This window comes from Massilia sp. CMS3.1 (assembly GCF_051262535.1).
Taxonomy (GTDB): domain Bacteria; phylum Pseudomonadota; class Gammaproteobacteria; order Burkholderiales; family Burkholderiaceae_D; genus Telluria.
Genome location: NZ_JBIMES010000013.1, coordinates 57,672 through 112,696, shown reverse-complemented (window position 1 = coordinate 112,696; position 55,025 = coordinate 57,672). Strand labels below are relative to the sequence as shown.

General features: G+C 64.7%; 53 protein-coding genes and 1 pseudogene (2 of these 54 cut by a window edge). 28 read left to right on the top strand and 26 right to left on the bottom strand.

All coding sequences use genetic code 11. The features are described from left to right. Positions 1 to 661: the 5' portion of a phosphate ABC transporter substrate-binding protein PstS gene (gene pstS / locus ACHAC9_RS19510; protein WP_435762432.1), read on the bottom strand. The gene continues 380 nt to the left of window position 1, outside the view; only the first 661 of its 1,041 coding nucleotides appear in the window; it begins with the start codon at positions 659 to 661; its stop codon lies off the left edge, out of view. 289 nt (positions 662 to 950) lie between these two features. Here pstS and ACHAC9_RS19505 point away from each other — a divergent pair, with 289 nt between their 5' ends. Continuing rightward, positions 951 to 1,184, top strand: a complete 234-nt coding sequence (locus ACHAC9_RS19505) for a hypothetical protein (RefSeq protein ID WP_435762430.1) — start codon at positions 951 to 953, stop codon at positions 1,182 to 1,184. An 88-nt stretch (positions 1,185 to 1,272) separates the two neighbouring features. Here the strand turns inward: ACHAC9_RS19505 and radA are convergent, their stop codons facing one another. Then, positions 1,273 to 2,652 (bottom strand): DNA repair protein RadA, encoded by a 1,380-nt coding sequence (gene radA, locus ACHAC9_RS19500; protein WP_435762428.1) that lies wholly within the window; start codon positions 2,650 to 2,652, stop codon positions 1,273 to 1,275. Then, positions 2,645 to 3,754, bottom strand: a complete 1,110-nt coding sequence (gene alr / locus ACHAC9_RS19495; RefSeq protein WP_435762426.1) for an alanine racemase — start codon at positions 3,752 to 3,754, stop codon at positions 2,645 to 2,647. The genes radA and alr overlap by 8 nt, the downstream gene beginning before the upstream one ends. A 134-nt stretch (positions 3,755 to 3,888) precedes the next feature. Here alr and lplT point away from each other — a divergent pair, with 134 nt between their 5' ends. The 4 genes and pseudogenes from lplT (at position 3,889) to ACHAC9_RS19475 (ending at position 7,991) form a co-directional block, all read left to right on the top strand. Further along, the gene (gene lplT, locus ACHAC9_RS19490; protein ID WP_435762424.1) at positions 3,889 to 5,151 is read left to right on the top strand and encodes a lysophospholipid transporter LplT; all 1,263 of its coding nucleotides are present in this window, start codon (positions 3,889 to 3,891) and stop codon (positions 5,149 to 5,151) included. A 382-nt stretch (positions 5,152 to 5,533) separates the two neighbouring features. Continuing rightward, complete coding sequence (locus tag ACHAC9_RS19485; protein WP_435762422.1) at positions 5,534 to 5,704, top strand: hypothetical protein; 171 nt, start codon at positions 5,534 to 5,536, stop codon at positions 5,702 to 5,704. A gap of 479 nt (positions 5,705 to 6,183) precedes the next feature. Next, positions 6,184 to 6,483: pseudogene (locus ACHAC9_RS19480) on the top strand (transposase); the annotation flags it as partial. A gap of 344 nt (positions 6,484 to 6,827) precedes the next feature. After that, complete coding sequence (locus ACHAC9_RS19475; RefSeq protein ID WP_435762420.1) at positions 6,828 to 7,991, top strand: diguanylate cyclase; 1,164 nt, start codon at positions 6,828 to 6,830, stop codon at positions 7,989 to 7,991. A gap of 379 nt (positions 7,992 to 8,370) precedes the next feature. On the opposite strand, the gene ACHAC9_RS19470 is transcribed toward ACHAC9_RS19475, so the two are convergent. The 4 genes from ACHAC9_RS19470 to tsaB are packed head-to-tail and all read right to left on the bottom strand — an operon-like array spanning position 8,371 to position 11,372. Next, positions 8,371 to 9,339 carry a DUF1853 family protein gene (locus ACHAC9_RS19470; protein ID WP_435762418.1) on the bottom strand — a complete coding sequence of 323 codons (969 nt, stop codon included), beginning with the start codon at positions 9,337 to 9,339 and terminating at the stop codon, positions 8,371 to 8,373. Continuing rightward, positions 9,323 to 10,192 carry a uracil-DNA glycosylase gene (locus ACHAC9_RS19465; protein ID WP_435762416.1) on the bottom strand — a complete coding sequence of 290 codons (870 nt, stop codon included), beginning with the start codon at positions 10,190 to 10,192 and terminating at the stop codon, positions 9,323 to 9,325. The genes ACHAC9_RS19470 and ACHAC9_RS19465 overlap by 17 nt, the downstream gene beginning before the upstream one ends. After that, complete coding sequence (gene rimI, locus ACHAC9_RS19460) at positions 10,189 to 10,659, bottom strand: ribosomal protein S18-alanine N-acetyltransferase (protein ID WP_435762414.1); 471 nt, start codon at positions 10,657 to 10,659, stop codon at positions 10,189 to 10,191. Before rimI ends, ACHAC9_RS19465 begins: the two co-directional genes overlap by 4 nt. Beyond that, positions 10,656 to 11,372 (bottom strand): tRNA (adenosine(37)-N6)-threonylcarbamoyltransferase complex dimerization subunit type 1 TsaB, encoded by a 717-nt coding sequence (tsaB, locus tag ACHAC9_RS19455; protein ID WP_435762412.1) that lies wholly within the window; start codon positions 11,370 to 11,372, stop codon positions 10,656 to 10,658. The genes rimI and tsaB overlap by 4 nt, the downstream gene beginning before the upstream one ends. 70 nt (positions 11,373 to 11,442) lie before the next feature. Here tsaB and ACHAC9_RS19450 point away from each other — a divergent pair, with 70 nt between their 5' ends. Continuing rightward, positions 11,443 to 11,868 carry a thioredoxin family protein gene (locus tag ACHAC9_RS19450; RefSeq protein WP_435762410.1) on the top strand — a complete coding sequence of 142 codons (426 nt, stop codon included), beginning with the start codon at positions 11,443 to 11,445 and terminating at the stop codon, positions 11,866 to 11,868. A 107-nt stretch (positions 11,869 to 11,975) separates the two neighbouring features. Here ACHAC9_RS19450 and ACHAC9_RS19445 read toward each other — a convergent pair whose 3' ends face one another. The 3 genes from ACHAC9_RS19445 to modA are packed head-to-tail and all read right to left on the bottom strand — an operon-like array spanning position 11,976 to position 14,142. Next, complete coding sequence (locus tag ACHAC9_RS19445; RefSeq protein ID WP_435762408.1) at positions 11,976 to 12,524, bottom strand: molybdopterin-dependent oxidoreductase; 549 nt, start codon at positions 12,522 to 12,524, stop codon at positions 11,976 to 11,978. Next, a complete protein-coding gene (locus tag ACHAC9_RS19440) occupies positions 12,521 to 13,333 on the bottom strand; it encodes a substrate-binding domain-containing protein (RefSeq protein WP_435762406.1) in 813 nt (270 codons plus the stop codon). Before ACHAC9_RS19440 ends, ACHAC9_RS19445 begins: the two co-directional genes overlap by 4 nt. Positions 13,334 to 13,344: 11 nt before the next feature. Next, on the bottom strand, positions 13,345 to 14,142 hold the full coding sequence (gene modA / locus ACHAC9_RS19435) for a molybdate ABC transporter substrate-binding protein (RefSeq protein WP_435762404.1): 798 nt from the start codon (positions 14,140 to 14,142) through the stop codon (positions 13,345 to 13,347). Between the two features lie 74 nt (positions 14,143 to 14,216). Here modA and ACHAC9_RS19430 point away from each other — a divergent pair, with 74 nt between their 5' ends. Together ACHAC9_RS19430 and ACHAC9_RS19425 are read left to right on the top strand one after the other, a co-directional pair. Then, positions 14,217 to 15,311, top strand: a complete 1,095-nt coding sequence (locus ACHAC9_RS19430) for a substrate-binding domain-containing protein (protein ID WP_435762402.1) — start codon at positions 14,217 to 14,219, stop codon at positions 15,309 to 15,311. Then, positions 15,308 to 16,426: a putative sulfate/molybdate transporter gene (locus ACHAC9_RS19425; RefSeq protein ID WP_435762400.1), complete on the top strand. Its 1,119-nt coding sequence runs from the start codon at positions 15,308 to 15,310 to the stop codon at positions 16,424 to 16,426. The genes ACHAC9_RS19430 and ACHAC9_RS19425 overlap by 4 nt, the downstream gene beginning before the upstream one ends. Positions 16,427 to 16,438: 12 nt before the next feature. Here ACHAC9_RS19425 and ACHAC9_RS19420 read toward each other — a convergent pair whose 3' ends face one another. The 4 genes from ACHAC9_RS19420 to ACHAC9_RS19405 form a co-directional block, all read right to left on the bottom strand. Beyond that, a complete protein-coding gene (locus tag ACHAC9_RS19420; RefSeq protein WP_435762398.1) occupies positions 16,439 to 18,751 on the bottom strand; it encodes a molybdopterin cofactor-binding domain-containing protein in 2,313 nt (770 codons plus the stop codon). Beyond that, positions 18,711 to 21,845, bottom strand: coding sequence for an EAL domain-containing protein (locus ACHAC9_RS19415; protein ID WP_435762396.1), 3,135 nt, complete (start codon positions 21,843 to 21,845; stop codon positions 18,711 to 18,713). Before ACHAC9_RS19415 ends, ACHAC9_RS19420 begins: the two co-directional genes overlap by 41 nt. Before the next feature lie 137 nt (positions 21,846 to 21,982). Next, positions 21,983 to 22,216, bottom strand: a complete 234-nt coding sequence (locus ACHAC9_RS19410; RefSeq protein ID WP_435762394.1) for a DUF1289 domain-containing protein — start codon at positions 22,214 to 22,216, stop codon at positions 21,983 to 21,985. Continuing rightward, on the bottom strand, positions 22,176 to 22,745 hold the full coding sequence (locus ACHAC9_RS19405; RefSeq protein WP_435762392.1) for a DUF1415 domain-containing protein: 570 nt from the start codon (positions 22,743 to 22,745) through the stop codon (positions 22,176 to 22,178). Before ACHAC9_RS19405 ends, ACHAC9_RS19410 begins: the two co-directional genes overlap by 41 nt. A gap of 446 nt (positions 22,746 to 23,191) precedes the next feature. Between ACHAC9_RS19405 and ACHAC9_RS19400 the strand changes: the two genes are divergently transcribed. The 5 genes from ACHAC9_RS19400 (at position 23,192) to ACHAC9_RS19380 (ending at position 30,032) form a co-directional block, all read left to right on the top strand. Continuing rightward, on the top strand, positions 23,192 to 24,514 hold the full coding sequence (locus ACHAC9_RS19400; protein ID WP_435762390.1) for a transglycosylase SLT domain-containing protein: 1,323 nt from the start codon (positions 23,192 to 23,194) through the stop codon (positions 24,512 to 24,514). Positions 24,515 to 25,041: 527 nt separating this feature from the next. Then, positions 25,042 to 26,487, top strand: a complete 1,446-nt coding sequence (locus tag ACHAC9_RS19395) for a DEAD/DEAH box helicase (protein WP_435762389.1) — start codon at positions 25,042 to 25,044, stop codon at positions 26,485 to 26,487. Between the two features lie 155 nt (positions 26,488 to 26,642). Further along, a complete protein-coding gene (gene senB, locus ACHAC9_RS19390) occupies positions 26,643 to 27,626 on the top strand; it encodes a selenoneine biosynthesis selenosugar synthase SenB (protein WP_435762388.1) in 984 nt (327 codons plus the stop codon). A 26-nt stretch (positions 27,627 to 27,652) separates the two neighbouring features. Then, positions 27,653 to 28,708: a selenide, water dikinase SelD gene (gene selD / locus ACHAC9_RS19385; RefSeq protein ID WP_435762387.1), complete on the top strand. Its 1,056-nt coding sequence runs from the start codon at positions 27,653 to 27,655 to the stop codon at positions 28,706 to 28,708. Positions 28,709 to 28,880: 172 nt separating this feature from the next. Further along, a complete protein-coding gene (locus tag ACHAC9_RS19380) occupies positions 28,881 to 30,032 on the top strand; it encodes a GGDEF domain-containing protein (protein WP_435762385.1) in 1,152 nt (383 codons plus the stop codon). Between the two features lie 6 nt (positions 30,033 to 30,038). Here ACHAC9_RS19380 and ACHAC9_RS19375 read toward each other — a convergent pair whose 3' ends face one another. From ACHAC9_RS19375 to egtD, 4 genes are all read right to left on the bottom strand, one after another. Further along, positions 30,039 to 30,215, bottom strand: a complete 177-nt coding sequence (locus tag ACHAC9_RS19375; protein ID WP_435762383.1) for a hypothetical protein — start codon at positions 30,213 to 30,215, stop codon at positions 30,039 to 30,041. 111 nt (positions 30,216 to 30,326) lie between these two features. Continuing rightward, on the bottom strand, positions 30,327 to 31,172 hold the full coding sequence (locus ACHAC9_RS19370) for a YihY/virulence factor BrkB family protein (RefSeq protein WP_435762475.1): 846 nt from the start codon (positions 31,170 to 31,172) through the stop codon (positions 30,327 to 30,329). 107 nt (positions 31,173 to 31,279) lie between these two features. Beyond that, entirely contained in the window at positions 31,280 to 32,488 is a 1,209-nt protein-coding gene (gene egtB, locus ACHAC9_RS19365; RefSeq protein ID WP_435762381.1) for an ergothioneine biosynthesis protein EgtB, read from the bottom strand. Positions 32,489 to 32,496: 8 nt separating this feature from the next. Beyond that, positions 32,497 to 33,456 carry an L-histidine N(alpha)-methyltransferase gene (gene egtD, locus ACHAC9_RS19360; RefSeq protein ID WP_435762379.1) on the bottom strand — a complete coding sequence of 320 codons (960 nt, stop codon included), beginning with the start codon at positions 33,454 to 33,456 and terminating at the stop codon, positions 32,497 to 32,499. 154 nt (positions 33,457 to 33,610) lie between these two features. Here egtD and ACHAC9_RS19355 point away from each other — a divergent pair, with 154 nt between their 5' ends. The 6 genes from ACHAC9_RS19355 to ACHAC9_RS19330 all read left to right on the top strand — a co-directional run bounded on the left by ACHAC9_RS19355 (position 33,611) and on the right by ACHAC9_RS19330 (position 38,235). After that, the gene (locus ACHAC9_RS19355) at positions 33,611 to 34,489 is read left to right on the top strand and encodes a putative selenate ABC transporter substrate-binding protein (protein WP_435762377.1); all 879 of its coding nucleotides are present in this window, start codon (positions 33,611 to 33,613) and stop codon (positions 34,487 to 34,489) included. Between the two features lie 16 nt (positions 34,490 to 34,505). Then, on the top strand, positions 34,506 to 35,318 hold the full coding sequence (locus ACHAC9_RS19350) for a phosphonate ABC transporter ATP-binding protein (RefSeq protein ID WP_435762375.1): 813 nt from the start codon (positions 34,506 to 34,508) through the stop codon (positions 35,316 to 35,318). Between the two features lie 161 nt (positions 35,319 to 35,479). Continuing rightward, positions 35,480 to 36,307, top strand: a complete 828-nt coding sequence (locus ACHAC9_RS19345) for a PhnE/PtxC family ABC transporter permease (protein WP_435762473.1) — start codon at positions 35,480 to 35,482, stop codon at positions 36,305 to 36,307. Next, positions 36,304 to 37,098, top strand: a complete 795-nt coding sequence (phnE, locus tag ACHAC9_RS19340) for a phosphonate ABC transporter, permease protein PhnE (RefSeq protein ID WP_435762373.1) — start codon at positions 36,304 to 36,306, stop codon at positions 37,096 to 37,098. The genes ACHAC9_RS19345 and phnE overlap by 4 nt, the downstream gene beginning before the upstream one ends. 13 nt (positions 37,099 to 37,111) lie before the next feature. Beyond that, positions 37,112 to 37,768 carry an ABC transporter ATP-binding protein gene (locus ACHAC9_RS19335; RefSeq protein ID WP_435762371.1) on the top strand — a complete coding sequence of 219 codons (657 nt, stop codon included), beginning with the start codon at positions 37,112 to 37,114 and terminating at the stop codon, positions 37,766 to 37,768. Between the two features lie 179 nt (positions 37,769 to 37,947). Further along, positions 37,948 to 38,235 (top strand): hypothetical protein, encoded by a 288-nt coding sequence (locus tag ACHAC9_RS19330; protein ID WP_435762369.1) that lies wholly within the window; start codon positions 37,948 to 37,950, stop codon positions 38,233 to 38,235. A 15-nt stretch (positions 38,236 to 38,250) separates the two neighbouring features. Here the strand turns inward: ACHAC9_RS19330 and ACHAC9_RS19325 are convergent, their stop codons facing one another. The 3 genes from ACHAC9_RS19325 to ACHAC9_RS19315 all read right to left on the bottom strand — a co-directional run bounded on the left by ACHAC9_RS19325 (position 38,251) and on the right by ACHAC9_RS19315 (position 41,219). After that, positions 38,251 to 38,940: a hypothetical protein gene (locus tag ACHAC9_RS19325; protein ID WP_435762367.1), complete on the bottom strand. Its 690-nt coding sequence runs from the start codon at positions 38,938 to 38,940 to the stop codon at positions 38,251 to 38,253. Between the two features lie 40 nt (positions 38,941 to 38,980). Next, positions 38,981 to 39,934 (bottom strand): Ppx/GppA phosphatase family protein, encoded by a 954-nt coding sequence (locus ACHAC9_RS19320; protein ID WP_435762365.1) that lies wholly within the window; start codon positions 39,932 to 39,934, stop codon positions 38,981 to 38,983. Between the two features lie 94 nt (positions 39,935 to 40,028). Further along, positions 40,029 to 41,219 carry a GGDEF domain-containing protein gene (locus tag ACHAC9_RS19315; protein WP_435762364.1) on the bottom strand — a complete coding sequence of 397 codons (1,191 nt, stop codon included), beginning with the start codon at positions 41,217 to 41,219 and terminating at the stop codon, positions 40,029 to 40,031. Between the two features lie 121 nt (positions 41,220 to 41,340). On the opposite strand from ACHAC9_RS19315, the gene ACHAC9_RS19310 reads away from it, so the two are divergent. The 3 genes from ACHAC9_RS19310 to ACHAC9_RS19300 all read left to right on the top strand — a co-directional run bounded on the left by ACHAC9_RS19310 (position 41,341) and on the right by ACHAC9_RS19300 (position 45,400). Beyond that, positions 41,341 to 42,141, top strand: a complete 801-nt coding sequence (locus tag ACHAC9_RS19310; RefSeq protein WP_435762363.1) for a fused MFS/spermidine synthase — start codon at positions 41,341 to 41,343, stop codon at positions 42,139 to 42,141. A gap of 120 nt (positions 42,142 to 42,261) precedes the next feature. Next, positions 42,262 to 45,111 carry a bifunctional diguanylate cyclase/phosphodiesterase gene (locus tag ACHAC9_RS19305; protein ID WP_435762361.1) on the top strand — a complete coding sequence of 950 codons (2,850 nt, stop codon included), beginning with the start codon at positions 42,262 to 42,264 and terminating at the stop codon, positions 45,109 to 45,111. Positions 45,112 to 45,196: 85 nt separating this feature from the next. Further along, positions 45,197 to 45,400 (top strand): hypothetical protein, encoded by a 204-nt coding sequence (locus ACHAC9_RS19300; RefSeq protein ID WP_435762359.1) that lies wholly within the window; start codon positions 45,197 to 45,199, stop codon positions 45,398 to 45,400. 21 nt (positions 45,401 to 45,421) lie between these two features. Here ACHAC9_RS19300 and ACHAC9_RS19295 read toward each other — a convergent pair whose 3' ends face one another. Both ACHAC9_RS19295 and ACHAC9_RS19290 read right to left on the bottom strand, forming a co-directional pair. Beyond that, positions 45,422 to 45,796 (bottom strand): hypothetical protein, encoded by a 375-nt coding sequence (locus ACHAC9_RS19295; protein WP_435762357.1) that lies wholly within the window; start codon positions 45,794 to 45,796, stop codon positions 45,422 to 45,424. 88 nt (positions 45,797 to 45,884) lie between these two features. Next, positions 45,885 to 46,022 carry a hypothetical protein gene (locus ACHAC9_RS19290; RefSeq protein ID WP_435762355.1) on the bottom strand — a complete coding sequence of 46 codons (138 nt, stop codon included), beginning with the start codon at positions 46,020 to 46,022 and terminating at the stop codon, positions 45,885 to 45,887. Between the two features lie 193 nt (positions 46,023 to 46,215). Between ACHAC9_RS19290 and ACHAC9_RS19285 the strand changes: the two genes are divergently transcribed. The 4 genes from ACHAC9_RS19285 to ACHAC9_RS19270 all read left to right on the top strand — a co-directional run bounded on the left by ACHAC9_RS19285 (position 46,216) and on the right by ACHAC9_RS19270 (position 52,255). Next, complete coding sequence (locus tag ACHAC9_RS19285) at positions 46,216 to 46,392, top strand: hypothetical protein (protein WP_435762353.1); 177 nt, start codon at positions 46,216 to 46,218, stop codon at positions 46,390 to 46,392. Positions 46,393 to 46,779: 387 nt separating this feature from the next. Beyond that, complete coding sequence (locus ACHAC9_RS19280) at positions 46,780 to 47,634, top strand: phosphate/phosphite/phosphonate ABC transporter substrate-binding protein (protein ID WP_435762351.1); 855 nt, start codon at positions 46,780 to 46,782, stop codon at positions 47,632 to 47,634. After that, entirely contained in the window at positions 47,631 to 49,277 is a 1,647-nt protein-coding gene (locus ACHAC9_RS19275) for a diguanylate cyclase domain-containing protein (RefSeq protein WP_435762349.1), read from the top strand. Before ACHAC9_RS19280 ends, ACHAC9_RS19275 begins: the two co-directional genes overlap by 4 nt. 95 nt (positions 49,278 to 49,372) lie before the next feature. Beyond that, positions 49,373 to 52,255: a bifunctional diguanylate cyclase/phosphodiesterase gene (locus tag ACHAC9_RS19270; protein WP_435762347.1), complete on the top strand. Its 2,883-nt coding sequence runs from the start codon at positions 49,373 to 49,375 to the stop codon at positions 52,253 to 52,255. Between the two features lie 40 nt (positions 52,256 to 52,295). On the opposite strand, the gene ACHAC9_RS19265 is transcribed toward ACHAC9_RS19270, so the two are convergent. Beyond that, positions 52,296 to 52,463, bottom strand: coding sequence for a hypothetical protein (locus tag ACHAC9_RS19265; protein WP_435762345.1), 168 nt, complete (start codon positions 52,461 to 52,463; stop codon positions 52,296 to 52,298). 77 nt (positions 52,464 to 52,540) lie between these two features. Next, positions 52,541 to 52,720 (bottom strand): hypothetical protein, encoded by a 180-nt coding sequence (locus tag ACHAC9_RS19260; RefSeq protein WP_435762343.1) that lies wholly within the window; start codon positions 52,718 to 52,720, stop codon positions 52,541 to 52,543. A gap of 131 nt (positions 52,721 to 52,851) precedes the next feature. On the opposite strand from ACHAC9_RS19260, the gene ACHAC9_RS19255 reads away from it, so the two are divergent. After that, entirely contained in the window at positions 52,852 to 53,781 is a 930-nt protein-coding gene (locus tag ACHAC9_RS19255; protein ID WP_435762341.1) for an alpha/beta hydrolase, read from the top strand. On the opposite strand, the gene ACHAC9_RS19250 is transcribed toward ACHAC9_RS19255, so the two are convergent. Next, positions 53,750 to 54,040, bottom strand: coding sequence for a 2Fe-2S iron-sulfur cluster-binding protein (locus ACHAC9_RS19250; protein WP_435762339.1), 291 nt, complete (start codon positions 54,038 to 54,040; stop codon positions 53,750 to 53,752). The genes ACHAC9_RS19255 and ACHAC9_RS19250 overlap by 32 nt on opposite strands. Before the next feature lie 114 nt (positions 54,041 to 54,154). On the opposite strand from ACHAC9_RS19250, the gene ACHAC9_RS19245 reads away from it, so the two are divergent. Beyond that, positions 54,155 to 55,025 carry the 5' portion of a L,D-transpeptidase family protein gene (locus tag ACHAC9_RS19245; RefSeq protein ID WP_435762337.1) on the top strand. The gene runs 152 nt beyond the window's last position, so 871 of the gene's 1,023 nt are visible here — the first part of the coding sequence; the start codon lies at positions 54,155 to 54,157; its stop codon lies beyond the right edge, outside the window.

The window sequence follows — 55,025 nt, the reverse complement described above, 5'->3', positions numbered from 1 at the left end:
AGGCCCACTCGACGTAGCCGATGCCGCCCTTGATGCGCTGCACGTTGGCGGCCACGCCTTCGTTGCCCTTGCCGCCAACGCCGGTCGCCCATTTCACGGCGGTACCGGCGCCGACCTTCAGCTTCCAGTCCGGATTGGTCTTCGAGAGGTAGTCGGTGAACAGGAAAGTAGTACCCGAGCTGTCGGCGCGGTGCACGACGGTGATGTCGTCGGCCGGCAGTTTCACGCCCGGGTTCAGCGCGGCGATCGGCTGCGCATTCCACTTGGTGATCTTGCCCATGAAAATATCGGCCAGCACGGCGCCGGTCAGCTTGACCTGGCCCGGGGTCACGCCCGGCAGGTTAATGACCGGCACCACGCCGCCCATCACGGCCGGGAACTGGAACAGGCCGGCTTCAGTTAATTCTGTCGCGGACAGTGGCATGTCCGAGGCGCCAAAATCGACCGTCTTCGCCTTGATCTGCTTGATGCCGGCGCCGGAACCGACCGACTGGTAGTTCAGGCCGTTGCCGCTTGCCGCCTTGTACATCTCGGCCCACTTGGCGTAGATCGGGTAGGGAAAGGTGGCGCCGGCGCCGGTCAGGTTCACGGCCTGGGCAGCGGTGGCTGCGAAGGTGCTGGCAGCGATCGCGATCGAGAGGAGCAAGGGCTTCATGCGCATATCAGTTTCCTTTGGGTAAAGACGCTCAAGGCGCCTTGGTAATTTGTGCGGAGTCTAGCGGCCGAATATGACAAGTTGATGACATTACAAAAAAGCCATGTCATCGATTCGATGACATGCCGTTTTTCTTGTCATCGAATTGATGACCTACCGGGCGCAGGGCTGTAAAAGATTGTGACATCGTGCTGCCGCAGCCGTGAACCGCTGCGATCTCGCAGCAATAGTGCCGCGTTCACAATATCACCGTCACACAATTGATGCATATCAAAGAAATGATTGAGCCAGGCGTATGAAGCAGGTAGTGAAGCAAATTTTGGTCGTTGCCGCACTTGTAAATACACAGGCGGCTGCTATGCTCAAAGCGTCACCACTGCATGGAGGGGATGCTGAAGAGCGTTTGTTAGCTATGTGGAATATGTTTGTGTTTGCAGTTTTATCGGGCATGGTTGGCCTGATCGCCTACGAAATTTTCCAGGAGGTCGGTGGCAGCTCAGAAGCCCTGCGTGACCGCTATCACGAATAGTGTCCAGCCCGCTTTCGGGACCAGTAAAAAGCGGCGAGGCCCAGTGGGCGCTCGCCGCTTTCATTGTGAGGCCTGACTTCAGGCACACTCAGTCGAGTTCGCGCAGTTTGGTAAACGCCTGGTCGATGCGCTCGACCCCGATGATGTTCATGCCCTCGATCTTTTGCTTCGGCATATTCCCCTTCGGGATCAGCGCGATCGAAAAACCCAGCTTGGCCGCTTCCTTCAGGCGTTCCTGGCCGCGCGGCGCCGGACGGATTTCGCCGGCAAGGCCGACTTCGCCGAACACGACCAGTCCGCGCGGCAGCGCCTTGTTGCGCATCGAGGAGTTAATCGCCAGCAGCACCGCAAGGTCGGCCGCCGGTTCGGCGATCTTCACGCCGCCCACCGCATTGATGAACACGTCCTGGTCGAAAGCGGCGATGCCGGCGTGCCGGTGCAGCACGGCCAGCAGCATGGCGAGGCGATTCTGCTCCAGGCCCACCGACAGCCTGCGCGCGTTCGGCAGGTGGCTGGCGTCGACCAGCGCCTGGATTTCCACCAGCAAGGGCCGCGTCCCCTCCTGCGTCACCATCACGCAGGAGCCCGGCACCTGCTGGTCATGCTGCGACAGGAACAGGGCCGACGGGTTCGACACGCCTTTCAGGCCCTTTTCCGTCATCGCGAACACGCCCAGCTCGTTCACCGCGCCGAAACGGTTCTTGATCGCCCGCACCAGGCGGAAGCTCGACTGGGGGTCTCCCTCGAAATACAGCACGGTGTCGACAATGTGTTCCAGCACGCGCGGGCCGGCGAGCGCGCCCTCCTTCGTCACGTGACCGACCAGGATGATGGTCACGCCGGTCTGCTTGGCCACGCGCGTGAGCTGGGCCGCGCATTCGCGCACCTGGGACACCGAACCCGGGGCGGCTGTGAGCGCATCCGAATACAGGGTCTGGATCGAGTCGATCACCGCCACTTCGGGTTTCAGGTCGGCCAGGGTGCCAAGAATGCGCTCGAGCTGGATCTCGGCCTGCAGCTTCAGGTCTTTCGCTTCGACCTGCAGGCGCCGTGCGCGCAGCGCGATCTGGGCGCCGGACTCCTCCCCGCTCACATATAAGGTACTGCGCGTGGCGGCCAGGTTGGCCAGGGCCTGAAGCAGCAGGGTCGACTTGCCGATACCGGGGTCGCCGCCGATCAGGACCACGCCGCCGGCCACCAGGCCGCCGCCCAGCACGCGGTCGAATTCCTCGATCCCGGTGCCGAAACGCGGCACGTCGGTCGCTTCGATGTCGCTAAGGGACAGCACCGGCGCCGTCTGCGCCAGCGCCTTGTAATTGACGGTCTGCGACATGCGGTTCACGCCCGCCGTCTCGGGCACCGTCTCGACCATCGTGTTCCAGGCCTTGCAATCGGCGCACTGGCCGGTCCAGCGGGTGCTGACGCTGCCGCACTCACTGCAAACGAACTGGGTCTTTGCCTTAGCCATGGGTACCGAACCGTCCTTCCATCACGCGCACGCGGGGAGCGAGTGCGCACATCAATTCGTAGCCGATGGTGCCGGACATGCTGGCGACCTCGTCGATCGGGAGGCCGTCGCCCCAAAGGGTAACCTGGCTGCCGACCCGGGCATTGCGGATCGGCGTCAGGTCGACCGTCATCATGTCCATCGACACGCGCCCGACCACCGAAGTGCGCACGCCGTCGACGATCACCGGCGTCCCGTGCGGCGCGTGGCGCGGGTAGCCGTCGGCGTAACCGCAGGCGACCACGCCGACCTGCATCGGGCCGGGGGCTTCGAAGCGGCTGCCGTAACCGACCGTGTCGCCGGCGACCAGGTCCTGGATCGCGATGATCTCGGAGGTGAGCGTCATGGTCGGGCGCAGGCCGAAGTCGTGCGCCGTGCGCCCGCCGCCGGGCGTGCCGCCATACAGCATGATGCCGGGGCGCACCCAGTCGTTGTGCAGTTCGGCCTGGAGAACCGCCTGGTGCAGCACGCCGCCGGAATTGGACAGGCTGCGCTCGCCCTCCAGGCCGGCCGCGCCGGCGACGAAGCGCTGCACCTGCGCGGGAACCGCCAGCCGCGGGTGCTCGAGCTCGTCGGCGTTGGCGAAGTGAGTCATCAGGGTGATGTTGCGGATGCCGGGAATGGCGCGCAGGCGTTTATAGGCAGCGGCATACTCCTCGGGCTTGAAGCCGAGCCGGTTCATGCCGGTGTTCATTTTGAGGTGAACGTCGATCGGGCGGTACAGCTGGGTGTATTCCAGCATTTTGATCTGCTCGATCGAGTGCACCGTACTGTTGATATTGTGTTCGGCCAGCAGCGGGACGTCGGTGGCGTCAAAAATGCCTTCCAACAACAGGATCGGCTTTGCCCAGCCCAGTTCGCGCAGGCGCAAGGCATTCTCGGTCTCGATCAGGGCCAGGCCGTCGGCCGCCATGAACCCCTTCACGCCGCGTTCGAGCCCATGGCCATAGGCGTTTGCCTTGACGACGGCCCAGACACGGGCCTCGGGTGCACAGGCGCGCGCACGCGCGAGATTATGCTGCATCGAATCGAGATGGATGGTGGCGCAGAGTGGGCGTGGCATGGACGATAGGAAAAAACGCGTTAGGTGAAGGGTTCTATTTTACCGGACAGCCCGGCTTTGGGTCCGTCCGCTTCTTTGGTCCGCCGTTCTTTCATGGTATAAAGCAACCCACTCTTGTTTTCTGACTCACTCGAATGAATCGTGGTTTCTATACCATCATGGCGGCGCAGTTTTTCTCGTCGCTGGCAGACAATGCGCTGCTGTTTGTAGCCATTGACGTGCTGGTGTCGATGAACGCGCCGGCGTCGCTGACGCCCTTGCTCAAGCTTTCATTCGTGCTGTTCTATGTCCTGCTCGCCGCGTTCGTCGGCGCTTTTGCCGACGCGCTGCCCAAGGGCCGCGTAATGTTCATCGCGAACCTGATCAAGATTTTCGGCTGCGCCCTGATGTTCCTGACCGTGCACCCGCTGTTGTCCTATGCCGTGGTCGGCTTCGGCGCCGCCGTGTATTCGCCCGCGAAATACGGCATCCTGACCGAACTGCTGCCGCCGGAAAAACTCGTCATCGCCAATGGCTGGATCGAGGGCCTGACCGTGATGTCGATCATCTTCGGCACCGTGCTCGGTGGCGCACTGGTTAGCAACGCGGGTTCAAGCCTGATGCTCGGCTTCGATGTCCCGCTGTTTGACACCGGCATCGACACCACGAGCGAAGCGGCCATGGCCGTGGTGGCCTTCATCTACGTGCTGGCGACCCTGTTCAACCTGCGCATCCCCGACACAGGCGCGCGCTACGAGCACCAGGAGCGCAACCCCTTCAAGCTAATCTCGGACTTCGCCAACTGCTCGGCCACGCTGTGGAAAGACAAGCTGGGCCAGATTTCCCTGGCGGTGACCACGCTGTTCTGGGGAGCGGGCGCGACCTTGCAGCTGATCGTGCTGAAATGGGCCGAGCGCTCGCTCGGCATGCCGCTCGACAAGGCTACCGGCCTGATCGGGGTGGTGGCGATCGGCGTCGCCGTCGGTGCGGTGCTGGCGGCCCGCATGGTCCCCTTGCGCAAGTCGCTGACCGTGATCCCGATGGGGATTGTCATGGGCCTGGTCGTCACCGGCATGGTGTTCGTCAACGACGTCCTCGTCGCCTATCCGCTGCTGGCCCTGATCGGCTTCCTGTCGGGCTTCTTCGTGGTGCCGATGAACGCGCTGCTGCAGCACCGCGGCCACGTGCTCATGAGCGCGGGTCACTCGATCGCGGTACAGAACTTCAACGAGAATCTGTCGATCCTGACCATGCTGGCGCTGTACGCGGTCATGATCACGCTGAACCTGGACCTGAACATCATCATCGTGATGTTCGGGCTGACGATCGCGGGGATCACCTTCCTCATCCTGCGCCTGCACCAGCGCAATCAGGCCCAGCATGATTCGCTGGCCCTGATTGGGGAGCACAAGCATTAAGAGCCTATCCCGGTAGACTCGGGGAAGCTGGTGGCGATGCATGGCAAGCGCGGGCAAGGCGTGAGGAGGCCGCATGGACACGCTCCCAGACACCTGCTTGCATCCATTCGTGAAGGTGACGCCAGCACGGCATATCGCAACCTCATGCCCTGCATGGAAGGTCGCCGCAGACGCTGTCATCGCCTCACATACCAGGACGAGGTGCGGCGCGTATTTTTTACGACGCAACACACATCTGCAACATAGACCGTGCATAAATTGCGGTTTTTATTAAACGATATTCATCGGGCATATAACTGGTATCAGAACTCGAAATTGGCGCCTCCTGACAGTATTCCCTACACTTCAATTCATCGAATATATCAACCTTCAGGAGCTGAACATGTCGTCATTCCCCACTAACGCACCAGCCGGACCCACCTCCGCAGCGGCACCATCGTTCTCGGTGCTGTCGCTCGTCGCTGCTTTCCTCACACTGAGCCTGCGCGAGAAGCTCGATCCAACTTACACCGGCGAAAACTCGGACGCGGCATATTACGGTTGTGGTCTGTAATTTCCAGCCCTATCGGCACCGCAGGACGAAAGAGTACGACGCCATACAAAAGCGGCGCGCACTGGGTTGCAATAGTCAACTGAGGCAGTTACGAGCATTCGTGACTGCTTTTTTTTTGCCATCGAGCAGCGCCGTCATCTGCCGCCCGTCCTGCCCTCTACCCTGTGTCCTCTTTAGCAAGTTACCGCGCTTTACCGGGCTAAGTGTCGTGGTCAACTTCAAGGACTGGCTAAACATGCCCATCAACGAAACGAAAAAAGTCTCGTCCGACAAGCCGACTTCGCGGCAGAAGCCTACAGCATGCTCGCAATAAAAGTCATCAATTCAGCCGTCTCATCTGGTCGTCCAACGGCCTTCTTGTAGTCTGCGATCGCTTTTTTGGCCTTAGAAACCGAAATGTCCTGCCCTCGAGAAATGTCTGGCCAGAGCCAGCGCGTGATCGACGTCTTGTAGGGGCTGTGCGTATTGGCGCCGAGCTCTGCCAGCTCAAGGACAAATGCACGCCGAGCCAGCAGCGCCGGGTGACCCGTTGGGAACATCAGGACGTGCTCAATGAGATGCAGGAACGCCTGGATCAGAATCCGGATGCCATGCGAACCCGGCGTTCCTCCGTCGAGCATCCATACGGGACCATCAAGGCCTGGATGGGGGCGACGCACTTCCTGACAAAAGGATTGGAACGCGTGAAGACCGAGATGAGCCTGCACATGCTCGCCTATAACTTCCGGAGATTGACGGCTATTCTGGGCACCGCGAGCATGATGGCAGCGGTCAGGGCCTATGCTCATTTTTTGAGGCTATTTGGTTTGCGCTGGGCGTTTGGCTTATTGGGTCGACCGAAAATGTCGAAGAGACTTTTCGGCGCGCCACAGCGCTTCTACGCGCTCCATATTCAGCCGTGCGTCCGGTACAACTGAACCCAGCTTCCAATTTCGGGTTTTTATACAGCCTGGGTCGATTGCGGAAGTTCGGACAGTGTACGGCAGTGCGACGGTATCTTCCCCACCGCGCAAATGAACTGATGCAGCATTGATGCGACTATTTTACTCGACCTTACCTAAATTCTTTACAGCAATAAGATAAGGCGCTACAGTCGGGCTCCTCCCCGTCCACGTCTTCCTCAATGTCCAAGCTGCATTCTCCCGGCATCATCGCGCGCTGGCACGGTGAATTCACATCCGCCAGTACCGAATCGGCGTTCCTGCGCGACCAAAGCGGCGTCATCGAGCATGAATTGACCCGTTCACTCTCATTTTGCGGGATCTCTTACTTGGCATTCGCGCTTGCCGACGTGGCCCACCTTGGCTATGGCAGCCAAACACTGGCATTGTTCGTGGCGCGCCTGGCAACTGCCGTAGTCGCCTTAACTGGCATCGTGCTGACGCGCCGCAGCGCCAATCCAGGGCACACCGCTTATCGCGCAGCCACAGCGTTTACCAGCCTCGCGATGCTCACGTTCTTGCTGGTCGCGTATTTGCGGGGCGAGCTGCTACTTCACGGCATGTCGATGGCCATCATGCTGATCATTGTGTACCTCTTCATTCCAAACCGCCTGGTCAACGCCACCATCATTGCACTCAGCGCGAGCGCCAGCTTCCTGGCGCTCGTGTATGCCTCTGGCACGGTCAGCCCGCGCCAAATGTCGACAATGACGATGCTCCTGCTGCTAGCGAACTTATTCGGCGCCGCAGCTGCGCGCCGCGACGCCTATTCGTCGCGCCGGCAATACTGGGCCCAGCAAATTCTGATCAACCAGTCTGTACGCGATCCTCTAACGGGCGCCTTCAACCGGCGCCACCTGAACGCGGGTCTGCTCGAACGTGAAATCGACCACGCCCGCCGCGAGGGTGCCTCGCTGACTATCATCCTGTGCGACCTGGACAATTTCAAAGCCATCAACGATACCCACGGCCACCAGGCCGGGGACACGCTCCTGCAGGATTTCGCAAGCTTGTTGCTCTCGATGACCCGTGACGGCATTGATACAGTCGTGCGCTACGGCGGCGAAGAATTCCTGTTGATCCTGCCTGATACCAACCTGGCTGATGGCCATGCCCTCGCCGAGCGCATGCGCGCACGCCTTGCCGAAGCTGGTAGCCTGCACGGCCACGTCCGGATTGGTGCCACGGCAAGCTTTGGCGTGGTCAGCGCGCGCCTGTCGTCTTACCTGCCGGGCATTGCCAGCCAAGCCATGATCGCGCACGCTGATGAACTGATGTACGCTGCCAAACGCAGTGGCCGCAACCGGGTTCACGTGACAGAATTTGAAACCCCCTCCGCGGCCTAAGCCCAAGGCGGGCGGCCTGCGCGCGCCAGCGATGGGCCGCCCCGCCCAATGCATGCGTATCCTCCCCTGGGCCACGACCGGCCGCAAACCCAATGCAATCGGATGGACTCCTCCTCCCCTAAGGGCAAGTGGGTGCCAAACTGGCGTTTCGACACTACCGGTTTAGGAAGAAGGAGTCCGTCATGAAGCTTATCGGCGTTGTGTCGATTTGGCAAAAGATGTCTTTCAGATTCGCGGTGTTGATCGATCTGAAGCCTGGATGCGAGCTTGGTATGGAAGCGAGCAGTAGCACGCATCACTGGGCACGGTTGCTACAGGCCGGAGTTCATACCTGGTTGCATCGCCCGGTTGAATCCACAGCCGATTGCAAATTGCATTTTTACCAAACAATATGCCGCATATTGTCCTTGGCACTTCTCGCCTCCGCCCGTTCGCGCCAATCGTTCGGGACGATGAACCCGCGCTCGATCTCTTCCACCAATCCCGGCGACTCGCGCACCACCGCCACCAGCACCGGCGAGGCATTCGTCTCGAACTGGGCTGCGAGTTCCGCATGCAACTGGGCCCGGTTCATGAGTGACGCCGCCTGCGCCGCGCGAAACGGCGCCAGCCACTCCAGCTTCGGAAGCACGAGGAAGGCGTCCGCGCCCAGGGTATCGAGCTCGCCCAGCGCGCACCAGAAACCGCGGCAGTGGCCGGCCGTGATGCCGCTCATCGCCGGCCAGCTGCCCGCCGGGTAAAACAGCCAGCCTTTCACCAGCGCGCGCGCCAGTGTTACCGGGCGCGGCAGCAGAGGCTGCGCCGCCGGATGCGCGCCCAACGCTAGCTGGCGCCCGAAAATCTTGCGCATCTTCGCGCCCAGGCTGTCGGCCAGGTTCGGGCCGACGAGCGCATCGAACTGCTGCCCGGCTTCGCCCTGCATTAGATAAAACTTGGTGGCGAATTCGATGTGTTCGAGCGCGTCGGGACCGCTATCGAGCAGGAAGTCGAACTCGCCGACGGTGTCGTTGCGGTTGGCGCGGATCTGCAGGCCGTGGGCGACGAGGCGCCCCTGCTCCTGGAAATAAAAGGCCATCAACTTTTCGGCATACAGGCCGAGGCGCGTGTAGACGCGTGGGCCGAGTGCGGCGTCGAGCGGCGCCGGATCATGGTCGAGATCGGCCAGCCAGCGCGCGACTTCGAGCGTCACCGGCCCGGTCGAGGCGATGCGGCCCTGCCAGTGCGGCGCGCCGGCGTCCAGCAGGTCGGGCGAATCGAGCAGCCAGGCGAGCGAGCGCACCCGTGCGCGCCGCAAGTGACCCCAGCGGCGGTGAAAGCCGAGCTGGTAGCTGTCAGTCCCGCCCTGCATCGAGAGCTCGCGCCCGGCACAAGTCCGCCCAGGCCAGCGCCTTGTCGCCGCCGCGGCGCAGCAGTTCGCCCGGATGCAGCGTCGCCACCAGCGGGACCGCGCCCAAGGCATGCGCTGCGCCGCGCGTGCCGGCCAGCGGCTCCTGCAGCGCCTTGCCGAGCAGGCCGTTGGCGGCGATCTGGCCCAGGGTCAGGACCACGCCGGCGCCGCTCAGTGCCAGCTCGCGCTCGACGAAGGGGCGGCAGGCGGCCGCTTCCTCGCTTGTCGGCGCGCGGTCGCCGCCATTCGCGGAAACCGGACGGCATTTGACCAGGTTCGTCACGTACACGTCGCGCTCGCGCGTGAGGCCGACGGCGGCCAGCATGTTGTCGAAGAGTTGTCCGGCCTCGCCCGCCAGCGGCGTACCCGCCGCTTCGTCGGCGACGCTGCTCGCGCCGCTCGCCACGAACCAGCGCGCCGCCTGGGGGCCGCTGCCGTACACGGGTTTGCGCCCGCCACAGTCGCCACAACGCTTGCAGCGCACGATCGCGCTGCGCAGCTCCTCCCAGTCCATGGCGGCAATCGCCTCGAGACTGTCGCCCTGCTCTTCCACCGGCGCGGGCGCCGGCGGGGTCCAGGGAGCGGGCGCCGGGGCTGTGGTGCGCGGGATCTCGCCCCAGGCCGGATCGCGCGGCGGCGGCGCGATGACGCCGGGCGCATGCATGCCTGGCGCCTCGATGACCGCCGCAGCAGGCTCGGTTTCGTCAGGCCCGGTTTCCTCAAGCCGGGTTTCCTCAGGCTGACGGCGCAGGCGCCACAGCGGCGCAATGCCCATCTCGGCCAGGAAAACTTCGTCGCGTTTGCTCACGTTCATACCGTATGCCTCATCACGATGGCGTCCTCGCGCCTGCCCTCATGGGCCGGGTAATACCCCTTGCGCAGGCCGATCTCGGCAAAGCCGAAGCGCCGGTAGACCGCCAGCGCCCGTTCGTTCGACGGGCGCACCTCGAGCAGCACGGATTCGGCGCCCATCTCTTTCGCCCGCGCGCACACCGTTTCCAGCAGATGCAGTCCGAGACCGGTGCCGTGGCGCTCGCCGGCCACGGCGACATCGAGCAGGTGCGCCTCGTCGAGCACGAGCATCAACACAAAATAGCCGGCCAGTTCGCCCCGGGCACTGCGCAGCAGCCAGGCGTCGTAGCCTGCCTGAATCGAGTCGCTGAAGTTGGCGCGGCTCCACGGATGGGGAAACACGCTGCATTCAAGCGCGTGCACGGCGTCGACGTCGCCAAGCGTCATCGGCACGAGTGCGAGACCCGCCGCTGCGCTGGGGGCCGTCATGCGCCCTTGCCCTCGGCCTTGGCGGCATTGATCACCTGGCGCTCGGCGCTGGTATAGGCTACCTTGTTGCGCAGGTAGAGCGGCTGCGCCTGGGCCGCGGGCAGGCCCTGCCCGGCCGCGAATGCCGCCGCGCCGATCCGCACCAGCGCGCGCGCATGCGGCACGATGCCCGCGTCGGCGTCCAGGGCGAACGGCTTGCCGGCGAACGCGTCCGGATACACGGCAAAGCCGTTGCCGCAGGCGGCAAGGCCAGGGGCCGCGACCGGCGTCACCAGCTCGGGACTGGACAACACCGGGTCCACGAGCGCCTGCCAGACGCCGTCGAAACGATATTGCGCCCAATAGACCTCGTTCATACGCGCGTCGAGCACCGTCAGGACCTCGGTCGCGCCAGTGTGCGCGCGGCAAGCCTCGGCCATCGCCTCGAGGGTGTTACAAGCCAGCACGGGCAGGTCGGCGCCAAACGCCAGGCCCTGGGCCACGCCGCAGGCGGTGCGCACCCCCGTAAACGATCCCGGCCCCGCGCCGAAGGCGATCGCATCGACGTCACCCAGCTTGAGATGGCTTTCTGCCAGCAGTTCCTGCACCATCGGCAGCACGGATTGCGAATGGGTGCGCACGCCGCCGGACTCGCGCGAGATGACGATGTCATCCGACAGCAGGGCACAGGAAGCGAGTTCGGACGAAGTTTCGATGGCAAGGATGATAGGCATGCGCTATTTTAACCCGTCGCGCCCACGCCCGGCATTGGCCCATTGGCGCGCCGCGAGGTAGAATCGGCTCATGCATAGCCTGACACTTGACACCAGCAACCGCGACCAGCTCGCCGACGCCATTGGCGGCGGCCGCTGGATCGTCGCCTGCCTGTGCGCCGCCTGGTGCGGCACCTGCGGCGGCTACCGCGCCGCCTTCGAAGCCCTGGCCGCGCGCCATCCGGATAAAACCTTTGTCTGGATCGACATCGAGGACCAGGCCGAGGTCGTGGGCGACCTCGACGTCGACAATTTCCCGACCCTGCTGCTGCAGCAGGACGACACGGTCGCCTTTTTCGGGCCCATGCTGCCCGACGCGCTGCTGGCCGAGCGCCTGATGCAGGCCCACGCCGAACTGGCGCCGGAAGAACTGCTGCGCCTGGCCGGCTCGACCGAAGAACGGCGCACCTGGCAGCGCGACTGCAATTTGCAGACCCTGCTGCGGCAAGCCAGCTAGAATCGATCGAGCCGATAAACGGGGCAACAAAGTTTATTGGAAAATAATCATCAGATTCGTGCCGATACTATTCGCCGAACGGCGCCGCTCGACAAGCTGTTGGATGTTCACAAGCCTGGCGCCGGCTTCGGGACCGTGACCACATCGAGCCGACGCAGCCATTTCACGTGGCGTGGCCCCGGTTTTGTGTCGGAGAGGGAGCGCAGCGCATAGGGGCCTTCATTGGCGGGCAGCGGCTTGCCGTTCACCGAGGTCACGACCAGCACGTTCTCGCCGAGGCTGGCATTGAACAGTTCGCCCCACGAAAACAGGACGACATAATCGTCCCTTGCCCTGGCCACGATGGCGGTGTGCCGCAGGGCGTACCGGTCCAGCGCCCCGATCCCGGCGGCGTCCAGCACGTCGCGCAGCAGGACACCGCGGTATCGCCGCTCCCCGCTTTGCGCAGCAGCACCGCTGCCGACGGTGCGTGCCTCGACGATCTCGGTCTGGGGCAATGCGCCAAGCTCGGCCGCTCCCATCTGTCGTGTCGCGGAGCCGACCCTGACCTCCAGGTAGGTGGCGTCCTGCGCGAATGCGAAGGTCGATGCAGGCAGCAGCACCAGGCAGGCACGCAGGCAGCACCCGGCAGCCCGGGCGCGGAGCGATGTCCTCACTTGCCCTGCGCCGACGGGAAGAACACGCTCTGGCCGTCGACCTTGAACGATGCGATCAGCTTCTGGCCTTCGCTTGAGGTGATCCACTCGACCAGCTGCATTGCGCCCTTGTAATTGAGGTCCTTCGACTTTTGCGGGTTGACCGCGATAATGCCGTAGGGGTTGAACATCTTCGGGTCGCCCTCAACCGCGATCTGCAGGCCCGTCTTGGACCGATAGGCGATGTAGGTGGCGCGGTCGGTCAGCGTATAGGCCCGCAGTTCGGATGCCATGTTCAGTACTTCGCCCATGCCCAGGCCTGCCGACACGTAGTTGGCGCCCTGCGGCTGGCTGCCGACCTGCTTCCAGTAGGATTTCTCCATCTGGTCGGTGCCCGAATTGTCACCGCGCGAGATGAACCTGGTGCCGCTGGCGGCGATCTTCTTCATCGCGCCCAGGACATCTTTACTGCCCTTGATGCCGGCCGGATCGTTTTCAGGCCCAGCGATGACGAAGTCGTTATACATCACGTCGCGCCGGTTGACGCCGTGGCCTTCGGCCACAAATTTGTCCTCGGACGCCCGTGCATGGACCAGGGTGACGTCGACGTCGCCATTCTTGGCCAGTTCCAGCGCCTTGCCGGTGCCGACCGAGATCACGTTGACCTTGGCGTTCGCCTTCGCTTCGAATGTCGGCAGCAGGTATTGGAGCAGGCCCGAGTTCTCGGTGCTGGTGGTGGTCGAGAGCCGGATTACCTGCTGGGCCAGCGCGGGTACGCTGGTGGCCAGCAGGAAGCCCAGCAGGGCAAGGTGTTTCTTCAGTTTCAACATGGTATTTCCTTTCAATGAAATCCGTATTTGCGCAGGATGTCCTGGCTGCGGGCGCCGAGCACGAAGCGCACCAGGCGCGCCCCTTCCTGCGACCCCGTGCGCGATGCGATGCCGTAGGCGCTGCGCACATTCAGGCGCTCGGGAATGCGCAGCACATCGAGTGCCGGCAAGGCGTTCTTGGTCAGCACCGCGTTGGTGCAGTACATGATGTAGGCGTCGGCCCGGTCCTGCTCGAAAGCCGCGATATACGGCAGCGTGCTCTCCGGCGCCAGGCTGGCCGCGCCCGAGAGCCGCAAGGCCTTGGCGTCGAGGATGGCGAACAGGCCGGGCCGCTCCTTGTCGGCGTTGCGGAAGAACTGCCATGTATAGTCGCCCATCGGATCGCTCACCGGCGTGGAGGTGGCCAGGCGCAGCGACGGGCGGGCCAGCCCCTCGAGCAGCTGGTCGGCGCGCAGCGCGACGCGCGGGACGCTGACGACGCACAGGTCGTTATGCGCGAATACCTGCGCCGGCTCGAGCAGTCCCTGCCTTGCCAGCGCGTCGGTGTGCCCGGTCGAGGCCGATGCGAACACGTCAAGCGCGCGGCCCGTTTCGATTTCCTGGCGCAGCTTGCCCGACGGACCGTAATGGACGTCGACCGCCGTGCCGCCTGCGTCGCGCCAAGCGGCAAGGATCTCCGTCATCGCCTGGCGCAGGCTCCCGGCGGCCAGCAGCACAGGACCCTGCGCCTGTTGCGCCAGGGCGGCCGGCGGCAACAGTGCAGCCAGCATTACCGCGCCCAGTGCCCGTTTCGTGTAGTGCCTCACCATGACCGCTCTCTCATCCTTATCGATGTGCTATGGTAAGCCGCCCTCAGAAACTTTCAATATGAACATGTTTGCATATGTTGCACGTTAAGCTCGCCTACACGTTCACGCGCTCGAGCACGATGCGAATCCAGCTCGACAATCCGCTGTTCGACATCCTGTCGGCGATCCACACGGCCGGATCGGTCGGCCAGGCGGCGGCGCGCCTGGCGCTGTCCTACCGCCACGTGTGGGGCGAGCTGAAACGTTGGGAAGCCACGCTTGATGCCGAGCTGATCGTCTGGGAGCGCGGCAAGCGCGCGCGCCTGTCGCCCTTCGGGGAAAAGCTGCTGTTCGCCGAACAGCGGGCGAAGATGCGCGTCCACCCGCAAGTGGAAAACCTGGTCGCCGAAATGGAGCGCGAATTCGCGCTGGCCTTCGACCCGGATGTACACGTGATCCCGATGTTCGCCAGCCACGACCTGGCGCTGTCGCGCCTGAAGGAATTCATGGCCAGGGACACCGGATTGCACCTTGACCTGCAGTTTCGCGGCAGCCTGGACTGCCTGAAGGCCTTGTCGCGCGGCGAATGCCTGCTCGCCGGCTTCCACGTGAGCGAGGACCGCGCGCGAGGCAGCATGACCCAGAAAGCGTTCAAGGCGCTCCTGAAACCCGGGCGCCACAAGCTGATCAATTTTGTAGGCCGCCAGCAAGGCCTGATGCTCGCGCCCGGCAACCCGAAGCGCGTCCAGGGGGTGCAGGACCTGACACGCGCCGGGCTGCGTTTCGTCAACCGCCAGAACGGGTCGGGCACCCGGCTCGAAATCGAACAGCTGCTCGCCAGCGCGTCGATCGCGACCTCCAGCGTCACGGGATTCGACCGCACCGAACCCACGCATCTCGCAGTCGCCGCCGCCGTCGCGTCCGGGCAGGCCGATGTCGGCTTCGGCATCGAGGCCGCGGCCAGCGCCTTCGGCCTGGTTTTTCTTCCCCTCATGCGCGAGCAGTATTATTTCGTCTGCCTGAAGGAGGCGGTGGACCAGCCGGCGCTCAGCAAACTGCGCGAACTGCTGCGGCGCAGCGAGTGGCAAGGCTTGATCGCGGACTTGCCGGGCTACGACGTCGAGGGCGCCGGCGATGTGATTCCCCTGAGCCGCGCCCTGCCCTGGTATTCGTTCCGCACACCCAAATGAAGGACGCGCCGCCCTTGCGCTTCGACCGCGCCGAATGGTCGGCCGCATTCGCCGACCTGGCCAGCTTCATCCCGTTTGTCGTCGCTTACATCAGCGTGCTGAAGATGGACCCGGTCGGGATCCTGCTCGCGTTCGGCGCGGCGCTGCTTGCCTGCGGCTTGCTGTACCGCACGCCAATGCCGGTGCAGCCAATGAAGGCGATCGGCGCCCTGGCGGTGGCGCACGCCGGCGTCGTGACGCAGGCGTCGATCTCAGCAGCGGCCCTGGTCACCGGTGCCGTCTGGCTGCTGCTGGGCGCCAGCGGCGCGGCCAGCCGCCTGGCGCGGGTCATCCCGAAGGAGGTGGTGCAAGGCATCGTGATCGGGCTGGGACTGTCCTTCATGCTGCAGGGCTGGCGCATGATGGCGACCGACCTGGCCGCCGCCGCGCTGGCCCTGGCGGTCGCACTCGGCCTGCGCCGCAGCCGCTTTTTCCCGGCGATGATCGTCCTGCTGGCCGGCGGCCTGGCATACGGCGTGGCGCGCGACCCCGCCTTGTGGCGGGCAGCGGACTTCGGCTTCGCATTCCGGCTGCCCGCGCTGGCCCCGGGTGATATGGAATGGAACGATTTCCTGGTCGGCACGCTGCTGCTGGCGCTGCCCCAGCTGCCGCTCACGATGGGAAACGCGGTGATCGCCGTTACCGGAGAAAACAACCGGCTGTTCCCCGAACGTCCGACGACAGTGCGCAAGGTGACGCTCTCGACCGGCGCGATCAACCTGGCGGGCGGCCTGATCGGCGGCGTCCCGATGTGCCACGGCGCCGGCGGCATGGCGGCCTACACGGCATTTGGCGCTCGCAGCGCAGGCGCGCCCATCATCTTCGGCCTCACCCTGACAATCCTGGCGCTGTGCTTCAGCGAATCCATCGGCTTCCTGCTGCAGGCCGTGCCGCTGGCGGTGCTGGGCGCCATCCTGTTTCTCGCCGGTGGGCAGCTCGTTGCCGGCAACCGGCCGCGCGAGACGCACTGGCGCACGTTGTTGCCAGTCGTGCTGACCGCCGCCGTCGCCATGTCGAATGCCGGTCTCGGCTTCCTGGCCGGCATGACGGTGTACTGGGCGGTGCGCAGGCCTTGATGCCGCGCACCGTTAAAGCCGCAGCGGCAGGCTGCGCAGCCTTTGGCCGGTCAGCTTGAAGACGGCCGCCGCCACGCTTGGTGCCACCGGCGGCACGCCCGGCTCGCCCACGCCTTCGGGCGGCTCGGCGCTGGCGACGATGACTGTTTCCACAAGCGGCGCGCGGTCCATGCGCAGCACCGGATAGTCGCCGAAGTTCGATTGCTGCACGCGCCCGTCCCTGATCGTGATTTCGCCATCCAGGGCCGCCGACAGGCCGAACACGACCGCCGACTCCATCTGCTGCGCCACGATGTTCGGATTGACGACGATGCCGCAGTCGATCGCGCATACGACACGGTGCACGCGGATCTCGCTCCCCTCGACCGAGACTTCGGCCACCTGCGCCACGATGCTGCCGAAGGACTGGTGCAGGGCGACGCCATGCGCCCTGCCCGCGGCGGGCAGACCCGCCTTCAGCACGGCCGCATCGAGCACGGCCAGGTGGCGCGGGTGCCTTGCCAGCAGCGCGCGCCGGTAAGCCACGCCGTCCTGGCCGGCCGCGTGCGCGACCTCGTCGAGAAAGCCCTCCTTGAAGAAGGCATTGTGCGAGTGGCCGACCGAGCGCCAGTAGCCGAGCGGCACCGCGCTGTCGACGATCACGTGGGCGATGCGCTGGTTGGCAATCTCGTACTGCATGTCGTACTCGCCCTCGGCCGTGGTCTTGTCCGGCCCCATGCCCGGCAGGCCGAGGTTGCGCGGGAAGTACTGGTGGCCGATCGCGCCGCTGGCCGACTTGTTGTCCCAGGCCAGCAGCGCGCCTTTCGCATCGATACTGGCCGAAAAGCGCGCCAGCGCGGCCGGGCGATACACGTCATGGGTGGTGTCGTCTTCACGGGTCCAGATCAGCTGCACGGGTTTGCCGCCGGCAGCCAGCGCCACGGCCACGGCCTGCGCCACCATGTCGCCTTCCAGGCGGCGTCCGAAGCCGCCACCGAGCAGCATCACCTCGATCGTCACGTCCTCGCGCGCCACGCCCGCGATCTTTGCCGCGACGTCGACCGCGATGCTCGGCACCTGGGTCGAGGCCCACAGGTGCACCTTGCCGCTCGCGACCTGGGCGGTGCAGTTGACCGGTTCCATCGTCGCGTGCGCGAGGAAGGGCGCGCGGTATTCGGCGGTAATGGTCTTCGCAACGCCCGCGACATCCTGGGTACCGCTTTCGTAATAGGTAAAGCCCGATTCGTTGTCGAGCGCGGCGGCGAAGCCGGCAAAGATCGATTCCGAGGACAGACCCACACCGGCGCCCTCATGCCAGTCTACCTGCAGTGCGGCGGCCGCGGTCTTCGCCTGCCACCAGCTGCGCGCAATCACCGCCACGCCGGCGCCGGCCCCGGCATACGGCCCGAGCGAAGCCGAGACATCGGCCACGCCGAGCACGCCCGGCATGGCGTTCACCTTTGCCGCGTCGAACGAGGCCACGGTGGCGCCGATCACGGGTGCCATCTTCACCGCCGCATACAGCATGCCGGGCGGACGTGCGTCGATGCCGAACAGCGCGCTGCCGTTCACTTTGCCCGGCGTATCGCGGCGCGGCACCGGCTTGCCGATCAGGCGAAATTGTTTTGGATCCTTCAGACGCACATCGCCCGCCTCGATCCCGGCGCCGACGTCAGCCGCGCGCGCGGCCAGGCTGGCATAGGAGGCGCGCCGGCCGTCCTTGTGGATCACGAAGCCGTTCTCGGTGCGCAGGTCGCCGCTTGACGCCTTCCACTGGCCGGCTGCGGCCTTCACCAGCATCGCGCGCGCCACGGCGCCGGCTTCGCGCATCGGCGCCCAGGCATCCTTCACGCTGGTCGAGCCGCCGGTGAACATGATGCCGAGCTCGCGCCCGACTTTGGCCAGCATCCACTGGGCGCCGTCCTTCACGTTGCCGCGCCCGTCCGGGTGGAAGGGCAGGTTCTCGCGCAGGACCGCGAGGTTGCCGAAGATCTTGTCGATCGGCGCCGGGGCGATGCGCACGCTGTCCAAAGAAGCGTCGAGTTCTTCGGCGACCAGCATCGGCAGGGCCGTGTGCACGCCCTGCCCCATTTCGCTGCGCGGCACCACGACCGAGATCGTGCCGTCGGGGTTGACCGCGATCCAGCCATTCAGCGCGACCGCGCCGCCGCTGACGGGCAAAGGTTCGCTTGTGTGCAGGCGCTGGCGCGGCGGGCGCATGCCCCAGCCGACCAGCAGCGCGCCGCTGGCCACCAGTCCCCCGACCAGGAAGCGGCGGCGTGAACGCCCCTTGCGGTTTGCCTGACTAGGCGCCGGTGTCGCCGCCGGCGTGTTCGTGTCTCTCATCGATCCTGTTTCCCCAATTGTCGAGCAGCTCGCCGGGCGCCACCGGCCGGCCGTACAGGTAACCCTGTGCGCGCGCGCAACCATGGCGCAGCAGGAATGCCGCCTGTTCTTCATTTTCCACCCCCTCGGCGATGACCGAGAGGTTCATGCTTTTCCCGAGCTGGATGATGGCGATCGCGATCGCCTCGTCGTTCGAGTCCAGCGCAATGTCCTTGATGAAGCTGCGGTCGATCTTGAGTACGTCCACCGGCAGCTGTTTCAAATAAGCCAGCGACGAGTAGCCGGTGCCGAAGTCGTCGATCGCCAGCCCGACCCCGATCGCATGCAGCTCGTGCACGAAGGCCAGCGCGTCGCCGGTATTCATGATCACCGACTCGGTGACCTCCAGTTGCAGGCGCCGCGGCGCGAGGCCGGTCTCTTCCAGCACCCGCGCCACCAGCGGCGTCATCGCTCCGCGCTCGACCTGGCGCACCGACAGGTTGACCGCCATCTTCGGCACCACCAGGCCGGCCCCGTCCCAGCGCACCATTTGGCGGCAGGCCTCGAACAGCACCCATTCGCCGATCTGGTTGATGAAACCGGTGTCCTCGGCCATCGGGATGAAGCGCACCGGACTGACCAGGCCCAACTCCGGATTATGCCAGCGCACCAGCGCCTCGACCCCGATCAGGCGCCGACTTTCGATTTCAACCTGCGGCTGGTAATGAAGAAAAATCTCCTGGCGCTCGATCGCACGCCGCAGCAGCGCTTCCATGCGCAGGCGCTCGATGCCCTCGCCATCCATCTCGGGCGAGTAGAACTGGTAGCCATTGCGTCCGCGCGACTTGGCCTGGTACATGGCCACGTCGGCATTTTTCACCAGATGGTTGGGGTCCTGCCCGTCGCCCGGGAACAGGCTGATGCCGATGCTGGCGGTGACGAACAGCTCGTGGTTCGAGACCATGAAGGGCTGCTCGAACAGGGCCATCATTTTGGTGGCCACCTGGCCCGCGCCATAGCTGCCGTCGACGTTCTCGAGCAGGACGATGAATTCGTCGCCGCCCAGGCGCGCCAGCGTGTCGCCTTCGCGCAGGCGCTCGCCCAGCGCGAGCGCCACCTGTTTCAGGAGTTCGTCGCCGACGTGGTGCCCGAGCGTGTCGTTGACGTTCTTGAAGCGGTCGAGGTCGATGAACATGACGGCCAGCTGCTGGCTGACGCGCGTCGCGCGGCCGATCGCATGCAGCAGGCGGTCGTTGAACAGCAGCCGGTTCGGCAGGCTGGTGAGCGGATCGTGGTGCGCCAGGTAGTCGAGCTTTTCCTGCGATTCCTTCAGGTGCGTGATGTCGCTGAAGACGCCCACGTAATGGGTCAGCATGCCGGCGTCGTCGCGCACGGTCGACACCGTCAGCCATTCGAGGTAGGTCTCGCCGGTCTTGCGCTCCGCCCAGAACTCGCCGCGCCAGAAATCGTTCTGCGCGACCTCACGGGCCAGCTCTTCGTAGAACGCATCGCCATACCTGGGCGAACGTCTCAGGCCCCAGGGCCGGCCCAGCATCTCGTCCTCGGTAAAACCGGTGATCGACGTGAACGCGGGATTGACCGCCACCGTGGTTCCATTGGCGTCCAGCACCATGACGCCGTCGGCGATGTGGTCGAGGACCGTGGCCGACAAACGCAGCTTCTCCTCGTTCTCCTTGCGCTCGGAGATGTCGGCGAAGACCCAGACATTGCCGGCCTCGGGCTTGCCAGGATCGATCGAGCTGCCGCTCACCATGCACCATAGCAGGCTGCCGTCGCGGCGGCGCAGCTGGCGCTCGTGGCTGGTGTCCTGGCCGCGCGCCAGGCGCCGGAAGAATTCGATTTCGGCTGTGGCATGCTCGGCGTCCGTGACGAACAACACCGAAGCCGGGCGCCCGAGCAGGCCGCCATCCTGGTAGCCGAAGAGTTGCTCGGTGCGGCGGTTGACCGAGACGATGCGCCGCTCGCGCGTGATCGCCACGCCGAACATGACGTTATCGAGGATCGCGCCCTGTTCGGCCAGCAGCGCCTGGATCCGCATTTCGTTGTGCTTGCGTTCGCTGATGTCGGAGATGATGCCGTCGACCCAGACCGTCGATGCGCCCGGGCGCCCCTGCGGCTGTCCGCTCTCGAGCACCCAGCGCTCGACGCCATGGGCGTCGACGATCCGGTATTCGAGCTCGTAGCTGCGCCCCGACAGGATCGCTTCGCGCGTTACCTGGCGCTGCCGCGGGCGGTCCTCAAGGCGCAGCAGGTTGGCCCAGGCTTCGGTCGTGCCTTGCATGATCTGCTCGGCCGAATAGCCGCAGATGTCCTCGATGGCGTCGCTCACGAAATCGATCGCGCCGTTCGGATGAGCGCGAAACACGGCGCCCGGCACCTGGGTGACGATGGTGCGGAACTGTTCCTCGCGCCGCGCGACGTCGATGAACAGGTCGCGGATGGCCACGCGCATGCGTTCCATCTGGGTGCCCAGACGCCCCAGTTCGCCCGGCAGGTCCAGCACCAGCGGCGTGTCGAAGTCGCCGCGCGAGAGGCGGTCGGAAAAGCCGGCGAGCGTGCGCAGTGGATCCTGCAAACGGCGGCGCAGGAAGGTCAGGATCAGCAGCAGCGAGACGGTGACCTGCACCGCCAGCACCAGCGCATAGTTGCGCTGCTTGCGGCCCAGCGCCTGCTGACTGAGCAGGTCGTCCATCTCGATCGTCACCTCGCCGATGCGCTCGCCCTGCATCACGATCTGGCGCTCGGCGCGCAGCACGCGCCCCTGCACCCGCTCGGGTGCGCGCACGTCGATGAAACCGGTGTCGGGCAGGCCGCGCACCTGGATCCGGACCACCGACGGGTCGCGCATGACCGAATCGACCAGCGAGCGCGCCGCCTCGGCATTCATGTTCCAGAGCGACTCGCGCGTGCCGAGCGCAAGGATCTCGGCGTTGCGCTGCAGGGTTTCGTGCAGTTCGGCGACCGTGTTCTGGCGTTCCTGCACCACCAGCAGGAAATAGCTGGCCACCAGCGCGGGGATCACGAGGCCGCCGCCGACGACCATCAACATGGCGCCGTACACCGACCTGATGTACGGCCTGCTTACTCGCGACATGAATCCGCGCAAATCAATCCGTGGCATGGTCGTGGCCGCAATGGTTGGCGCCGGGATCGCCGGCCTGGGTCGAGGGCTGATTGAGGCCTATCATCGCATAGCCGCGCCCCTTCTTGCGGCAGGGCTTCCAACCGTGCTCAGGTGTTCCGTCGCGGGTAGCCCTGGAGCAGGATGCGCTGCCATACACACTCCTTCTGCTCGGCCGACATCGACACCCAATGGGCCACCTCGGCCACGGTACGGCCGCAGCCGCGGCAGACGTCGTCGAAGGTCGTGGAGCAGACCGCGACGCAGGGCGTATCCGCGCGCTGAGGAGGCGTGCCCCCTGAATTATCGGGCTGGTCCGACATCGAGCTTGTCCCACCCTTCATGGCCGAGCTGTTCCATGGTCTCGATATTCTTCTCGAAGATCTCGGCCGCGTCGGGGAAAGCCTCGACTGCGCGCTCGATGCTCTCCTCGCGCAGCAGTTGCAGGATCGGATACGGCGCGCGGTTGGTGAAGTTCTCGATATCGTTCTTGTCGGTGTCGGCGAACTGGTAGTCGGGGTGGAAACTGGCTATCTGCAATTCACCATCGAGGTGCATGTCTTCGACCGCGGCGTCGGCGACATCGAGGAATTCGTTGTAGTCGAGGAAGTCGTCGAGCACGAAGGGGTGGATCAGGAGGGTCGTGTCGACCTGCTCGGCCGGCGTGTCGGACAACAACTGTAACTCATCCATCAATTGTTCCAGCAGCGCCTCGGGCGTGCGCGCGCTCGAGACGACATAGCGCACCTGCTCCTTGACATGGACGGATTTGGCGAACGGGCACAGATTCAGGCCGATAACGGCCTTTTCCAGCCAGCGGCGGGTGGCGGCGACGATGGCATCGTCGTCGGCGTTCAGGTTGGCGGTACTCATATAGATAGTGCGAATGCTTTCGATAAAGGGAATCGCGCGGTGCGACACCGGATTGTACCCACAGTTTGCGTGTGCTCATAGGTCAACCATTCGAGGCGGGTACGTTGAAAACAGGGTGCCCCGGACCGCAAAATTCGCCTTCCGTTATTAACTCGACAATAACCCAAACTGAATGATTTGTTTCCATATGGAATAAGTTTCCGCAGGAGAGCACTTATACACCCTGGGTGTATCCGATAGTTCTTTGATTCTTATCCTATGAAGCAGGCGCACCGATAGTCACATACCCCCAGCGAATGTTGTCAAAATTATTTTATGTTGGCAAAAAGAGTAGACAAGAAATTTTGTAACCGTTCGGTATTACTGCTTGACTGTCTCAACAGCCGCTCCTTACACTGCCCCTCTCGTCAGTCCATTCGTTCCTGGACGCAACATACTGGAAAGCTATGTACGACATGACCCGCACTACCTCTATTGCTGCCGCGCTGGTGCTCTTGCTCTCAGCTCCCTTCGCCCATGCCATCGACAATGCCCCGGTCAACGCGCTGGGAGGCGCTGCCGTCATGCGCCCGGCCCTGCCCGCCGGCGCCGCATCGCTGAAAGTCGACGATTACAAGGAAACCGATGTCTGGGGCCGTATCCGCAGCGGCTACGCCATTCCCGACATCGGCAACAACCTGGTCGAGCGCCATGTGAAGTCTTACAGCCTGAAGCCAGAGTACATGGCACGCATTTCCGGCAGCGCCTCGCCCTACCTGTACCACGTGGTGCAGGAACTGGAAAAGCGCAACATGCCGACCGAGCTGGCCCTTCTGCCGATTATCGAATCGGCCTTCAATCCGCAAGCTTTGTCAAGCGCGAACGCCGCCGGCATCTGGCAGTTCGTGCCGGGCACGGGCAAGGATTTCAACCTCAAGCAAAACACGTTCAAGGACGAGCGCCGCGGCGTGCTGGCCTCGACCGATGCCGCCCTGACCTACCTGCAGCGCCTGTACACGATGTTCGGCGACTGGCAGCTGGCCCTGGCCGCCTATAACTGGGGCGAAGGCAATGTTCAGAAGGCGATCAAGAAAAACCAGGCGCTCGGAAAACCGACCGATTTCGAAAGCCTGGCCGACCTGATGCCGGCCGAGACGCGCAACTATGTGCCGAAGCTGCAGGCGGTGAAGAACATCGTCGGCAATCCGGGCCAGTACAACGTCGTCCTGCCCGTGATCGACAACCAGCCCTATTTCACCGCGGTCGACAAGACCAGCGACATCGACCTGGCCATTGCCGCCCAGCTGGCCGAAATGTCGCTCGACGAATTCAAGGCCCTGAACCCGCAATTCAAGCGCCCGGTCATCACCGGCGGCGACCGCACCAAGATCCTGCTGCCGCAAAAGAATGCCGAGAAATTCCACCTGAACCTGGCGCAATTTGGCCATGCGCTCTCGACCTGGACCACGCACAAGATCACCGGTGCCAAGGAAAGCATCGCCTCGCTGGCATCGAAGTTCGGCACCACGCCGGAAGTCATCCGCCAGGCGAATAACATCCCGGCCCAGACCCGCCTGAAAGCGGGCTCGACCATCCTGGTGCCGAAGACCTCGACGTCGATGCACTCGGACATCGCCGAAAACATCGTCGACAGCGCTGTCATGGCACTCGAGGCAGACCGCGGCGACAAGCGCAGCGGTGCACGCACCCTGCGTTTCAAGACCAAGGCCGTGGCTTCCTCGAGCTCGCGTGTCTCGCGCAACACCAACAGCCGCCGCAAGCACAGGTGATGGGACCTCGATAAACCTGCTGCGCGTCGGCGGTTTGGCCTGCGATGCTCGCTGTACTTTTCGTACAGCTGCGCTTCTCGACCAAACCTCCTTCCGCACGCTACGGTTTCTCGAGACCCTGTGGCACCCGTGGCCTACCGCTGAACTGAAACGTCTTTCCTACCTGCTCGCCCACCCCACCTCCTCTCGATTTACGCCAGCGCAAATCGACCAGCTCGTGCAAGCATTTGAAAACTAGCGTATTATGTCGTTTGTGCGCTGCAAAATAACCCTACGACTCCTTGTCTACGGCACGCAGCGCGCAGCAAAAGCAAGTAACAACAAGCAGCATCGCAGCCAGGCTTACCGCTCCAGGTAGCCTACAAAGCCCTCCCGCCCAGTGTGTCGAACCTTTGACACCATCCCGGCGCAAAGCTTTTGTGCCGAAATTTCTTTCATTTCTGAGTCATTTCGTTCTGTTGGTTCGCGTTGCTATTTCGCGCTCGTACACATGATGAGCGCTGATCACTACCGAAAGTAAGAAAACAATGAGTTTTGAAGCACTAGGCCTCCACGCCACCATCGTCAAAGCAGTCACCGAATCGGGTTATACCGTCCCTACGCCAGTGCAGGAACAAGCCGTTCCTGCCGCTATCGCTGGACGCGACCTGCTGGTTTCCTCGCAAACCGGTTCGGGCAAGACCGCAGCCTTCATGCTGCCTGCCCTGCACAAGCTGGTCAGCGCCGAAGTCGTCGCTGCGCCTGCGCAAGATGCATCCCGTGCGCGCGGCGAGCGCGTTCGTTTCACCGCAGCCAAGCCGAAGATGCTGGTGCTCACCCCGACCCGCGAACTGGCCCTGCAGGTCACGACCGCGACCGAAAAATACGGCAGCTACATGCGCCGTATCCGCGCCGTGTCGATCCTGGGCGGCATGCCTTACCCGAAGCAGATGCAACTGCTGTCGAAGAATCCTGAAATCCTGGTCGCTACCCCAGGCCGCCTGATCGATCACATGGAGTCGGGCAAGATCGACTTCTCGGAACTCGAGATCCTGGTGCTGGACGAAGCGGACCGCATGCTGGACATGGGCTTCATCGACGACATCGAAAAGATCGTCGCCGCTACGCCTGCCGGCCGTCAGACCATGCTGTTCTCGGCCACGCTGGATGGCGTCGTCGGCAACATGGCGCGCCGTATCACGAAGGATCCGATGGTGATCCAGATCGCCAGCGCAGCCAACCGTCACGAGAACATCACGCAGCGCGTGCACTTCGTCGACGACCTGTCGCACAAGAACCGGCTGCTCGATCACCTGCTGCGTGACGAAACGATGGACCAGGCCGTTGTCTTCACCGCTACCAAGCGTGACGCCGACACCATCGCCGACCGCCTGAACATCGCCGGCTTCGCAGCCGCTGCGCTGCACGGCGACATGCACCAGGGCGCGCGTAACCGCACCCTGGACAGCATGCGCCGTGGCCAGGTCCGCGTGCTGGTGGCAACCGACGTCGCTGCCCGCGGCATCGACGTGCCGACCATCACCCACGTGGTGAACTACGACCTGCCGAAGTTCCCGGAAGACTATGTGCACCGTATCGGCCGTACCGGCCGTGCCGGCCGCAATGGCCTGGCGATCTCGCTGGTGAACCATGCCGAAGGCATGAACATCAAGCGTATCGAGCGCTTTACCAAGCAGCTGATTCCGGTCAATGTGATCGAAGGGTTTGAGCCAAAGCGTTCGGCTGCACCAGCGCGCAGCGGTGCCCGTCCAGGCGGTTGGAAACCAGGCGACGGCCGCGCCGCTGCCGCCAAGCCAGGCCAGCGCAGCTTCAGCAAGCCGTCGGCAGCACCACGCGAAGGCGGTTACAACCGTGACGCGGCGCCCCGCGGCCCGAGCACCGGCGCACCGCGCCGCGAAGGCAGCAGCGGTGGTTACCGCGGTAGCAACCCGCGTTCGGCTGACGGCGCACGCCGTAGCTTCGGCGACAACTAATCGTTCGCTTTTTAGCGAATAGACAAGAACGGTTGCTTCGGCAGCCGTTTTTTTTCGCCTGATGCTTTGTCTGGGGCCCGCGCGTGCAACGGCCGAAGCAGTCGGCCCGCGCGACGTATAATCGCGCTCCCATCCAGCTCCTCTGTTCCCTTCCGATGGACCGCAAACACCTCCTCATCGTCAGTCCCGCCGCCGCCCGCGACAACAACGGCAACTGGCAAACCGCAAGCCGCTGGGCGCGCTTCCTGCGCGGCCGGCACAGGGTCGAGATAAGCCACGGCTGGACGGCGGCCGATCCCGTCCCCGACCTGCTGATCGCCCTGCACGCGCGCCGTTCGGCAGATGCCCTGGCGGCCTTCCACGCGGCCCATCCGGATCGCCCGACCGTGCTGGTATTGACCGGCACCGACCTGTACCGCGACATCGAGACCTCGGCCAATGCCGGAGCGTCGCTGGAATCGGCAAGCGCCCTGGTCGTGCTGCAGGAGGCGGGCCTGGCACGCCTGGCACCGCATCTGCAATCGAAGACACACGTCATCTACCAGTCCTCGCCCGCGCTGCGTCCGGTGCCGCTACTACCCGCCAGCCGCTACATCGACGTCTGCATGATCGGCCACTTGCGTGCGGAAAAGGATCCGCTGACCTTCATGCGCGCCGCCGCGCTGGTCACCCACCCACGCGTACGCCTGCTGCATATCGGCGCCGCGCTCGATCCGGCGTGGCTGGAAGCGGCGCGCTCCACCGAAGCGGCAAATCCGCGCTACCGCTGGCTGGGGCCGATGCCGCACGCGCAAACGCGCCAGCGCCTGAAACGCTGCCGCGCGATGGTCATCGCCTCGACCATGGAAGGCGGCGCGAACGTCATCATCGAGGCGGTGACCTCCAGCGTGCCGGTGCTGGCCTCCAGCATCGAGGGCAACATCGGCATGCTCGGGAAAGACTACGCCGGCTACTTCCCGCTCGGGGACGCCGCCGCGCTGGCGCAACTGATCGAGCGCTGTGCACACGACCAGGCATTCGATTCCCAGCTGCGGCGCCAGTGCGCGGAGCGCGCCCCACGCTTCGCGCCCGCCGCCGAACAAGCGGCGCTGGCCGACTTGGTGGATAATCTGCTGCGCCCGGCAACCCGGACAGCTTGACCCCTCACACGACAATGGAACCGAACATGAACGCCCCTGCCCAGACCATCAAACTGACTTCCTTCTCGCACGGCGGCGGCTGCGGCTGCAAGATCGCTCCCGGCGTGCTGGCCGAAATCCTGAAGAACTCGAGCGGCTTCCCGGTGCCGCCCCAGCTGATGGTCGGCATCGAGACCGCCGACGACGCCGCTGTCTACAAGCTCAACGACGAGCAGGCCCTGATCGCCACCACCGACTTCTTCATGCCGATCGTCGACGATCCGTTCGACTTCGGCCGCATCGCCGCGACGAATGCCATTTCCGACGTCTACGCGATGGGCGGCACGCCGATCATGGCGCTGGCCCTGGTCGGGATGCCGATCAACAAGCTCCCGCTCGAGACCATCGGCGAGATCATCCGCGGCGGCGAATCGATGTGCGCCGAAGCCGGGATTCCGATCGCCGGCGGGCATACCATCGATTCGGTCGAGCCGATCTACGGTCTCGTGGTGCTGGGCCTGGTTCACCCGGACCGCGTAAAACGCAATGCCGACGCCCGCGCCGGGGACGTGCTCATCCTCGGCAAACCGCTGGGCGTGGGCGTGCTCTCGGCCGCCCTCAAGAAAGACGTGCTGGGCCCGGAGGGCTACGCCGCCATGATCGCGAACACCACCAAACTCAACAAGCCTGGCCAGGCGCTGGCCGCGATGGATGGCGTGCACGCGCTGACTGATGTCACCGGCTTCGGCCTGCTTGGACACCTGCTGGAACTGGCGCGCGGCGCCGGCTTGACGGCCGAACTCGACATGGGCGACATCCCGCTGCTGCCCGGCGTGCTGCAACTGGCCGAGGACGGTTTCTTCACCGGCGCTTCAGGCCGCAACTGGGATGCCTACGGCAAGGATGTGGCATTATCGAGCGCCATCACCCCTGCCCAGCAAGCCCTGCTGACCGATCCACAGACCTCGGGCGGCCTGCTTGTCTCGTGTGACGCGGCGATGGCGGACGCCGTGCTGGCGCTGTTCGCGCGTGAAGGTTTTGGCGAAGCCAAAGTCATCGGGCGCATGAGCGCGGGAACGCCACGCGTCGTTGTGGCGGCTTAACCCGGTCCCCCTGACGAATGCAGCAAGCGGCAGCGCCAGACGTTGCCGCGTCAACACTACTATTTTTCCCTGCAAAGGGTTTTATTGTTTTTTTAAGAATTGTCGGTTGTATAATGCAGGGTGCCGGCGCAGACCGGCCTTGCAAGCTCACAACGAAAAAACTTAAGAGACAATGCCTACGCAACAGGCCGCCACGGCGGCGCTCGACTCCGCTTTCTCAATCCGGTTGACTACCCGCCTGGCCAATCTCCTCCTCGGCAGCGACAGCCTGCAACGCCTGACCCTGGCGCTGCTGGGCCTCGCCGCCCTGGTCACGGCCACGGTTGTCGCGTTGCTGGTTTACGCCGCGAGTATTGGCGTGGCAGACGTGCGCCTTGTAAAGGTCATGACTGTCCTGTTCATCGCCTCGGCCGCTGGCTTTTACATCGTCATCCGTAGTGGCCTGAATCAGCGCTTCAACGATCCGACGTTGGCGATGCCTCAGACAATCATTGCCCAAACGCTCATCGCGGCGGCGTATGCCATTACCGGCCCCGTGCACGGCGCAACCGTCATCATGCTCTCGCTGGTCATGGTGTTCGGCATGTTCAGCCTGCGTCCGATGGCGGTGCGCCTTGCCTGCATCTATACCGTCACGCTGATGGGCATCGTGATGTACTGGTGCGCCGGGCACCAGCCGCTGCACTACCCGGCGCGGCAGGAAATCTTCAATTTCGCGCTGACGGCCATCGTGATGCTGGCCATTTCCCAGCTCTCGGGCCAGCTGACCGACATGCGCACCCGCCTGAAAACGCAAAAGATCGCGCTCGAGGGGGCGCTCTCGCACATCAAGGAAATGGCTGCCCGCGACGAACTGACGGGACTGCCGAACCGGCGCCGCATGATGACGCTGCTGCAGGAACACGCGACCCGCCACGCACGCGGCGGCCCGCGTTTTTTCGTGTGCATCATCGACCTGGATCACTTCAAGAACATCAACGACACCTACGGGCATGCCGCGGGCGACAGCGTGCTGCGCGCCTTTGCCACGCAAGCCCAGGTCGTGCTGCGCACCACCGACATGATCGGGCGCTGGGGCGGCGAGGAATTCCTGCTGCTGTTGCCTGAAACCCCGCCGGGCGGCCCGGCGCTGGGCGTGGAGCGCCTGCGCGAGAGCCTGGCCGCGATCCCGGCCAGCCACTCACTGCCTGAGGTGCGCGTGCGCTTTTCGGCGGGCTTCGCGCGCTATGAAGACGGCGAGCCGATCGACCAGGCCATCGAACGCGCCGACCGCGCCCTGTACGCGGCCAAGTCCGCAGGGCGCAACCGCAGCGTCATACTCTAGGCCTGCTTAGTCGGGATGGGATGCTCCCCGGTGCGAAGCCGGGGGAGGATGCGCGCTGCCACGAACGACGGCCGGCAGACGCAGTTTGTGCAACTGGCGCGCCAGCAGGGCCAAGCCTGCCAGCAGCGCGATAAATGCCAGCATGACCGGCAATGGCAAACCCAGGAATACGCCACCTTCCATGACAGCTCCCGTTCTCTCGATTGCCCAGCGTTGTGCCGGAGCAAGAGAGTACTGTGCCATCAGGATTCCATCAAGAAATTGAGCTAGCGCAAAGCAAGGCCGGGACGGCGGTTAGGGGGCGGTCGTCATCGGCAGATGGGCTTCAGGCTTGCCGCGCCCGACGCGCTCGTATTCGGCGATCACCTGGGCGCCGAACAGCAGCAGCGTGGCCCCGATCTCGAGGCTGAACATGACGACGATCGCCGTCGTCATCGAGCCATACACGATGTTCACCTGGGACAGCGTGGAAAAATACCAGACCAGCACATGGCGCGCGACTTCCCACAGCAGCGCCGCCGTCACCCCGCCGACCAGCGCATGCGAAAGCGACAGGCGCCCGACCGGCATCACCAGGTAGATCGAGGTCAGCACCAGGATTTCGCCACCCAGTCCCATCAGGTACAGCAGCGCGCCCGAGACCCCGTCGAGCGACCAGTTGGTGCCGAACAGGCGCACGCTCTCCTGCCCCATCACCTGCAGCGTGCCGGCCACCAGCGTGACCAGCATCACGCCTACGCCCAGCGCCAGCATGTAGCAGTACGGCAGCAAGGCCGACACCAGGAAATGACGCCGCCGGATCGCCACCCGATGCACGAAAATGACGCTCATCGCGTTTTCCAGCACCGTGAACGCGAAGGAGCTGAAAAACAGCATCGTTACGCCCAGCACCCAGGTAATCAAATCCCGGTTGTCGAGGAAGTTCGCGACCTCGGCCACGATCGAGGGCGACTGCCCGGGAAGGAGCAACTCCAGGTAGCGGCGCAGCGTCTCGAGCAGTTCGGCCTGGGCGATGAAGTGCGACAGCGCCACCACCACCAGCATCAGGAAGGGCACGATCGAGAGCAGCGCGTAATAGGCAACGGCGCCGGCGAGCAGCAAGCCCTGGTTGGCACGGAAACCCTTCAGTACGCTCAGCATGAACGCGAACGGATGCGACAGGATATAGGCGTTGGCGCGCCGGTTCAGGATGCGTACGCGCAGGCGCTGGACCCGCAGGCGGCGCAGGCGTAGTCGGCTCAGACCGATCATCGCGCGAGCCTGATGCCAGTAAATTGCCAGCGGGTGCCGGCCGGGAAGAAATTGCGGTAGCTGGCGCGCGCATGGCCGCCCGGGGTCGCGCAGGACGAGCCGCGCAGCACATACTGGTTGATCATGAACTTGCCGTTGTATTCGCCGATCGCACCAGGCGCCGGAGCGTAGCCCGCATACGGCGCGTAGCTGCTGCTGGTCCACTGCCAGCAGGCGCCGAACATCTGCGTCAGGCCCGCTGCAAGCGCGGCGCCCGGATGCGCCCCCCCTGCCTCGATGCCGGCCAGGCGCGCGGCACACTCCCATTCCGCCTCGGTCGGCAGGCGCGCCCCGGCCCAGCGCGCGTAAGCGTCGGCCTCGTACAGCGACAGGTGGGTGACGGGACGCGCCGGGTCCAGCGGCAGCTCGCCATGCAAGGTGAATTCGGCCCAGCCGCCGCCGTCCATGCGGCGCCAGTACAGTGGCGCGGCGAGTTCGCCGGACGCCACCTTGTCCCAGCCTTCGGCCAGCCACAGCGCTGCATCCCGGTAGCCGCCGGCCTCGATGAAAGCCAGGTATTCGCCATTCGTCACCAGGCGCGACGCCAAGGCAAACGGTGCGACATAGCTGCGGTGGCGCGGCAGTTCGTTGTCGAAAGCGAAGCCGCGGCCATCGTGTCCGATCTCGACCAGGCCGCCGTCGAATTCCAGGAATTGAAGTGGCAGCGGCGCCGCCTCAAGGCGCATGCCTTCGCCGTCGTAGCGCGGCGCGATGGGGTTGTGCGCCAGCAGGTGCTTGACGTCGGTCAGCATCAACTCCTGGTGCTGCTGCTCGTGCTGCAGGCCGAGCGTGACCAGCTCGGCCAGCGCCGCGTCGGGGGAGCCGGCGTCCAACAGGCGCAGCATGCGCGCATCGACGTCCAACCGATAGGCCCATACTTCATCGAGCGAAGGACGGGTCAGGAGACCACGCTGCGCGCGCGGGTGTTTCGGGCCGACGCCGTTGTAATAGGAATTGAACAGCACGCGGAAGGCCGTATGAAATGGTGTGAAGTTGCTTTCGCGCGCTTCAAGGATAAAGGTCTCGAAGAACCAGGTCGTGTGCGCCAGGTGCCACTTGACGGGACTGGCGTCGGGCATCGACTGGGCGCAGCAGTCCTCGTTCGACAAGGGCGCGGCCAGCTGCAGCGAACGTTGGCGCACGGCCTGGAAATGATCGGACAGCATCGCGTTGGTCAGGCAATCGCCTGCGCGTGGATAACCGCGAACGGGCAGCGCGCATCGGTCCACACATGCGTGGCCTCGAAACCGGACTGCTCGAGCAGGCCGATGGCGTCGGCCTGGCGGTATTTGTAACTGTTTTCGGTATGGATGCGCTCGCCCGCGGCGAAATGGCGCCCGCCGCCCGGCCAGCGCACCCGCTGCGCGCGCTTGGCTTCGAGATGCATCTCGACCCTGCCGGCTGCCTCGTTGTAGAAGCCGACATGCGACCACTGCCTGACGTCGAAGTCACTCCCCAACAGGCGGTTCACGTGGCGCAGCACGTTCAGGTTGAAGGCGGCCGTGACGCCGAGCGCATCGTCGTAGGCGGCATCGAGGCTAGCCTTGTCCTTTGCCAGGTCGATACCGATGAGCAAGGCGCCGTCAAGGCCGCAGCCCTTGCGCAAGCGGGTAAGGAAAGCGCGTGCGTCAAGCGGCGTGAAATTGCCGAGCGACGAGCCCGGATAGAAAAACAGGCGCTGCTGCGCACGCACGTCGTCAGGAAGCGCCAGGCCGCTCGAAAAATCCAGGCCCAGCGCCCGCATGTCGATGTGCGGAAAGCGCAGGCGCAGCCTGGCCAGCGCTTCGCTGACGAACTCGGTCGAGATGTCGACCGCGACATACTGCGCCGGGCGCAGCAGCGGGAACAGCGAAGCCGCCTTGGCGCAATTGCCTGCACCGAGGTCGATCAGCGTGCTGCCAATGCCGCAGGCGTGCGCGATGTCATGGCCGTGGCGCTCGAAGATGCCCGCTTCCGTACGCGTCGGATAATACTCGGGCAGCTCGCATATCGCTTCGAACAATTTCGAGCCAAGCGCGTCGTACAGGAACTTGGGCGAAATCGTCGCCTGGCGCGCTCCCAGGCCGTCGAACAGCTCGGCCGGCAGGTGGGCACTGGGAGCCGCCGCCTTCTCGGTTGTGCATGAGGTCAGCATAAGGTTTATCATTCGTGCCGCCGGAGCGCCCGATGCGCCCTGACTAGGAAGTTGCCGTTTTTGCTATCATAGCGGAAGTCCTGATTTCTTTTTGTTTGCCTGCCTCCAAGCGTGCTCGCCGTCGCTCCCTTTTATTTACAATAAGAAAGCCATCATGTCTCCGATCCCCACACTGAAGTCGCTGCTCGCCGCCTGCGTCACCGCCACCATGCTGTTCGCAGCCGGCGCTGCATCTGCCCAGAACACGCCAGGCGTGCTGCGCGTCTCGGCCATTCCCGACGAAGCACCGACCGAACTGCAGCGCAAGTTCAAGCCGCTGGGCGACTACCTGGCCAAGGCAACCGGCCTGAAGGTCGAATTTACGCCGGTGACCGACTACGCCGCCTCGGTCGAGGGCCTGATCAACCACAAGCTCGACATGGTGTGGTTCGGAGGCTTCACCTTCGTGCAGGCGAAGGTGCGCAGCAAGGGCCAGGTCGTGCCGCTGGTGCAGCGCGTCGAGGACGAAAAATTCCGGTCGGTCTTCATCACCACCCAGCCCGGCATCAACAAGCTCGAAGACCTGAAGGGCAAGACCCTGTCCTTCGGTTCGGAGTCGTCGACCTCGGGCCACCTGATGCCGCGTTCGTTCCTGCTGGGCGCGAAGATCGACCCGGACAGCGACCTGAAACGGGTGGCTTTCTCCGGCGCGCATGACGCCACCGTGGCGGCCGTGGCCGGCGGCAAGGTCGATGCGGGCGCGCTCAACATCTCGGTCTGGGAAAAGCTGGTCGAAGCCGGCAAGGCCGACCCGAAAACGGTGCGCGTGTTCTACACCACGCCCGGCTACTTCGACTACAACTGGTCGGTGCACGCCAGCATGGCGCCGGCGCTGCAAAAGAAGATCCGCGACGCCTTCCTCGCGCTCGACCCATCGACCGCGCAGGGCAAGGAAATCCTGGACTTGCAGCGCGCGACGAAATTCGTGCCGACCAAGGTCGAGAACTACAAGGCAATCGAGGCGGCGGCGCGCAATGCCGGCCTGCTGAAGTAATCGACCTGGCCCACCGATGAGTTTTAAGCTCGACAAACTGACCGTGCGGCACCTGACCGGCGCCAGAACGGCCGCGCTGCACGAACTCGACCTGGCCGTTGCCCAGGGCGAGCAGCTCGCGCTGATCGGTCCGTCGGGCGCCGGCAAGACCACGCTGCTCTCGACGCTGGCCTGCGCGCACCAGCCGTTCGATGGCGGCATGGAAGTGCTCGGCCTCGATCCATGGTCGTTGTCGCACAAGGCGCGCCACGCCTTGCGTGCGCGCCTGTTCCTGGCGCCGCAGACGCCGCCGCTGCCGCCGCGCCAGCGCGTCGTCACGGCGGTGCTGGCGGCGCGCCTGCCGCGCTGGAGCCTGGCGCAGGCATTGAAGTCCCTGTTCAAGCCATCCGATCCGGATGCCGCCTTCGAGGCGCTGTCGCGCTTTGGCCTGGGCGACAAACTGTATGCGCGCGTCGACCGCCTCTCGGGCGGCGAACGCCAGCGCTGCAGCCTGGCGCGCCTGCTGCTCTCGAACGCCGAAGCCCTGCTGGTCGACGAACCCATTTCGGCGCTCGACCCGTCGCTGGCCCGCATCACCCTTGCCACCCTGCAGGCGGAAGCGGCCGCGCGCAAGGCCACGCTGGTGTGCAGCCTGCACCAGGTCGAGATGGCGCGCGCCCACTTCAACCGCATCGTCGGTCTGCGCGAGGGCCGCATCGTGTTCGACCTGCCGCGCGAGCGCGTCACCGACGAGATGATCGCCGCGCTCTATGAAAACGAGATCATCGAAGCGCAGCCACATCCTGGCCACGAGCCGCCCGAGCGCATCGCCGTGGGCGCTTGTTTCTGAGAACCTATCCCAGCAGGGAAGAGAAAGTTGATGATGATGCATGGTAAGCGGGGGCAAGGCGCGAGGAAGCCGCATGGCGAGCCATGCAAGGACGAGCAACGCTGCACCTGCTTGCCAGGCGCGTCAGCAACGACTCTTCCCTGCTGGGACAGGTTCTGAGCATGGCGGCGCTTCCACTGCATCCGGACCCGGCCTGGCGCGGCCGCCTGATGGCCTGCGCGGTCGCGCTGCTGCTGCTCTGGCCGGCCCTGGTGTATAGCGAATTCAAGCCCTGGATCCTGTTCGACCTGCAAAGCCTGGCTGCGGCCGGGGGCTTCTTGTCCGACTTCCTGCGTCCCGCGCACTCGCTCGAATTCCTGACCATGGTGCTGCGCGAAACCTGGATCACGGTGGCGATCGCCACTGCCGGCCTCGCACTGGCCCTGGTCGGGGCGATTCCCGCCACGCTCCTGGTCAGCGAGCGGCTCTCGATCTCGCGCCTCGGCACGGGCCGCGTGCGCTGGCCGGCCGCGCTGTTGCGCCAGGGCGTGCGCTGGGTGCTGGTGCTGCTGCGCAGCGTGCCGGAACTGGTGTGGGCGCTGCTGTTCGTGCGCGTGGTCGGCCTGGGGCCGACCGCCGGGGTGCTGGCCATCGCCCTCACCTATTGCGGCATGCTGGCCAAGGTCTATGCCGAGATCCTCGAATCGAGCGACGCCCACGCCACCGACGCCTTGCTCGCCAATGGCAGCGCGCGCCTGCCGGCGCTGCTGTATGGCGCCCTGCCCGACGCCGCCGCCGAACTGGTCTCGTACACGATCTACCGCTGGGAGTGCGCGATCCGCGGCTCGGCCATCATGGGCTTTGTCGGCGCCGGCGGACTTGGCCAGCGGATGGACGAATCGACCAAGATGATGGCGGGCGGCGAAGTGGCGACCATGCTGCTCATGTTCGTGCTGCTGGTGGCCGCGGCCGACCTGGTCTCGACCCTGCTGCGCCGGAGGCTCGGATGAACAAGCCGGTCTTACCGCCTGCGCCTCCCCGTTCCTGGAGCACGCCTTTACTCGTGCTGGCCCTGGTGGCGCTGGTCGTGGCCAGCTTCGCCACGCTGCGCCTGGACCTGGCCGTCTTCTTTACGCCCGAGGCAATCGGCACGACCGCGGAATTCCTGGGCGGCTTCGCGCCGCCCGAGATGGCCACGCCGTTTCTCATCAAAACGCTGAACGCGGCGCTCGAGACCTTGTCGATGTCGGCCCTCGGCACCTTGCTGGCGGTGATCGCAGGCCTGGTACTGGCGCTGCCGGCTGCCGGCCGCTGGGGAGCACCCGCGCGCGGGGCCGTGCGCATCGTCCTCAACGTCCTGCGGTCGATTCCGGAACTGGTGTGGGCGGCGCTGCTGCTGGTCGCCGCCGGCCTGGGTCCGTTCGCCGGCACGCTCGCACTGGCCGCCCATACCTCGGGCGTGCTGGGGCGCCTGTTTGCCGACGCGCTGGAAAACGCCGAGCCGCAGCCGGAAGCGGCCCTGCGCACGAACGGCGCACCGGCCCTCAGTGCATTCTTCTACGCGACGTTGCCGCAGACCCTTCCGCAGATGCTGTCGTACACCCTGTACCGCTGGGAAAACAATATCCGCGCCGCGGCCGTGCTGGGCGTGGTCGGCGCCGGGGGCCTGGGCCAGATGTTGAAGTATCATTTGTCGCTGTTCCAGATGCAGAACGCCGCGACCGTCGTGCTGGCGATGCTGCTGCTGGTCGCCCTGGTCGATGCGATCAGCTTTGCGCTGCGGCGCGCCCTCACCCGCTAGGTTCACACCCCCGATGCTCGAACTGTCCCAGCTCACCAAGACCTATGGCGGACGCACCGTCCTCTCGAACCTGTCGCACCGCTTCGAGCCGGGGCGCTTTGTCGCCATCATGGGCGAGTCGGGCGTGGGCAAGTCGACGCTGCTGAACCTGATCGCCGGACTCGATGTCGCCGACAGCGGCGCGGTGATCGTCGACGGCACATCCATGGCGGTGCTCGACGACGATGCCGCCACGCGCTTGCGCCGCAGCCGCATGGGCTTCATCTTCCAGGCCTTCCACGTGCTGCCGCACCTGACGCTGCAGCAGAACGTGGCATTGCCGCTGCTGCTCAATCTTGCCAATGCGCACGAGAGCGCGGCGCGTGCCGGAGCGATGCTGACTGCCGTTGGCCTGGGGGGCCGCGGCGCCGACTTCCCGCGCCAGCTCTCGGGCGGCGAACTGCAGCGTGTCGCGATCGCGCGCGCCCTGGTCCACAAGCCGGCCCTGCTGCTGGCCGACGAGCCGACCGGAAACCTGGATCCGGAAACGGCGGGCGGCATTCTGCGCCTCTTGCGCGCCGAGATTCGTGCGAATGGCGCCGGCGCCATCATGGTCACCCACTCGCATGCGGCGGCCGCGATGGCCGATGAGATCCTGCTGCTGACGCGCGACGGCCTCGAGCAGGCGTGACGATGCGGGTAAGTTCAGCGAAGAAATAAGCACCTTAGACACCGTTCACAACGAACAGTGCGGCGCCTGCCGTGCAGGCGTAGTAATATTGCAACGACCCGACCACATAGCAATGACAATATCGGGCGCTTCCAGAACGGTCCTGTCCCTCAACCAAAGTACGCATTTTGGAGGAGTACATGAACGTACGCCAAAAAAAACAGGAAATGCTGGCGGCGATGCATCGCGCCCGCGCCCTCGAGCCATCGACGTTCGTACCGAACAGATTGCTCGACACCTTGATCGAAAAACTGCACCTCAAGAATGATGCGGAACTCTGCCGCGTGCTCGAAGTACAACCGCCGATCATCAGCAAGATCCGCCACCGCAAGCTCAATGTGGGCGCGACGATCCTGCTGCGCATGCACGAGAAATCGAATATCCCGATCCGAGAACTGAAGGCGCTCACTTCCGCGGCGCTGCATTAGGGCCGCGCGGCCTGCTTACTGGCTGGGCGGACGTCCAGTTTTCAGTTGCGGCAGGCTGCCCAGCACCTGGCGCAGCGTCGTGATATCGAGGCGCCCGACGAGCGCCACGCCGATGCGCAGCAGTTCGCTCTTCTTGATCTCGAAGCCAGCCTTCAGGCAGGCCTGCTTCACGTTCGCCAGCACCGCATACTCCCCATCCGGCATGGTGAAGCTGTCGCGCACCAGAGCTGGCCGCGCGCCGTCCTGCGACGGCGTCTCACTGGTGCGTGCACGGCCGGCTGGCGGCGACTCCTTGCCTGCCTTGACGAGCGCCTTTGCGGCATTCCTGATGCCGATGGCCGGCGGCGCCGACGCCGCGCTGCGGGCAGGCGGCTTCGCGGCAGGCTTGCCCGCCCTGGCCGCGGTTTTCGGCGCTGCCTTGACGGCCGTCTTCGCGGGCGCTTTCACGGCGCTCTTCGCAGGCGATGTCGCCCCTTTCGCCGCAAGTTTGCCGGTGGCCTTTGGCGCCACGCTCTTCGCGCCGACACGGGTGCCGGCCTTGGCAGCGGCTGCTTTCGCGGGCACGCTGCGAGTGGTTTTGGCAACGCTGCCCGGGGCGGCGGGAATCTGGGTCGTGCGAGCAGCTTTGGCGGGTGCCGACACTGCTTTTGCCCGCGAAGGCGCGGCCGCGGCTGCACCCTTCGCAGGTGCCGGTTTTCTGGTCATGGGGTATTCCACTACTTAACAAGGTAAACAATATAGTCGATCACGCCGATTCCGGAAAGGGGGCGTCCTGTTGCGTGCGAGCGTGCAGGGCGCGAATCACGCCTGCGCGCAGGCCCGCCTGCACCGGCACCAGCTCCTCGATGCCGAGTTCCTCGACCAGCGCGAGCAGCAGCGCCAGACCGCCGGCCATCTGCGCCGCGCGCGCCGGGTGGTTCGACAAGGCGGCGATGTGCTTGAACCCGCCCTCCTCGACCAGGGCGTGGCGCAGCGCCAGCAAGGCGCCCGCGCTCGCGCCGCGCGCGCCGGATGCATTGGCGCCGGCCAGTTCGAACAGGGCCCGCACCGTGCCCGAGGCGCCATAGGCACGCTCCCAGCGCCTGGCCCCGGCGAGCGCGCCGGCGTCGGCGAAGCGGCTGCGCGCCGACGCCAGCGCCGCCTCGAAGGACGCCGGCGAGATCCCGTCGCGAAAGAAGGTCAAGCCCTGGCGCAGGGCGCCGATGCCGAACGACTGCACCAGTTCGACCTGGTCGCCGCGCCCGACCGCGATCTCGGTCGAGCCGCTGCCGATATCGAGCACCAGGCGCCGTTCGTCGGCGTCCGGCAGCGCGCCGGCCACCCCCAGGTACACCAGGCGGCCCTCTTCCTCGCCGCCCAGCACCTCGACCGGATAGCCGATCGCCGCTTGCGCCGCCGGCAGGAAGGCCGGCGCATTGCAGGCCACGCGCAGCGCAGCCGTCGCCACCACCCGCACAGCCAGCACCTCCCACCTGGCAAGCGCCACCCTGAACTGGCGCAGGCAAGCCAGCGCGCGCCGCACCGTCTCGCCATCGAGGCAGCCGTCGGCGCCGATCCCCGCGCCCAGGCGGATCGGTTCGGTCAGGGAAGCGGCGACCACCATCGCGCCCTCCTCCCAGCTGGCCACATGCAGGCGAAAGCTGTCGGACCCGAGTTCGACGGCGGCGTACAGCGGCGCGGGAGGTAAGGAAGGTGGCATGGCTCGCCCTGGCTGGTAGAGCGCGCAGTATGAAGCCGGTTTGTGACGCCCCGATGACGGGGCGCCGAGGAGGTCAGGAGCGCGCTCCGGGTACTCAGGCGAGGGGGATGGTTTCGCGCGGCGCCAGGCGGATCGCATTCCGTCCGCCCGCCTTCGCTTCGCGCATGGCCGTTCCCGCGCGGCCGAACAGCGTGACATGGCTGTCGTCGGGACGGATCGTGGTGACGCCGAAGCTGGCCGTCATCGAGATCATCGCGCGCTCGGTTTTCACCGGCGTGGTCTCGATCGCCGCGCGCATGCGCTCGGCCACCAGCATGGCTTCCTCGGTGCCGGTGCGCGGCAGCAGCAGCGCGAACTCGCCGCCCACCAGGCGCCCCAGCAAGTCGCTGTCGCGCAGCTGGCGCTTGCACAGGTCGGCGACGTGGCGCAGCACGACGTCGCCCACCGGATGGCCGTAGCCGTCGTTGACGCGCTTGAAGCTGTCCAGGTCGAGCACGACCAGCGCGGTCGGCGAACCCGGACGGCGCGCCAGGGCCATCCACGGCGCGAGCGCGTTGAAGAACCCGCGCCGGTTCGGCGCCTCGGTCACGAGGTCGAGCGTCTCCAGGCGCGCCAGGTCCCCCTGCAGGCGCTCGCGCCCCAGCAGCAGGCAGCCGAAGCCGTTCACCAGCATCAAGAGGTAGAAAGCGATGGTCGAGAGCTGGCGCAGCAGGTCGTGCGAAAGCCAGCGCCAGCCGTCGGGCATGACCAGCACCAGCAGGCCACGCGCGGCCACCACCAGCGCCAAGATGACGGAGACGACCGCCAGCGCGCGCTGCAGCATCGAGGCTTCCCGCCAGCCACGCGCCAGGGCTGCCGCGCCGATCAGGTAAAAAGCGCCCAGGATCAGCGCCGCGGCCAGCGTACGCAGGCCGAGCGGGTCGATCCAGTACGACACCAGGAAGATCAACACGGCGCCGATGGCGAGGGGCACCATGACGCGCACCAGCGGGCGCCGGTGCGCCGTCTCCCACAGGGAAGCAGATTCGAGCGCCACGCCGGCGATGAGCAAGGCCCAACCGCCGGGCAGGGCCAGCGGCTCGGGCACCACGCGCGCGCCGCCGAGCGCGAGCAGGATCCAGCTCCCCGCCTGCACCTGCTTCGACAGGCCCCAGCTGGCCAGCGCGGGCGCGCGCACGGCGCCGTAGTCGAAGAAGAACAGCACGCTGCACAGCGCCAGGTTGCCCAGTGCAAGCACCAGCACCATGGTGGTCGAATCCATCGTCAGCATGGCGCCGCTCAGCATGCGTGCTCCATGCGCGTGCTGTTGGTGGCGGTGGTCGGTGGGTGAGCGAGGAACATACGGTACTCCAGTGGCGGCAAAGGCCAGCTTATCAGAGTTTCATGCCTGTGAACAAGACGCAGCGGTGGCGCCGACTCTCTTCTATACTGGCGCCATGCCGCCACTTCCGGAACCGCTCGAGCCGCCCCCTGCCTGCTTTCCGCGCGTGCGTACGCACGGCAACCGGCGCACGCTCGAATTCCAGGGCGGCGATATCCAGAGCGAGATGCTGCTCTCGCACCCGGACGCGCTGGTGCTCGACTACGCGCGCGCCATGATGTGCTTTGCGCTGTTCGTGCCATATCCGCGCCATATCCTGATGGTCGGTTTGGGCGGCGGTTCGCTGGCCAAGTTCTGCTACCGGCACTTCCCGCACACCCGCATCACGGTGCTCGAAATCAGCGCCGAGGTGATCGCCCTGCGCGAGACCTTCCAGGTGCCGCCGGACGATGCGCGCCTGCGCATCGTGCATGCGGACGCCGCCGACTTTCTGCGCGCCGCGCCCGGCAGCTTCGACGTGGTGTTGGTCGACGGTTTCGACGCCGCCGGCATGCCGGCCGCGCTCGGCAGCGCCGCGTTCTACATCGATTGCCGGTGCGCGCTGGTCGATGGCGGCGTGCTGGCGGCAAACATCCTCAGCTACGATCCCTGCCACGATGCGATCGCCGAACGGATCGGGAGCGCCTTCGGCGGACGCGTCTGCGACTTCGCCGGCATTGCGGGCAACAACCACCTGCTGTTCGCAGTGCGCGCCGCGCCAGGCGGCGCCGGGCGCGCGGCGCGCCTGCAGGAAGGCTGCGCACGCTGGCGTGGCCTGCGGTTTTCTTTATTGAACAAACTGCTGGCGCGGGTCCTCGTCGCCTGGCTTGCCCGGCGGCCTGTCTGATCGCGGCGACATCGGCCTTGCCAGAGCGGCCGGCGCGAGGATTTGTTTGCGAAAACCGGCCAACCTATGACACACTTCGTTGCTGTAGTGCTTTTGGGCAAATAATTTTCGGGATCAGTCATGTTGCGTCGCCTGCCGTTTTCTCTTACCCGCGCGGCGGCCCTCACCCTCGGCGCCGGCCTGGCCGCCTCGAGCGCCCTGTTCGTCGGCGTGAGCCAACTCGAATACGAGAACCGGGCGCTGTCGTTCAACCAGCGCGCCGAACAGCGCGTGGCCGCCGTCGGCCAGGGACTGCTCGACGCGGTTGAAGTGGTCACCGTCACGAACCAGTTGTTTGCCCTGGGCGCCCCGGTCACACGCGCCCAGTTCCACGAATTCACCGCGCCGCTGCTGCTGCGCCACCCCTTCATCAAGGCGTTCAACTACCACCGCATCGTCAACGACAGCGAACGCGCCGCAGTCGAAGCCGAATTGCAACGCGTCATTCCAGGCACCGTGATCGGCGAGGAGCGCGCCGGCGAGCGCGTGCCGGCCCGGCGCCGCCCCACTTACAGCATCGTCGATTATCTCGTGCCGATGGGCGGCAATGAAGCCGCCTTCGGCTTCGATTCTTCCACCCGCGAACCGGTCAGTGCGGCCGTGGCACGCGCGCATGCCGACAACCGCGCGGCTGCCACGCCATTGTTCCCGCTGGTACAGGATTCCAGCCCGCAGCCGAGCTTCCAGATATTGCTGCCAGTCTACGATGCCAAGGGCGCACTCGCTGGCGACACTGCCGTGGTGGTGCGCGCACAGGAGCTGGTCTCCATGACGCTGGCGGGCGCGGGCCTGCTCGACGACAGCCAGATCGTGATGTCGGTGTATGCCGGCGCACGTCCGCAAGCGGCAGACCGGGTCTTCACCACCAACGCCAGCGGCACGCGGCCTCGGCGCGATCTGCTGGGCAGCTGGATCGCGCCCGAACACGACATGAACTTCGCACGCACCCTGAACGTGGCCGGCCGCCCGTGGCTGGTCGAAGTGGGCATGAAGCCACGCCCGTTCGCGGCGGACCACCTGGCCTCGCTGGCGATACTGGCCGGCGGCATCCTGCTCAGCCTGATGACGGCGGCCTGGGTCCAGACATCCGCGGAACGCACCCGACGCGTACAGCAGCTGGTACGCAAGCGTACCGCCGACTTGAAACGCACCAACCGACGCCTGATCGACGACATGGTTGCGCGCGAGCGCACCGAAAAAGCGCTCCAGCAAAGCGAGCAGCGTTTCCGCCAGCTGGTATCGATGTCCTCGGACTGGTATTGGGAACAGGACAGCCAGTTTCGCTTCACGATGGTGACCGGGGGCTTTTCCGAAAAAGCAGGCGTGCTGGTCGACCAAGTGCTGGGCAAGACGCGCTGGGAGTACATGCCGACGCTGGGCAGCTCCGACTCGGGCTGCAAGCACATTGCTCAGGTGCTCGCCTTCCAGCCCTTCGCCGACTTCGAATACCAGGTGATGGACGACAACGGCCAGACGCGCTGGTTCCTGGTCAATGGCGAGCCCGTGTTCGACGAATTCGGCCAGTTCGACGGCTACCGCGGCACCGGCAGCGACATCACCGAGCGCAAACTCACCGAGCAGCGCGTGCACCACGTGGCCCAGCACGATGCCTTGACCGGCTTGCCGAACCGCTCGCTGCTGCATGACCGCCTCGGCCAGGCGGTGGCGTATGCCGCGCGCAGCGGCAACCCGGTCTGGGTCATGCTGATTGATCTCGACCGCTTCAAGTTCGTCAACGACAGCATGGGCCACAAGGCCGGCGACGTACTCCTGATGACGGTGGCGGCGCGCCTGCGCGCCTCGCTGCGCGACGCCGACACGGTGGCGCGCCTGTCGGGCGACGAATTTGTCGTCATCGCCTCCGAAAGCGGCGACCAGCAACTCACGCCTGAGGTTGTTGGACGCGTGATGAGCGCGGTCGCCCAGCCGGTCATGCTCGGCACCAAGGAATTCTTCGTCACCTGCAGTATCGGCGTGGCCGTGTACCCGAGCGAGAGCACGGACGCGGATACCCTGATCGAACATGCCGACATCGCCATGTACCGTGCGAAAAAGCTGGGCCGCAACAACTTCCAGTTCTATACGCCGGCGATGAACGAGGAATCGCTGGAACGCGTGCGCATCGAGAGCGCGCTCCGGAATGCCGTCGAGCGCGACGAGTTCGTGCTGTATTACCAGCCCCAGGTCGACATAAAGACCGGCAAGATATGCGGCATGGAAGCGCTGATCCGCTGGCAGCATCCGGAACTGGGCATGGTGCCGCCCGGCCGCTTCATCAGCATCGCCGAGGAAACCGGAATGATCGTGGCGATCGGCGCCTGGGTCTTGCGTACCGCCTGCGCCCAGAACAAGGCCTGGCAGGACGCCGGCTTCGACAAGCTGCGCGTGGCCGTCAACCTGTCGGCACGCCAGTTCGGCGCCGCCGACCTGATCGAGAACCTGGCGGCGGTATTGCACGACACCGGCCTCGAGCCGAAATACCTGGAAATCGAGCTGACCGAAAGCCTGTTCATGAGCGACATCACGCCGGCCGTCGAGCTGCTGCACCGCATGAAGGCGCTGGGCGTGAACCTGTCGATCGACGATTTTGGCACCGGCTATTCGAGCCTGTCCTACCTGTCGCGCTTCCCGATCGACGTGCTCAAGATCGACCGCTCGTTCGTGGCCGACATCACGCGCGATGCCAACGACGAGGCGATCGTCACCTCGATCATCGCGCTGGCGCACAACCTGAAGCTGGCGGTGATCGCCGAGGGCGTGGAAACGGGCGAGCAGCTCGACTACCTGCGCCGCCATGGCTGCGACGAAATGCAGGGCTACTACTTCAGTAAACCCTTGCCGGCGCATGAATTCGAACAATTGCTGATTGGGGGACGCGGGCTGGCGCCCGAGGAAATCGTCGCTCCGGAGGCTGCCACCACACCTGCTTGAAGGATTATTCCTACAAGAATGTGGTAATTTCCACATCGGTGCTCTACAATAGTCGTGTCTCTATTGCAATTTCAGGAACATGATGATGGAAGAAGTACAAACGCGCCAGGCGGCCAATGCCCGCGTGGCAAGAACCGACCTGCGCACGCGCGACCTGGTGAACCAGGCGGTGGCCTCGGTCCCGACGCTCGGATTGCAGCGCGCAGCCGAGTTTCTCGCAGCGATGAACGTGCCGGCCGAGATTGCCGTGCGCACGCTTGTCTACCCACAGCGGCGCCGACGCGGCTGAGCTGCTAGAGCACGCCGAGGCTTACTTCTTCGGTTCTTCCTGCGCCTGGATATCGGCCAGCGACTCCAGACCACGTGCCGTGACCTCAAAGCCGCCTTCCTCGCGCGGCACAAGGTGCGACTTGCGAATCAGGAACTGCGCCACGTCGCCGGCAACCGCCGCTTGCGGATCTTGCGCCAGGCTCGTCATCGCTTCGACACAGGCGCGCAGGAACAACACCTGCTGCCCTTTCTCCGTCAGGTCGACCTTGCCGTCGCGCGCGTAGGCGATCATCTTCAGGCCGGCCAGGCGCTTGGCATTGCGTCCGACGCAGGCATTGACCCGGTCAGTGCGCGCGCCACGCCGGATGAACTCGAGGGCGTTGTACTCGTCTGTCGTCAGTTTTTCGTTCTTCATTACCGCTCGTTTAGTCTGCTGGGCCGTCATGGTAACCGCCGTGACGCGCGGCGGCAACTAATCAATACCCAAGCGCCAGCGCGACAGCTTAGCGCACGGTGCGCAGGGCAACCCACAACAGGCCGGCGCCGACGATGGCGCCCACAGCCAGCACCCCCTGGAACCGGCGCGATGCGAAGCCGGTGCTCCGGCCGAGGTAAATCTTGTTATGCAGCGAATTGCCCATCTGAGTCTCCGTCGTTTTCAGTCCAAATTCGGTGAATAGATATTATAAAAAAACTCACAGGACAGGAAGGTTCGGCATCGAACATTATTGTAACTTTGTGTGTTCTTCAGCAAGATCGCCACATTGTCGTACTGCGCGCCGGTGACATGCAGCGACTGTTAGGATTGTTCGAACATCAGACAGGAGCAGCACCATGACCAAATCGCAACAACCGACGGATCCGGCAGCCAGCGGCGGCGCCATTCTGCACGAGGACGATATCGGCAGCGGCGAAAAGACCCCGGCAGAAAAGGAAACCGAAGAGATGATCAAGGAAATCCCGCCGCTCAAGGGGACCAACGGCAGCGACGGCAAGCAATCGAAGGGCTGAACGCTGCTTGATAAGCGGCGTCAACAAAAATACCACCTTCGGCTTCATGCCGGGTGAGTCAAGGCACTGACCGGGTCGCGCCCGGCCAGGACGCGGTCATGATCAACGTGATTGCGTAGTTTTATCGTTGAACCGACGATTACCGGATACCCCCGCCAAGGTCGCCGAAGGTCGGCCGACAAATCTCAACCCGCCTCAGGCATCACATCCCACTCTGTGTCAAAATGCTGCTAGGAAACTCCGGTACGCAAATCGAAACTTTGCTAACCTGGGGAACAGCATGCCGCAATCAACGCATTGCCTTGAAGAACCTGTTCACGCCAACTCAGTTGCCGCTTTCGATGACGGTTCTGACCCACCACTACTCCTATTTTGAAAGTTGATGTGATGAGCCATTCAGCGGCGCGCCGAACTGCCTCGCTTGCCCTGCTTGCAACATGCCTGCCGCGTTTCAGCCACGCCCAGGATCTGCCCAGCCTTGAGATCGGTATTTTGCCCAACATCAGTGCCCGGGTCCTGCTGGCGCAATACGAACCGATGCGCACTTTCCTGCAGCGCGGTCTGGGCCGCGGTGTTCAGCTGTCGACCGCAGCTTCCTGGAATGCATTTCACGCGCGCACACTTGGACTGGAATACGATCTGGTAATTACCGCATCGCATCTGGCCCGCGTTGCGCAGCTCGAGCGTGGCCTGGTGCCCTTGCTCATGTACGAGCCGGCTATTAAGGGGATGATCATCTGCGCCAGGAAGCGGCCCTTGAAAAGCGCTGCCGAGCTGGACGGACAAACACTGGCGCTGTCGAATCCACAATCTCTGGTCACCCTGCGCGGCTTCCAATGGCTTTCCGAGAAAAGCCTGGTCAGGGGGCGGCATTTCAAAACAATCAACACCCCGACCGACGACAGCGTGGGCAACGTCGTGCTGCAGGGCGACGCAATCGCCGCCATGCTCAGCGGCGGCGAATACCGCGCCATTCCCGGACCGATCAAGGAGCAACTGCAAGTACTTGCCACCTTCGCCGAGGTGCCCGGCTTTGTGGTGCTGGCCAGTCCCCGGCTGGCGCCCGCACTGGTCAACGCTATCAAGGAGGCGTTGTTGCGTTTTGCCGGCGGGACGCCGGAAGGCACGGCATTCTTTGCCGCCACCGGTTTCAGCGCGATCCGCGAATTGCCCCCGGGCCTGATGGCCTCGATGGACCCCTATGTGGGCACGACCAAGGCAATACTGGCGAACCCCGGATGATACTGAAGAGATGGAGAAGTTCGCTGCGCGGCAAGCTGGTCGCGGCATGCGCGCTGATTCAACTGTTTGCGTCCGGCATGCTGTGGATTGGAAGCTCGGAAATCCTGAAGCACACGCTGGCTGATCAGGCAACTTACCAGAACCACCAGGTCAGCGTGCTGCTCGACCAGTCGATTGCGATACCGCTTGCACAACGCGACTATGCCACGCTTCAGCAAACCATCGAGCGTGTGGTCAGCAGGGAATCAATCAATTATCTGGTGCTGTTCGACCACCGCGGCCGCGTCGTGGCCAGCGCGGGCTGGAATCCTGCACTGGCGCTGCCTGCCCGTGATGGCATGCAACTCGACCTCGATCGGGCCGACGCCACGCTGCATCTGGCCTCCACAATCGAGATGTCAGGGCAGCGTCTCGGCCAGGCATCGTTCGGCCTGTCGACGCATGGTTTGCGCAGTGCCCGTGCTGCTTTCCTGCGCCAGAGTTTTGCCGTCGCCGCCTTGACACTACTCCTGTCGACAGCGCTGATGGCGGCGCTGTCGATTGCCTTGACGCGCCATCTGGTACGACTCGAACAGTCGAGCCGGCGCATCGCCGAAGGCAATTTCGATGCCCTGGTCCCGGTCGGAAGCAACGACGAAATCGGTCGGCTTGGCGCCAGTTTCAATACCATGGCTGTAGCGTTGCGCGAGCGCATGACGGCGCTGCAAGTCAGCGAAGCGCTGCAGGGAAAGCACCTGCAGAGCGCGCGTACCGGCCGGGCCCAGCTCTCGGCACTGCTCGACGCTATTCCGGCAGGTATTTTGTTTGTCGATGAAGCGGGCTGCGTTGCCCATGCCAACGATGCGTTCGCGAAGCTCTGGCAGCTCGATGCCGACGTTTGCGGCACCCTGGTGGCCGACCTTGTGATTCGCCTGCGCGCGCTGACTGCGCCGGATGACCAGGGCGGCCTGGATCACCTGCTGCATCCGCCTGAAGGGGGCGCAATCATCCCCGATATCGAGTTGTACACGCAAGACCGACGCCTGATTGCCCAGCGGATGCGTCCGGTGCTGCAGGCGCATGGCGCGATCGGCTATTTATGCTTTCACGAGGACATTACTTCGGAACGGCAGATCCAGCGGCGCGCAGCGCAGGCGCTTTACGATCCCCTGACCAGCCTGCTCAACCGGCGTGGCCTGTTCGAGGCACTGACGGCCGCGATGCAGAACGCGACCGTCCAAAGCGCGCCCCTGGTACTGATGTTCGTCGACCTCGATGATTTCAAGCGTGCCAACGATGTGGGCGGGCACCGTACCGGGGATGACATCCTGATCGCGGTCGGCGCCGCTCTCGCGGCCGAAATGCGTCCGGACGCCGTGGTGGCGCGCATCGGTGGCGACGAATTCGCGCTGGTGTGTCCTGCCATCGGCCTGCAGGAGGGCGGCATCATCGCAGCCCGTCTGGTCGATGTCGTCTCGCGCCTGCGCTTTGCAACCGAGCACGAAGTCCTTGGGGTCGGCTGCAGCATTGGCGTGGCCGCCTTCCCGTACGATGGCGCAACGCCGGATGAACTGGTTGCCAGTGCCGACACGGCCATGTACCAGGCGAAGCAAGAAGGCAAGAACGGGTGGCAGGCGTTCGGACGCAGCCAGGTCCGCGCATGACCTGCCGGCTGCGTCCGGCTGCAGGGAGTGAGCGATGTGCATTCAAGGCACGGATGAGGCGCGGCGCTGTTCGGAAGATCGAACATTCCTGATACTTGCTGCCACGGGCCGGGATGATACACTGGCCTTCACGCGCAACAGCGCCGTACATATCGAGCGAGGGATACGCAGTGCGCAAACACACGAACTGGTCGGTTCGCCGCTTGCTCTACAGCCTGACGGCGGCGGCGGTCATCCCGGCGGCGCTCCTGCTGGCGTTCTCCGTGTGGAACCAGTACAGGACAGATGAGCAAGAGGCCGCGCGCTCGGCCTACAGCCTGGCGCAACTGACGGCGGACAATATGGAGGGGCTGCTCGCGGATGCGTCTTACGTGATGAGCAAAATTGCCCAGCGTCCGGGCGTGCGCAACGATTCGGGCCAGGGCTGCGATCAGATTTTCGAACAGTTCAAGGATTTGTACCCGCAGTTCTCCAACCTCAGCAAGGCTGACCGCACAGGCTATATCGTGTGTTCCGCCATGGACCAGCCGCGTCGCACCGCCACCTTTGTGGGCGATGCCGTTTGGTACAAACGCGTATTTAGCGCCAAAAAATTCACCGTCGGTCCGCCCTATCTGGGTCCGGTGACCGGGCGCGTCGTGGCAGTGCTGGCACACCCCCTGTTCGACGATGCCGGCAACATGACCGGTTCAATTCAGATGCCGCTCGACCTGGTCAGGCTCCGGGTAGTCCGGGGTGCCGAAAAACTGCCTGAATCCACACTCATTGCCGTGATCGACAGCAAGGGGGTACTGGTGGCGCGATCGCGCGACGCCGAAGGGCGGGTCGGCAAAAACCTGAGCGACAGCGAGGCGGTGAAGATTGTCCTGTCCAGTAAAAACGGTACCGGGCGTGCCGAAACCTCCGATGGCACTGAACGTGTCTTCGGGTTCTTGCCGATCCCGGGAACCGACTGGTTCGCCGTGGCCGGCATTAACACCGACACGGTGCTGTTCAGCGCGCGCCAGGCCGCAATGCGCAACCTGGTGTTCGGTGGCCTGACGCTGCTGCTGGTGCTTCTCCTCGCCGTGTACGTGAGCAAGCGCATCTCCCGTCCGATGGTGGCGGTGCAAGAGGCGGCCCGCAAGGCCGCCGCCGGTGACCTCGATACCAGGGTGCCTTATTCCGGTCCGCTCGAGGTGGTCGATTTCGCGGTCCAGTTCAACTACATGCTCGATGCGATCCGGAACTCGCAGAACAAGCTGGCCGATGCCAGGTCGGAGCTGGTACTGTTGGGCACCTGCGTGAAGCACCTGACCGACATGGTCATCATCATGAATGCGCAGCACAGCGTGACGGCCTGGCCCCCGATCGTATTCGTCAACGATGCGTTCGAAGACATTAGCGGCTATGCGCGCAGCGAAGTGCTGGGCCGGCCGAGCTCTTTGCTGCACGGCCCCGGCACCAGCCAGGAAGTGATTGCCCGTATTCACGCAGGCCTGCTGGCGCAGGTCGCATTTCGCGAAGAGTTGATCCACTATACCCGCGGCGGCGCCCAGTTCTGGGTCGAACTGGACATGATCCCGATCCGGAGTGAGGACGGGGTCCTGACCCACTGGGTCTCGATCGAACGCGACGTCAGCGTTCGCAAGCAGGCCGAGCAAAGCATTCATCGCCTCGCCTATTTCGATGCCCTGACCGATTTGCCGAACCGGCCTCTGCTGATGAGCCGCATCGATACCGCGCTGGCGGCAGCCACGCGCGATGGGCTACTGGGCGCGATGCTGTTCATCGACCTCGATAACTTCAAGAACATCAATGACGCGCGCGGGCACGCGGTGGGGGATGCCTTCCTCCAGGTCGTCGCGCAGCGGTTAACGGGCGTAGTGCGCCCGCAGGATACGCTGGCGCGGCTTGGCGGCGATGAGTTCGTGATCCTGATGACCGGGATGGGCAGCGACGAGCTGGCCGGCGCATCGATGGCCATGGCGACGGCACGCACCGTGCGCGAAGCGCTCGCGCGACCGTTCGAGGTCAATGGCCAACCTTACAGTTCGACAGCCAGTATCGGCGTGACCCTGCTGCGCGGCGGCGGACAGTCCGCCCATGATCTGCTGCGCGAGTCCGATACGGCAATGTACCGGGCCAAGAAAAGCGGCCGCAACCACGTCGCGTTTTTCGAACAGGAGATGCAGGTGGAGGTGGAGTTCAGGCTGGCCCTCGAGCACGACCTCGGCTTGGCCATCGAGCGCCAGCAAATGACGGTGCATGTCCAGACACAGATGGACCGCGATGGCCGGCCGGCCGGCGCCGAGTTGTTGCTGCGCTGGCGCCACCCTGATCGTGGCTATGTGTCGCCGGCCCAGTTCATTCCGATCGCGGAAGACAGCGGACTGATCCTGTCACTTGGCGCCTGGGTGCTGGAACAGGGTTGCGTCGCACTCGCAAGGCTCAAGGATGTCGGCTGCCGGCTGCCACTGTCGATCAACGTCAGCCCAAAACAGTATCGTCAGCCCGGATTCGTCGACCAGGTCAAGGAGGTGCTGACCAGAACCGGCGCCCCGGCGGCACAACTGATCTTTGAAGTCACCGAGAGCCTGCTGATTGACAACCTCGACGAAGTCATTGGCCGCATGAATGAACTGGCGGCACTGGGTATCCGCTTCTCGATCGATGATTTCGGCACCGGCTACTCAAGCCTGGCTTACCTGAAGCGTTTGCCCTTGCATGAGCTCAAGATTGACAAGAGCTTTGTGCAAGACATGCCGGACGACAGTGACGACACGGCCATCGTCAAGATGATCCTGTCGATGGCGCGGCACTTGAACCTGCACGTGGTAGCCGAAGGTGTCGAAACCAGGGAGCAGGCAGAATTCCTGATCGCGAACCAGTGTCACGTGATGCAGGGGTATTTCTATTCACGGCCTGAACCGATCGGGGAGTGGCTATCGGCACTGCTTGAGCGTGAAGCCGTTTTAGCCGCCGGCGCGGGCAGTTGAAGATCCCCGCCGGCATGCAAGGCGGGCCGGCGCACGTCCTTCATGCGCGGATCGGCGACTCCGGAATGAACGGTTCCTCGACCGGCGCGTGCACCGGATCGGGCACATCGTCGGGCACCGGGATGGTTTGTGGCGGCTGCTCGGGGTCGGGCGTCGAATGGGCACGCAGCGCGCCGCGGCTGCCGTCATGCGGATCGATGGTATCCATGGGCGTGGTCTCTCCAGAATGGTGCTGCCAAAAACAGTGCGGCCGGGAGGGCCGCACCATTGCAGAACAAGCTTGACTTAGTGGTTCTGCTTCTGCTTCGCCCCGCCCCCTGCGCCTTCATTGGTGCTGGCCTTTTCGCGCGACATGTGGTCGTGACTGCTCTTGTCTTCGGCGCCGGCGCGCTGCTTGGCCAGGTCTTCTTCCGACATATGGTCTTCCGGCTTGCTCTGGGGGTTGTTAGTCTTCGATTCGCTCATGATGATTCTCCCGTGGTAGTTGAAAACGTTGACGTTTTGCGAAGATTAGCATGGAAGAACGACCGGGGTTTTCAATCGTGCGCATCGCACAAACATGCGTATAGTGCATGTTTTCGGCCCTCTCCCGACCCATGAAAACCCGACTCCTGCTGCTAGCGATCCTCTTTCCGGCCCTCGTGTCGGCTGCCCCGATGAAACTTGCCGACTACATGGCCTTGAACGGCCCCGCCCCCGCTGCGCGCATTGCTTACGGCGCCGCCCCGTCCCAATATGTTGAGCTGTTCGTGCCGCACGGCGCCGGCCCCTTCCCGGTCGCGGTGCTGGTGCATGGCGGCTGCTGGACCGAGAAATTCGGCGGCATCATCCAGTTGCGCAGCATGGCGGGCGCCCTGCTCGAGCGCGGCATCGCGGTCTGGAACGTTGAATACCGTCGCGTCGACGAGCCCGGTGGCGGCTACCCGGGCATGTACCAGGACATGCATGCCGCCCTCGACACGCTGGCGGCGCAGGCAGGCGACAACCGGCTCGACCTGGACCGGGTCGTGGCGGTCGGTCATTCGGCCGGCGGCCAGCTGGTGCAATGGATTGCCGGACGCGCACGCATTCCGGCCACCAGCCCGCTGCACCGGACAGCCATGCTCCCGGTACGCGCCGTCGTCAGCCTCGGCGGTCTGGCCGACCTGCGCCATGAACGCGAACTGATCAAGGCGAGCTGCGGGCGCGACACCCCGGAACTCGCCGGCCAGCCGAGTCCGGCGCGGCCCGACGTCTACCTTGACACGAATGCGGCCGAGCTGATCCCGAACGGCAGCCATACCATCCTCGTGACGGGCGAACTGGACACGATCTCGCCGCCGCGCGTGGCCCACGACTACGCGGCGCGCGCGCGCGCAGCCGGCGACAGCGCCGAGGTGGTGATCCTGCCGGGGGCCAGCCACTACGACGAGGTGGCCGCGAGCTCGCCCTCCTGGCCGCTGGTGGCGGCCGCCATCGAGCGCGCGCTGGCGCGCACAGTGCACGCAGATTTGCTCAAGGGCGCCGCTTCGCCAGCGGTGCGTTGACGACAATATCGGAGTTGGCGACAGCCACGCACGGCAACAGGTAATCCTCGCGCTTTTCCTCGATCGACAATCCTGGCCACTCGACGAGGTAGCGCACCGTGCCTCCGCCGAGCCGGCACAGGCAGGTGCGGCAGGTGCCGTTGCGGCAGGAATTGGGCAGTTCGATGCCGGCGGACTCGAGCGCCTGCAGCACCGTGGTGCCGGTGGCGGGAACACTGCAGCCGAGGGGCAGGAGCGTGATGGTGTGGACAATCGTCATTCCGGGATTGTAGCGCCCATCCGACGCCCGAATGCCTGAGTTCGGTGGCGCACAGACCGCTGTGTTCGGCAAGCCTACTCTGATGTTTCCCTTAGTCAGTAATGCAGGTGCCAAATGAAAAAATTCGTCGCTCCCCTTCTGCTCGCCATGCTCGCCGGCGCCCTTCCTTTTGCTGCGGCTGCCGGCCAGCCAGCGCAGGCAATCCCACAACAAGGAGCGGCGCCACAGCAAGGCGCGCCGCAGCAGCCGGGCCAGGCAGCCACGCCTGAGGCCGCCGCCCAGGAGCGCGCCGAATTCGAGCGCCTGCTGCGCGCCCAGGTCCTGCTCGACCGCTTGCACTTTTCGCCGGGCGAGATCGATGGCGCCTACGGTTCGAACATGCGCCAGGCACTCTCCGCGTTCCAGAAGTCGCGCAACCTGGAAGCGAGCGGCAAGCTCGACGACGCCACCTGGAATGCGCTGAACCAGGACACGACGCCGACCCTGACCAATTACGTGTTGGCCAATGAAGACGTGGCCGGCCCCTTCCAGCCGATTCCCGAAGACATGATGGAGAAGTCGAAGCTGCCCAAGCTCGGCTACGCCACCGCGATCGAGGGCCTGGGCGAGAAGTTCCATGCCAGTCCCGACCTCATCACGCGGCTGAACCCGGGCAAGACCTTCACCCGCGCCGGCGAACAGATCGTCGTGCCGAGCGTGCACGGCGGCCCGGCCCTGCCGGCGGCCTCGAAGGTTGTCGTCAGCGACAGCCGCAAGGTCCTGATGCTGTTCGATGCATCCGATCGCCTGATCGCGCAATACCCGGCCTCGACCGGCAGCGAAAACGATCCACTGCCGGTCGGCAACTGGAAGATCAATGGCGTGCATCCGAACCCGACCTACCACTACAACCCGAAACTGTTCTGGGATGCCGAGCCGGGCGACAAGAAGGCAAAGATCGCACCGGGACCGAACAATCCGGTGGGCGTCGCCTGGATCGACCTGT

Excerpts from the sequence above, each read along its gene's own strand:
- tsaB (WP_435762412.1), bottom strand. The coding sequence starts at position 11,372 with ATGCCTATCATCCTTGCCATCGAAACTTCGTCCGAACTCGCTTCCTGT.
- selD (WP_435762387.1), top strand. The coding sequence starts at position 27,653 with ATGAACGCCCCTGCCCAGACCATCAAACTGACTTCCTTCTCGCACGGC.
- ACHAC9_RS19315 (WP_435762364.1), bottom strand. The coding sequence starts at position 41,219 with ATGCTGAGCGGCGCCATGCTGACGATGGATTCGACCACCATGGTGCTG.
- phnE (WP_435762373.1), top strand. The coding sequence starts at position 36,304 with ATGAACAAGCCGGTCTTACCGCCTGCGCCTCCCCGTTCCTGGAGCACG.
- ACHAC9_RS19415 (WP_435762396.1), bottom strand. The coding sequence starts at position 21,845 with ATGTCGCGAGTAAGCAGGCCGTACATCAGGTCGGTGTACGGCGCCATG.
- radA (WP_435762428.1), bottom strand. The coding sequence starts at position 2,652 with ATGGCTAAGGCAAAGACCCAGTTCGTTTGCAGTGAGTGCGGCAGCGTC.
- ACHAC9_RS19330 (WP_435762369.1), top strand. The coding sequence starts at position 37,948 with ATGAACGTACGCCAAAAAAAACAGGAAATGCTGGCGGCGATGCATCGC.
- ACHAC9_RS19440 (WP_435762406.1), bottom strand. The coding sequence starts at position 13,333 with ATGTTGAAACTGAAGAAACACCTTGCCCTGCTGGGCTTCCTGCTGGCC.
- ACHAC9_RS19505 (WP_435762430.1), top strand. The coding sequence starts at position 951 with ATGAAGCAGGTAGTGAAGCAAATTTTGGTCGTTGCCGCACTTGTAAAT.
- senB (WP_435762388.1), top strand. The coding sequence starts at position 26,643 with ATGGACCGCAAACACCTCCTCATCGTCAGTCCCGCCGCCGCCCGCGAC.
- ACHAC9_RS19425 (WP_435762400.1), top strand. The coding sequence starts at position 15,308 with ATGAAGGACGCGCCGCCCTTGCGCTTCGACCGCGCCGAATGGTCGGCC.
- ACHAC9_RS19320 (WP_435762365.1), bottom strand. The coding sequence starts at position 39,934 with ATGCCACCTTCCTTACCTCCCGCGCCGCTGTACGCCGCCGTCGAACTC.
- modA (WP_435762404.1), bottom strand. The coding sequence starts at position 14,142 with ATGGTGAGGCACTACACGAAACGGGCACTGGGCGCGGTAATGCTGGCT.
- ACHAC9_RS19400 (WP_435762390.1), top strand. The coding sequence starts at position 23,192 with ATGTACGACATGACCCGCACTACCTCTATTGCTGCCGCGCTGGTGCTC.
- ACHAC9_RS19465 (WP_435762416.1), bottom strand. The coding sequence starts at position 10,192 with ATGAACGTGAGCAAACGCGACGAAGTTTTCCTGGCCGAGATGGGCATT.
- ACHAC9_RS19485 (WP_435762422.1), top strand. The coding sequence starts at position 5,534 with ATGTCGTCATTCCCCACTAACGCACCAGCCGGACCCACCTCCGCAGCG.
- ACHAC9_RS19255 (WP_435762341.1), top strand. The coding sequence starts at position 52,852 with ATGAAAACCCGACTCCTGCTGCTAGCGATCCTCTTTCCGGCCCTCGTG.
- egtD (WP_435762379.1), bottom strand. The coding sequence starts at position 33,456 with ATGCTGACCTCATGCACAACCGAGAAGGCGGCGGCTCCCAGTGCCCAC.
- ACHAC9_RS19395 (WP_435762389.1), top strand. The coding sequence starts at position 25,042 with ATGAGTTTTGAAGCACTAGGCCTCCACGCCACCATCGTCAAAGCAGTC.
- ACHAC9_RS19470 (WP_435762418.1), bottom strand. The coding sequence starts at position 9,339 with ATGCAGGGCGGGACTGACAGCTACCAGCTCGGCTTTCACCGCCGCTGG.
- ACHAC9_RS19300 (WP_435762359.1), top strand. The coding sequence starts at position 45,197 with ATGGAAGAAGTACAAACGCGCCAGGCGGCCAATGCCCGCGTGGCAAGA.
- ACHAC9_RS19405 (WP_435762392.1), bottom strand. The coding sequence starts at position 22,745 with ATGAGTACCGCCAACCTGAACGCCGACGACGATGCCATCGTCGCCGCC.
- ACHAC9_RS19380 (WP_435762385.1), top strand. The coding sequence starts at position 28,881 with ATGCCTACGCAACAGGCCGCCACGGCGGCGCTCGACTCCGCTTTCTCA.
- ACHAC9_RS19430 (WP_435762402.1), top strand. The coding sequence starts at position 14,217 with ATGTTGCACGTTAAGCTCGCCTACACGTTCACGCGCTCGAGCACGATG.
- egtB (WP_435762381.1), bottom strand. The coding sequence starts at position 32,488 with ATGCTGTCCGATCATTTCCAGGCCGTGCGCCAACGTTCGCTGCAGCTG.
- ACHAC9_RS19295 (WP_435762357.1), bottom strand. The coding sequence starts at position 45,796 with ATGAAGAACGAAAAACTGACGACAGACGAGTACAACGCCCTCGAGTTC.
- ACHAC9_RS19280 (WP_435762351.1), top strand. The coding sequence starts at position 46,780 with ATGAGCCATTCAGCGGCGCGCCGAACTGCCTCGCTTGCCCTGCTTGCA.
- ACHAC9_RS19250 (WP_435762339.1), bottom strand. The coding sequence starts at position 54,040 with ATGACGATTGTCCACACCATCACGCTCCTGCCCCTCGGCTGCAGTGTT.
- ACHAC9_RS19290 (WP_435762355.1), bottom strand. The coding sequence starts at position 46,022 with ATGGGCAATTCGCTGCATAACAAGATTTACCTCGGCCGGAGCACCGGC.
- ACHAC9_RS19265 (WP_435762345.1), bottom strand. The coding sequence starts at position 52,463 with ATGGATACCATCGATCCGCATGACGGCAGCCGCGGCGCGCTGCGTGCC.
- ACHAC9_RS19475 (WP_435762420.1), top strand. The coding sequence starts at position 6,828 with ATGTCCAAGCTGCATTCTCCCGGCATCATCGCGCGCTGGCACGGTGAA.
- ACHAC9_RS19420 (WP_435762398.1), bottom strand. The coding sequence starts at position 18,751 with ATGAGAGACACGAACACGCCGGCGGCGACACCGGCGCCTAGTCAGGCA.
- ACHAC9_RS19350 (WP_435762375.1), top strand. The coding sequence starts at position 34,506 with ATGAGTTTTAAGCTCGACAAACTGACCGTGCGGCACCTGACCGGCGCC.
- ACHAC9_RS19450 (WP_435762410.1), top strand. The coding sequence starts at position 11,443 with ATGCATAGCCTGACACTTGACACCAGCAACCGCGACCAGCTCGCCGAC.
- ACHAC9_RS19375 (WP_435762383.1), bottom strand. The coding sequence starts at position 30,215 with ATGGAAGGTGGCGTATTCCTGGGTTTGCCATTGCCGGTCATGCTGGCA.
- ACHAC9_RS19260 (WP_435762343.1), bottom strand. The coding sequence starts at position 52,720 with ATGAGCGAATCGAAGACTAACAACCCCCAGAGCAAGCCGGAAGACCAT.
- ACHAC9_RS19345 (WP_435762473.1), top strand. The coding sequence starts at position 35,480 with ATGGCGGCGCTTCCACTGCATCCGGACCCGGCCTGGCGCGGCCGCCTG.
- ACHAC9_RS19355 (WP_435762377.1), top strand. The coding sequence starts at position 33,611 with ATGTCTCCGATCCCCACACTGAAGTCGCTGCTCGCCGCCTGCGTCACC.
- ACHAC9_RS19275 (WP_435762349.1), top strand. The coding sequence starts at position 47,631 with ATGATACTGAAGAGATGGAGAAGTTCGCTGCGCGGCAAGCTGGTCGCG.
- lplT (WP_435762424.1), top strand. The coding sequence starts at position 3,889 with ATGAATCGTGGTTTCTATACCATCATGGCGGCGCAGTTTTTCTCGTCG.
- ACHAC9_RS19335 (WP_435762371.1), top strand. The coding sequence starts at position 37,112 with ATGCTCGAACTGTCCCAGCTCACCAAGACCTATGGCGGACGCACCGTC.
- ACHAC9_RS19410 (WP_435762394.1), bottom strand. The coding sequence starts at position 22,216 with ATGAAGGGTGGGACAAGCTCGATGTCGGACCAGCCCGATAATTCAGGG.
- ACHAC9_RS19305 (WP_435762361.1), top strand. The coding sequence starts at position 42,262 with ATGTTGCGTCGCCTGCCGTTTTCTCTTACCCGCGCGGCGGCCCTCACC.
- alr (WP_435762426.1), bottom strand. The coding sequence starts at position 3,754 with ATGCCACGCCCACTCTGCGCCACCATCCATCTCGATTCGATGCAGCAT.
- ACHAC9_RS19370 (WP_435762475.1), bottom strand. The coding sequence starts at position 31,172 with ATGCTGAGCGTACTGAAGGGTTTCCGTGCCAACCAGGGCTTGCTGCTC.
- ACHAC9_RS19285 (WP_435762353.1), top strand. The coding sequence starts at position 46,216 with ATGACCAAATCGCAACAACCGACGGATCCGGCAGCCAGCGGCGGCGCC.
- rimI (WP_435762414.1), bottom strand. The coding sequence starts at position 10,659 with ATGACGGCCCCCAGCGCAGCGGCGGGTCTCGCACTCGTGCCGATGACG.
- ACHAC9_RS19325 (WP_435762367.1), bottom strand. The coding sequence starts at position 38,940 with ATGACCAGAAAACCGGCACCTGCGAAGGGTGCAGCCGCGGCCGCGCCT.